Raw genomic sequence first — 57,671 nt, 5'->3', positions numbered from 1 at the left:
CGATTTTCAACGCTATCAGTAAAGCCTTGAGCCTGCTTTATCCCTTTTTTCAGGTATTCACTACTCAGGCAATTGATAGCCTCCGTTTGAAACCAGTAACCTCGCTCCGAACCAGGCATCTCTCGATGCAACTCTTCACTCCAAGCTAGAGCGCATTTTTTGGGGCGGAGTGTGTTGGACTTTCTTACAGCAGATTTGCTTCTTGCTGTAGACAGCAGCGTTAATGTTTCATCCAGTAAAGTAGTAGAGCCTTCCTCTGTAGGTAGGAGCTCTTTGGCAAACTCATAGCACTGACGAATTAAATTAAACACAAAGGTAGGCGGCAAGGTGCGGGTGCATCCTGCTTTTTTTAAGCTAACTAACTGGCTAATGTGACCTGCATTGACACGCTCGGACAAGATTGAAGGACTTGCAGCATCTTTACGCTCAAGGTTGGTATGAATCAATCGAATGGCTTCAATGCATGTCGAGATAGTCCGTTGATTCGTGCCTATTGAAGCGTCATTATTCTGAATCGCTTGATACTCTGAGTTTCGCCTTGGCGCTTTGAGATGAAGATCTGCGTAGTTGGGGAGACTAATGTCGTGATAAAGCATCTTACCTTTAAGCAGCAACTCACCCAGCACAGCACTGTTGCCATAGTATTTGATGGCTACTCCAGTGCTATAATAACCTTGTTCAAAGAGCCAAGCGCACGCCTTTTCTCTCTCTGCTAGACATAAGAAACTTTCATTTTGCGCAATGTCTTGTGTAACGTAGGAAAATTTCTCTTTAAATGTTTGTGCGTCTACATCAGAAACACTCTGAGAAGCGTTATCAAGTAATACCTGAGTGCGCTTATCAAACTCATACACACCTTGAAAATTTCCGTGCTCGGCGTACTTCGTCAAGACGCTCAACCAGAAGTCATCATTCACATTCAGAAGGTGATATTTTGCTAACTTCAATTCTTTCGAGTGCAGCAAGACCGCATTGATGAGAGCGATAACTTTGTTAACTTTATGATAAGCCGTTATTGGACTGATAACCTTCCCACCGTTTTCAAGTGGGTTGTCTGTTGCTGTAATCCAGTATTTAAAGCTATTTAACAGCTTTTGGTGTTTTTTATCCGTGAGTTTCTTACCATCATCTAAGCACACTGTATCCCAATGTATCGTTTTTGGTTTTTTGCCAAATGTTAGTACCCACTTGTTTTCAGGAAAGCTGGATTCTAACCATTCGGGCTGTCTGTCATCGTAACCGTAGATGCCAGTATGGATATTCGTGATTATATCTAATGCTCGATAGTCATCATTTGCTACTGAGAAATTGATGATATTTTCAAGAGTCTCGGCACTTAGGCCATTCAAAAGCGAATGGTCTTGCACAATGTTTTCAATGAGGTTAGCAATAGAGGAATTGTCGATAGCAACACTTAACATAACAGCGCCCCCTTAATCGAGTCGGTATCTAACTTGTTATTGTTTGCAATATCAAGCATTCCCATTAAATCATCATCCGCACTATGCTTGCCTGAACTCAGGGTATCTAAAACAAACACTGCTGATTGATACCAGTGAGCCACAATATCTAAAAAAGATTCCTCATCATCACTACTCTCAACAACAAGGCGTATCGCCATCAACAACTGCAAAAGAGATGTCGAGATAGTGTATATCAACTGGTCAAACCCTAATGATTCTGAAACTTCACTGTCAGTAGTCGTCTGCTGAGTAAAACCATGATCGAAATGCTCTGGAATGTTGCTTATTCCGTGATTATTCAAGAACTCTTCGATGCCTTGAGCACTCATATTCACAGCGTCAAGTCGATGCACTGAATCTTTCATTGCTTCAAGTAAAATAGCGTTCTGAAACTGACGTACCCAACGTGCATTAAAGAAGTCCATGAGTGGTTTAGGAAGGTAAGAGGTCAGTAGGTTTGCATCCTTCTTTTCATGACCAAGCGCCTCGGCAACGGCATCCATTGAACGTGTTTCCAAGTAAATTTGAAAGCCTCTGTTTCGTCTGATTGAACGTAATGAATGGATGTCAGAAATGGCTTGGGCATCTTTCAGGGTGATATCGCTGCTCTTATCAAAGAGCGATTTGTCTTGAACCCAATCATAAAAATCATTTGCCGAATGAAGAGTGACATTGAGGTCGCTTGGGCATAGCGCATTGGTAGTGGTTGCAGTCAAAATCATCTTTCGCCAATTCACATTCCCTTTTTGCTTCAGGTGTTCACGGCTCATGCGTGTATGCTGTATCAAGAACTCAACTATAGATTTAGAAAACTCATTGAGCACTACTTCTTGCTGCGCATTGGTCGCTCCTTTGCGTGATTTGTAACTGACCGCAATATGCTGATTACCAACCTGCTTGTAGCCCACCATATTGCCATTTACATCAAATAAGTCCCACTTTGCTAACCAAGAAGGTGTTATCAGAGGATGCTCCATCACAAGAAGCGTCAAAAGAACATTCAGTGTTGATTTGGTTGGTAAATTTAACTCTGTGCTGAGTTGGCCAGCATTACCGTAAAACCCCAAAAATGATAGATAGCCAATGCCTTTTGCAGCGATGCCGTGTTCATAAAAGGTTGCTACGGTATTGTCTAACTTATCTGCACCAACAAAGTTTTTATATTGAGGATTATGGCTATTACTGCTCAGTGGCTTGACGGAACCATTGCTCTGAAAAGCTTTATTTCTATCTTCTCGCGCCAAAAGTTCCTCAAGTTTCAAGAGACACACATGCCTGATATGCGCCATATCTCTATCTACACGTTGCTTAATAATTGAAACAACCTCTTCATCTTTAATTTTGAGTGGGATGTTAGCAAACCATCTAAGACTTTCTGGCTGCGTAGCATTGCCGCCAATTGAAAAGGTAGGCGCTGTATCTTTTGGGTCTTTCCAGGCTGGAACGATGAATGGCTTGTAAGGCTCAGCAAAAACACCCGTGTTGATAAAGCAATCGGTATAATAGTTAATGATATCTCGCCAACGAGCATGAAATATCTTTGGGCACCTCTGAGCAGCTTGAGAGCGCACAAATAACACTTTAAACACCTTGTTGAAGAATAGCTGCACATGATTACGACTTAAAAGGGCTTCTATTGTTACTCCGTCTCGGTCGTTATAAACAGTGGAGCAACCCGCAAAAAGTTGTTTAAAGCAATTTAATGCGCAAGCGAGAGATGATGATTTTTGGGTATAAGCATAGTTTTTTAGAGTAAGATGCACTTTGTTTGTAAACGCTTCGCCAAAATGCACATAAAGCGTATCAAGGTGAACCTCATGTTCTTTGCCTTCTTTTGATACCACCTGCCAACCACTAAGGTAGTCAGCTTTTGTTTTATCTATATTAAGCTTTCGGAACTGAGCTAGACAGTTCGAAACGTCATTTGTAACTTTGGCGCGAGAAAGCTTTACTTCATCAAGGGTTAAATGCTTATCTTGCGCAATGTAGCGGAAAAGGACTTTGAGTTGATTACCGAAGACATATCGGCGCTCGATAGTGATATCATCTCTGCTATATATAAAACCAACGAGCAATTGAAAATGTGTATTAAGCGAGGCTGAGTCATTCAGTATATCCAATGCACTGTAGTTACCTTGTCCAACCAAGTAGCAGTAACCTGCATAAATATTCAATACTAATTGTCCATTTCCTTGGGGGACTGAGGATTCAGCAGCAAGTGTTAGGTAGTTAGAGTATTCGACGGACAGTGCAGTTTTTAATAAAGAAAGCCCATTTAGTGTTTTTACATTCACAACCACATTCCATAGATTGACAACTCATAACTACATTAGTTGTCATAGTGACTACCGTCAATGAAAATTAAAGGTATGCATTAGAACTTTACTTATTAATATACATCAACTTATTTAGATTTTGATGGTTTTTAATTATTGGGATTACGGACATTTCATCAAGAAACAATAACCCATTGTGTGCCAAAGAAATTTCCCCCGGCCTCGGAATAGAACCGCCACCGACCAGTGCCGCCATTGAACTGGAATGGTGAGGCGAGCGAAATGGCCTTTGCTTCCAGTTGTGCTGGTTGATGTCTTGTGGAGTCAGAGAAGCAACCGAAGCAGTTTCCATCGCTTCATCTTCATTCATTTCTGGTAATAAATCACACAACCGAGAGGCAAGCATGGTTTTACCCGTTCCGGGTGGACCGAGAAAAAGCAGGTTATGGTTGCCCGCGGCTGCGATTTCTAACGCTCGCTTTCCTTGCTGTTGACCAATGATATCTTGCAGATCGCGAGTACTTTTCGCTTGGCACGGTTTAGGTTCGGTTTGAAAAAGAGAGAGGGTTTGCTGGCCACACAAATCAGCACACACCTCAAGCAGCGTTTGCGCCGATTTATGCTGATCCTTTGCCACTAACGCGGCTTGATCACCATTACCATGAGGCACCACCAAACAGCGCTTGGCTCGATTCGCAGCTAAAGCGGCGGGTAATACACCTTTAACAGGACGCAACTCACCAGATAAGGCTAATTCACCAATAAACTCATACCCATCTAACTTCGTTAGCGCTATCTGCTGTGAGGCCGCCAAAATACCCAACGCGATCGGTAAATCAAATCGACCACCCTCTTTGGGGAGATCCGCAGGGGCTAGATTGACCGTAATACGCTTGGCGGGAAACTCAAAGCGGGAATTAATGATAGCGCTGCGCACGCGATCACGAGACTCTTTTACCGTCGTTTCTGGCAAGCCGACCAACGTAAAACCGGGCATACCATTGCTAATATGTACTTCAACTGTCACTGTCGGTGCTTGCACGCCAACACTGGCTCGGCTGTGAATAATTGCGAGTCCCATTTCATTCCTTCGTGGTTGTTTAAAAAGTGTTCGTTCTGTTTCTGCGCTCTTATTTGCACACGAGAGATTGTTATATAGCTTGTTGTGATGCTGAAAGAATGTGAAAAAAGAATGAGTTTTTGCTTGTCATTTAACGGAATTGTGTGTTACCACTAGAGACGCGAACAATTTCGTAAGATATTACGCCAACTATTTTAAGAATTAAGTGATGAATTTGAACGCTCACATTAACCTACTGCTAAGCCTGATTATCGTGGTCATTATTGATTCCGCGCGGGGGCTAGTGGGCGCAAAATAACCACCAGATTCAAAAGACCCCCGCACTGAAAAGTCCGGGGGTTTTTTTACAACTATTAAACTAAAAAGTTCATACTGGTTGGTGATTATCCAACCCGATATGACAGGAAGAATGGGAGCGCACATGAAGTGCAAACACAACATGGTTTACTGTGCCATACACAGTTTGGGAGGGTTACGATGACAGGAGCACAACTGGTTGTAGCCGCATTAAAGCAGCAGGGAATCAAAACCGTTTTTGGTTATCCCGGCGGCGCTATCATGCCAATCTATGATGCATTATACGATGGCGGTGTAGAACACATTCTCTGTCGCCACGAACAAGGTGCAGCCATGGCGGCGATTGGCATGGCGCGCTCGACACAAGATGTCGCGGTGTGCATGGCCACCTCAGGACCTGGAGCGACCAATTTGGTCACCGGTCTTGCCGATGCATTTCTTGACTCAATCCCCCTCGTCGCCATCACCGGCCAAGTCGCAAGCTCACACATTGGTACCGATGCTTTTCAAGAGATGGACGTGATTGGTATGTCACTCTCTTGCACCAAACACAGCTACCTCGTTACCGATATCCACGATCTCGCACCCACCCTTGCCGAAGCCTTTGAGGTAGCGAAAGCGGGTCGTCCCGGCCCGGTGATTGTGGATATCGCTAAAGATGTACAACTGGCAAAAACCCCCGTGACTGAGCTACCTGCGTTCACTGCGCCAGCCATGCCAGTTGCCAGCCAAGAGCAGCTTCACGCAGCGCAACAACTGCTTTCACAAAGCTCTCGTCCTGTATTGTATGTTGGCGGTGGCGTTCAACTGGCCAAAGCGACCGATTCCGTACGCGAGTTTTTACGCCTCAATCCGATGCCATCAGTAAGCACCTTAAAAGGCTTGGGTACGATTGAGCGTAATGACCCGCACTATCTTGGCATGCTTGGTATGCACGGGACTAAGGCGGCAAACTTAGTCGTTCAAGAGTGTGATTTGCTGATTGTGGTTGGAGCGCGCTTTGATGACCGAGTAACGGGAAAGCTGGATACTTTTGCACCACACGCCAAAGTGATTCATATCGATATCGATGCGGCCGAGTTTAATAAACTCCGTATCGCCAATGCGTCACTACGTGGTGACATCAATCTCATTCTTCCACAACTGGAACTAACGCGTGATATCGCACCGTGGGTTCACCACAGTGAAAGTTTGCGCAGTGGCTTTAAGTGGCGCTATGACCACCCGGGCGATCTCATTTTTGCGCCATTGTTACTCAAACAACTGTCCGACATGATGCCCGATTCAGCCATCGTCTCAACCGACGTTGGCCAACATCAAATGTGGGCCGCGCAACACATTCAACCGCGTGCTCCACAGAACTTCATCACCTCAGCTGGCCTTGGCACTATGGGCTTTGGGTTGCCCGCCTCAATGGGCGCTGCCGTTGCTCGCCCAGATGATCAATCCATTCTCATTTCTGGGGATGGCTCGTTCATGATGAATGTTCAAGAACTTGGTACGCTCAAGCGCCGCCAAATCCCGGTCAAGATGGTACTACTGAACAACCACCGTTTAGGTATGGTGCGCCAATGGCAATCGCTGTTCTTTGATGGCCGCCATAGCGAAACAATTTTGGATGACAACCCAGATTTCGTGATGCTAGCTAAGGCGTTCGATATTCCTGGCAAAACCATCACCAAAAAAGAAGAAGTTGAACCAGCACTTAAAGAAATGCTGGCCAGCAAAACAGCTTATCTGCTTCACGTTTTGATTGATGAAGAAGAAAACGTATGGCCGCTTGTACCACCGGGCGCCTCAAATAGTGATATGTTGGAGAACACCTAATGGATAGATACCTATTAGACATCAAAGCCGATGATAAACCGGTGCTATTAGAGCGTGTTCTGCGCGTAATTCGCCATCGTGGATTTGTGATAAAACAAGTGGCCGCAACGCAAAACCACGCCAGCAAAGTCGCCAGTATTGAAATCATTGTTGATAGTGATCGCCCCATCAGCACACTGATCAATCAAATTGAAAAATTATGGGATATTCGCAGTGTCGATGTCACCCCAATAAAAAATAACGAACTACCGAATAACAATTTACAACAAAAGATTTGTGCATAAGGAAGGCAATAAATGGCAACAAAAACTGCAGATTACATTTGGTTCAACGGTAAAATGGTTCCGTGGGCAAATGCAAACGTTCATGTACTGACACACGCGATGCACTACGGCACTTCGGTGTTTGAAGGTGTGCGTTGTTATAACACTCCTAAAGGTCCAATCGTCTTCCGTCATAAAGAGCACGCTCAACGCCTAAAAGATTCAGCAAAAATTTACCGTTTCCCTATCCCCTATACGATAGAAGAGATCATGGAAGCGACACGTGAAACATTGCGCGTCAATAAACTGGATTCAGCCTACATTCGCCCACTTGGCTTTGTTGGCAACGTTGGCCTTGGCGTTTGCCCACCAGTGAATACTGAAATGGAGTTAATCATTGCCGCCTTCCCTTGGGGTGCTTACTTAGGTGATGAAGCGCTAGAAAATGGTGTGGATGCGATGGTTTCTAGCTGGCATCGCGCTGCGCCAAACACCATTCCAACCGCAGCCAAAGCGGGTGGTAACTATTTATCGTCTCTGCTTGTCGGTGGTGAAGCTCGTCGTCATGGCTATGCCGAAGGTATCGCCTTAAGCGTGGATGGTTATTTATCTGAAGGTGCAGGCGAAAACATTTTCGTCATCAAAAACGGTGTGCTGCTCACGCCACCAACCACCAGCTCCATCTTGCCGGGTATCACGCGTGATTCGATCATGACGCTGGCTAAAGAAATGGGTTACGAAGTGCGTGAAGTGAACATTGCGCGTGAAGCTCTCTATCTTGCTGACGAAATTTTTATGACTGGCACCGCCGCCGAAATCGTCCCTGTACGGAGCGTAGACCAAATTACGGTTGGAGAGGGTAAACGTGGGCCAATCACGAAAGTGATGCAAGAAGCTTACTTTGGCCTATTTAACGGCACCACTGAAGACAAGTGGGGCTGGTTGGATTACGTGTACCCACAACCGAAGTAATAGAGGACGATAGACAATGCCAAAGTATAGATCCGCAACGACGACACACGGACGTAATATGGCTGGAGCGCGCGCATTATGGCGCGCCACTGGCGTCAAAGATGAAGATTTCGGTAAGCCGATTATTGCGGTGGTTAACTCGTTCACTCAATTCGTACCGGGCCACGTGCACCTCAAAGATATGGGGCAATTGGTTGCGGGTGAAATCGAAAAAGCCGGCGGCATCGCCAAAGAATTTAATACCATCGCGGTAGATGATGGTATCGCCATGGGACATGGCGGCATGCTGTACTCACTGCCCTCACGCGAGTTGATCGCAGACTCTGTCGAGTACATGGTTAATGCGCACTGCGCTGATGCGATGGTCTGCATTTCCAACTGCGACAAAATCACCCCTGGGATGATGATGGCGGCACTGCGCATTAATATTCCCGTCATCTTTGTTTCTGGCGGGCCAATGGAAGCGGGTAAAACCAAGCTTTCTGATCAAATCATCAAACTCGATTTAGTCGATGCGATGATCCAAGGCGCGGACCCTAAAGTCTCCGACGCACAAAGTGAACAAATTGAACGCTCGGCCTGCCCAACCTGTGGTTCTTGTTCTGGCATGTTTACCGCCAACTCAATGAACTGTCTCACCGAAGCGTTGGGGCTTTCTCAACCAGGTAATGGTTCGATGTTGGCCACGCATGCCGATCGTGAAGCGCTCTTCATCAACGCAGGTAAACGCATTGTTGAATTAACCAAGCGTTACTACGAGCAAGATGATGCATCCGCCTTACCGCGTAATATTGCCAACAAAGCCGCGTTCGAAAATGCGATGGCACTCGATATTGCTATGGGGGGCTCAACCAACACGGTATTGCACCTATTAGCAGGCGCTCAAGAAGGTGAAATCGATTTTGACATGGGTGATATCGACCGCATGTCACGCCGCGTACCTCATCTGTGTAAAGTCGCGCCATCGACTCAAAAATATCACATGGAAGATGTACACCGCGCGGGTGGCGTGATGGCGATTCTTGGTGAATTGGATCGCGCCGGTCTCATCAACAATCAAACTCGCACCGTGTTGGGTTTATCGATGAAAGAGCAGCTGGCTCAATACGACATCATGCAAACGCAAGATGAAGACGTCTTAACCTTTTTCCGTGCCGGTCCTGCGGGTATTCGTACCACTAAAGCCTTCTCACAACAATGCCGATGGGATCGCCTCGATGACGATCGCAAAGAAGGCTGTATTCGTACCAAAGAGCATGCTTTTAGCCAAGATGGTGGCCTAGCCGTCCTATCAGGCAACATTGCCGTTGACGGCTGTATTGTCAAGACAGCAGGGGTTGATGAAGGTAGCCTGAAATTTGCAGGCCCAGCCGTGGTCTTTGAAAGCCAAGAAAGTGCCGTTGAAGGTATTTTAGGCGGTAAAGTGAAGGCTGGTGATGTTGTCGTCATCCGCTATGAAGGCCCGAAAGGCGGCCCGGGTATGCAAGAAATGCTTTACCCAACCACGTACCTCAAATCAATGGGGCTAGGCAAAGAGTGCGCGCTACTGACTGACGGTCGTTTCTCTGGGGGCACTTCCGGTTTATCAATTGGTCACGTTTCTCCAGAAGCTGCGAACGGCGGAACGATAGGTTTGGTGAATTCTGGGGATATTATCGCCATCGATATTCCAAACCGCTCCATTACGCTCAACGTTTCAGAAGCTGAACTGGCTGAGCGCCGCGTAAAACAAGACCAGCTCGGTTGGAAACCTGTCAATCGCCAGCGTGAAGTCTCTTTGGCATTGAAAGCCTACGCAAGTATGGCCACCAGCGCTGATAAAGGGGCTGTTCGAGACAAATCTAAGCTAGAGGGCTAGCGGATGAGCGACTCAGGTAACGCAACTCAAACTGGCGCAGATTATCTGCGCCAGATCCTGCGCGCCCCCGTGTATGACGTCGCAACGGTGACGCCACTGCAGGATATGCCTCGCTTATCGGCACGCATCAAAAATCGCGTTCAGCTCAAGCGTGAAGATCGCCAGCCTGTGCACTCTTTTAAATTACGCGGCGCTTATAATATGGTGTCGAGTTTATCTGAGGTGCAAAAACAAGCTGGGGTGATTGCCGCGTCAGCAGGCAACCACGCGCAGGGAATGGCTCTATCGGGAACAAAATTAGGCATTAAAACCACCATTGTGATGCCTAAAACTACCCCTGATATCAAAGTCGAAGCGGTGCGCGGTTTTGGCGGTTTGGTGATTTTGCATGGCAACAACTTTGATGAAGCCAAAGCCGAAGCGGAACGCTTGGCTCACGAGCAAGGTTATACGTTTGTCCCACCGTTCGATCACCCACTGGTCATTGCAGGGCAAGGCACGATTGGCATGGAAATGCTGCAACAAAATGGCCACCTTGATTACATTTTTGTACCCGTCGGCGGTGGCGGTTTAGCCGCAGGTGTGGCGGTACTCATCAAACAACTGATGCCCGAAATCAAAGTGATTGCCGTTGAACCTGAAGATTCTGCCTGTTTAAAAGCAGCACTCGAGGCAGGTAAACCCGTAGTGCTTGACCAAGTCAGCATGTTTGCCGACGGTGTCGCGGTAAAACGAATTGGTGATGAAACCTTCCGTTTGTGTCAGCAATACATTGATGGCCACATTACGGTATCAAGCGATGAAATCTGCTCGGCGGTTAAAGATATCTTCGAAGACACGCGTGCGATTGCCGAACCTTCTGGAGCGCTTGCTCTGGCTGGTCTGAAGAAATTCGCGGAAAAACATAAGCTGGTGGATAAACAGTTAGGCACCGTACTTTCAGGGGCTAACACCAATTTCCACGGCTTGCGTTACGTGTCGGAGCGATGTGAGCTAGGCGAAAAACGTGAAGGGCTTTTGGCGGTGACCATACCTGAACGCCAAGGCGCGTTTTTTGAGTTTTGTAATATCATTGGCGGTCGCGCGGTCACCGAGTTCAACTATCGCTATAACGATGACAAGCTGGCCAACATTTTCGTCGGTGTACGCCTGTTAAGTGGGCAAGAAGAGCTCGACAACATCATTCACGATTTACGCCATGGTGGCTACCCTGTGGTGGATCTATCGGATGATGAAATGGCCAAACTGCATGTCCGTTATATGATTGGAGGCAAACCCTCTAAGCCGCTAAAAGAGCGATTATATAGCTTCGAATTTCCGGAATATCCGGGCGCTCTGCTGAAATTTCTCAGCACGCTTGGCACACACTGGAACATTAGCTTGTTTAATTACCGCAATCATGGCGCCGATTATGGGCGCGTATTGTGTGGTTTTGAACTCGAAGAGAGCGATTTAAACCGCTTCTCCGCTCACCTTAGAGAATTGGGTTACCAATGCAAAGATGAGACAGACAATCCTTCATACCAGTTCTTCTTATCCTAAAGCTCAATGCCAGTCCCACGACTGGCATTTTTTATGAGTGATGCATAATACGCATAGAACCAATGCTAAAGTTTCATTTTAGTCATAGTTAATTCAGTACTACACTTAGCGACATCTTATGCTTGCTGTGCCAATCTGGAGATCCGAATGTTTAAAGCGTTAATCCTTAATCAACAAGAAAAAAACACAGTTGCCACCATTGAACAAATCGACGAATCACAATTACCGCAAGGTGAAGTTTTAGTCGCGGTCGATTACTCATCATTGAATTACAAAGATGGTTTAGCCATTACAGGTAAAGGCAAAATCATTCGCAATTTCCCTATGGTACCGGGCATTGATCTTGCGGGAACCGTACTTGAATCTCAAGATACTCGCTACCAAACCGGTGATAAAGTTGTACTAACCGGTTGGGGAGTAGGTGAAAACCATTGGGGTGGTATGGCGCAAAAAGCACGCTTGAAAGCCGATTGGTTAGTACCACTCGCGCACGGCCTTGATAGCAAAAAAGCGATGATGATTGGCACTGCTGGCTTTACTGCCATGCTTTGCGTGCAAGCCATTTTAGATGCGGGTATTCAACCGGAAAAGGGTGAAATATTGGTGACGGGTGCCAGTGGCGGCGTGGGTTCAGTTGCTGTAACACTATTAGCTAAGCTAGGTTATACAGTTGCTGCGGTAACGGGTCGTGTTGAACAAAATGGTCCACTGCTAGAAAAACTAGGAGCAAGCCGCATTATTGATCGCAGCGAATTTGAAGAACCAGCTCGTCCGCTGGAAAAACAGATTTGGACTGGCGCGGTCGATACAGTAGGCAGCAAAATGTTAGCCAAAGTGTTAGCCCAAATGGACTACAACAGCACGGTTGCCGCGTGTGGTTTAGCGGGTGGTTTTGATTTACCCACCACCGTCATGCCGTTCATTTTGCGCAATGTACGCCTGCAAGGTGTCGACTCCGTCTCTTGCCCGCTAGAAAAACGCATGGCAGCATGGGAAAGCTTAGCGAAACTGCTACCTGCAAGCTACTTTGAGCAAGCGTGTGAGGAAATCACCCTCGAACAAACAGCGCAGTACGCTGAAACGATCACCAATGGTCAAGTGACTGGTCGTGTGGTGATTAAGCTTTAAACCATTCATTCATCAAGCTTTGGTCTTACTCAAAGCTTGATGATTTTTACCCCTCTAACTGCATCTCTTCAATACGCTTAGCAATCAACCGACTGCACTCTTGTTTGACGATCTGCCTTAACCATTCTTGGGCAGGAGAATGCTCACATCGCGAGTGCCAAATCATAGAGTAGTCAAACGGCGTAAACTGAAACGGTAACGGCTTCACCACCAATGCGTAACGCTCTGCCACTAAATAGGCCAGATCCGCAGGCACCGTAATAATCAATGGCATGGTATCAACAATCGCTAGCGCGGCTTCTAAATGATAGGCTCTGAGCACCATTTTCCGTTTAGGCTGCCCACTTAATGCTTGTTCAATTAAGGCATTAACACCATCACTGATCGCAATCATCGCATGAGGGTATGTCAGGTAATCCGCTAAAGAGATCTGCCGATTCGCCAACGGATGGTGTTGGGAGAGCAAACAAAGCACACCGACTCGCCCAAGTACCTCACTCATCAATGGTGCTACTGGCGACGTTGGGCGACAAATCGCTAAATCAGCCCCTTCATAAGTCAGTTGATCGGCCAACCTATCATGCTGCAAAGGTAAAAACTCAAACGACACGTTTGGTGCCTCTTGATATATCCTTGGTAAAGCAAACGGTAAGATGGTCTGCATTGCGTAATCTGTCGTGGCAATGGTGAAGGTTTGTTCACATTGCTGGGGGTCAAATTCAACAGGTGAAAGGATTTGACGTAGAGACTCCAATGGCTCGCCTAAGGCACGATTAAGCTCCAGCGCTTTTTCAGTCGGAATGAGATGCTGACCTTGGCGCGTAAAAAGAGGATCATTGAGCAGATCACGTAACCGACCTAATACACGGCTCATGGCTGACTGGCTAAGATTTAAACGCTGGGCCGCTTTACTGACACTGCTCTCTTCTATCAACACTCTCAGTGCAATCAATAAATTCAGATCACGACGATAGATATCTTCCAACTCCATGCAATAACCCCACTTTTGTCATTGGTAAATAGGCTCAGTGTACGCGTTAGGCAAAAAAAATCCCGCCTTTCAGCGGGGAAGCCCAAGAAAATGGGGATAGTGTCGGAATGTGTTACGTGTCGTATTAGTGCAATGCGTTGATCAATATGTGATGGATTAGTGATTCTGCTCTTCTGAGATGCCTTTCCAAAGATGCATCTCAAGCCAGATCCCAACCAGTGACGCACTGACACCAAAAAGTGGCATCCACGACGTTTCTGCAGGCGTTCGCATCACTAAGGCACAAAATGAGATAAAGCAGAGAACCGAATAAATGGTTAACCTATCAAGCGCTGTTAACATAAGTGCCTCACTAAATTGTTATCAACTTGTTAAGTAAGTTAAAACAAAAAGATCACTTTGCCAAGTGGTTATTGAATATTTTTTCCTCGCCAGTATTATCTACGCCTTGCGATAACATCGATTAGGTTTGAATATGACATTTGATCCGGCACTTGCCACACAAACACTCGAAGCCGAAGGATTGCGCTGTCCCGAGCCTGTAATGATGGTCAGAAAAACCATTCGAACCATGCAAGATGGCGAAATTTTACTAGTGAAAGCCGATGACCCGTCAACAACTCGAGACATTCCCAGTTTTTGCCGCTTTATGGATCATCAGTTAATTGCGGAGAAAGTGGACACATTGCCCTATCTCTATTTGATTAAGAAAGGATTGAGTTAAGCCTCGATCTAAGTGATGCGTACGCAAAAGAAAAGGCGACCTCAAAAAGGCCGCCTTTTGCTATTAATTCATTGATTCATTGCGCTGCACACTACTCATTAAACTCGATGGTGCGGATCTCTGATTGTAGTTTTGTGATCTGCTTTTGCAGGGTTCGAATTTCATCGTGCATCGGGATAATGTGCGCGACTCGGATCCAAGATTCCACCATTAAGCCACACAATATGATTGCGCCGGCCACCATGGGTAGCCACATTTCCGTCAACGCCATACCCAACAACGTCAGCACAAAACCGAACGTAAACAAGTAACTTTGGCTCTTGGCGGTCATTCCCATATAACGTGTCAGCATATGCATTCCCTCTTAGACTTGCATCATCTAGCACTACAGTAACATGACCAGTATGGCATAAATTTGTCACTCATCACGCAACCGTAGACGTTGGGCGACAAGTTGAGTAATAAATTGTGTCACGCTCACTCGCCCAATCATCTAATCGATTGGAATTACCAAATCGCCGCGCCGATCGCTAATATCAAAAAGAGTACCGCCGTGATTTTACGAATAAGTCCTAGCGGCATTTTATCGGCGGATAATTTACCAATCAGCACCACAGGTACGTTAGCCAGCAACATACCAATTGTCGTTCCGAGCACCACCCACAGTAGAGCATCCGCATATTGCGCACCAAGAATAGACGTTGCTATTTGGGTTTTATCACCAATTTCAGCGACAAAAAAAGCAATAAAACTGGCGACAAAAGGGCCTCGATTGGTAATTTTTTCATCACCGTCGAGTTTGTCTGGAATTAACACCCAACCCGCCATGGCAAGGAAGCTAGCGACCAACACCCATTTAAGGATTTCTGGTGACAGGTAGTCGGCAACGACCACGCCCAGCCAAGCAGCGAGTGCATGGTTAACCATCGTTGCGACAAAAATGGCGGCAATAATAGGCAAAGGTTTACGATAACGACTGGCTAGCAGCAGAGAAAGCAGTTGGGTTTTATCGCCAATTTCAGCTAAGGCGACGGTAGTAATTGAAATAGCTAATACGCTCACGACAGGCTCAATGGGGCGGGATAATTATAATAACCATAGACAAACGCCACTCCCCGCCCCGGTTTGTGATGTTTGTCTAAGGTCTTGCTAAGCTAAAATGACTTTAGCCTCGAACGCCACGGTGATTTGGCACCAATTATGTTGACGAACGAACCATTAAGATAAGAAATCTCACTGGTAAGCTACTCCCCAAAGACGGCGCAATTCTAATCAGGCCGAGTGAAAATCTCAAGTTAGAAATAAGTCAAAATCGTTCATGTGCAGGAATTTGGCACAATCGATGCGATAAATTCGACCAAAACGGATTTTCGACCATTAATTAAGCAAGATTACCCCTACTCGCTGAGCGAATATCTGGGTATACTTGTTCGTTATTTTCATCCATTCAGACAGAAGAATCGCGCGAACCTGACTATGCAAAAATACGATATCAAAACCTTTCAGGGTATGATCCTCGCGCTGCAGGATTATTGGGCCCAACAAGGCTGTACCATTGTTCAACCATTAGACATGGAAGTTGGTGCAGGAACCTCTCACCCAATGACATGCCTGCGAGCTTTAGGCCCAGAGCCCATTGCAACGGCGTATGTTCAACCCTCTCGTCGTCCAACGGACGGTCGTTATGGTGAAAACCCAAACCGCCTGCAACACTATTACCAATTCCAAGTCATCATCAAACCTTCACCAGACAACATTCAAGAGTTGTATCTGGGGTCTTTAGAGGTGCTCGGTGTTGACCCACTAGTACACGATATTCGTTTCGTGGAAGATAACTGGGAAAACCCAACCTTAGGTGCTTGGGGTCTTGGCTGGGAAGTGTGGCTAAACGGCATGGAAGTAACTCAATTTACTTACTTCCAACAAGTCGGTGGCCTTGAGTGCAAGCCTGTCACCGGCGAAATCACTTACGGTATTGAACGTCTCGCCATGTATATTCAAGGCGTGGATTCAGTGTATGACTTAGTCTGGACAGATGGCCCATTAGGTAAAGTCACCTATGGTGACATTTACCATCAAAATGAAGTCGAACAATCCACTTACAACTTCGAACACGCGGATGTCGATTTTCTTTTCACTTTCTTCGACCAGTGCGAAAAAGAGTGTAAGCATCTACTTGAGCTAGAAAAACCGCTGCCACTTCCTGCCTATGAGCGTATTTTGAAAGCGGGCCATGCCTTTAACCTATTGGACGCGCGTAAAGCGATTTCGGTGACAGAACGTCAACGTTACATCTTACGCATCCGTAACCTGACCAAAGCGGTTGCAGAAGCGTACTACGCATCTCGTGAAGCACTTGGCTTCCCTATGTGTAAAAAGGGTGAGGACAAATAAGATGGCAAAAGAATTTCTAATTGAATTAGGCACAGAAGAGCTACCACCAAAACAACTTCGCACTTTGGCTGAAGCGTTTGCGGCTAACTTTGCCGCAGAATTGAAAACCGCTGAACTGGCACACGAAGGCATCAAATGGTTTGCAACCCCTCGCCGTTTAGCACTGAAAGTGACCAACTTGGCCCAAGGTCAAGCAGATAAAGTGGTCGAAAAACGTGGCCCCGCTATTTCTGTTGCTTTTGATGCCGATGGCAATCCAACCAAAGCAGCACAAGGCTGGGCGCGTGGTAACGGCATTACTGTTGAGCAAGCGGATCGCCTAACAACAGAACAAGGTGAATGGCTACTGTTCAAACAGGAAGTCAAAGGCCAAGATGCCAAAGCCATTGTGGTTGAACTTGCCGCCAAAGCGTTAGCAAACTTGCCTATCGCCAAACCCATGCGCTGGGGTGATAAAGAAACACAATTTATCCGCCCAGTAAAAACTCTGACTATTTTGATGGGTGATGAACTGATCGAAGGTGAGATCTTAGGCGTAGCTTCTGCGCGCACCATTCGTGGTCACCGCTTTATGGGCGAAAAAGAGTTCACCATCGATTCAGCAGAACAATACCCAGCGATTTTAGAACAGCGCGGTAAAGTGATCGCCGATTACGATGCGCGTAAAGCGATAATTATTGCGGATGCACAAAAAGCAGCGCTACAGGTTGGCGGTGTTGCCGATCTTGACGATGACTTGGTTGAAGAAGTGACCTCACTGGTTGAATGGCCAGTAGTGCTTACGGCGAAATTTGAAGAAAAATTCCTTAAAGTACCGTCAGAAGCTTTGGTTTACACCATGAAAGGTGACCAAAAATACTTCCCGGTTTATTCTCATCAGATGAGCGATGCGAATAAGCAATTGCTGCCTAACTTTATTTTCGTCTCTAACATCGAGTCGAAAGAGCCTCGCCATGTTATCGAAGGCAACGAGAAAGTCGTTCGTCCACGCTTAGCGGACGCGGAATTCTTCTTTAATACCGATCTCAAAAGCAAATTAGTCGATCGTCTACCACGACTAGAAACCGCGATTTTCCAGCAGCAGTTAGGTACGATTAAAGATAAAACTGACCGTATTACTGAACTGGCTGGTTACATTGCAGAACAGATTGGCGCGGATGTAGAAAAATCAAAACGTGCGGGCTTACTGGCTAAATGCGATTTGATGACCTCAATGGTGTTTGAATTTACCGACACGCAAGGCGTGATGGGTATGCATTATGCTCGCCATGACGGAGAAGCAGAAGAAGTCGCCGTTGCACTAAACGAACAGTACATGCCACGCTTTGCTGGCGATGCTCTGCCAACCAATGGCGTTTCCGCCGCTGTGGCAATCGCAGACAAGCTAGACACCATAGTCGGCATCTTCGGTATTGGCCAAGCACCAAAAGGCTCGGATCCCTTTGCTCTGCGTCGCGCATCACTGGGTGTACTGCGCATCATCGTTGAATACGGCTATAACTTGGACTTAGTTGACCTCGTAGCAAAAGCGAAATCGCTGTTTGGTGATCACCTTACCAACGACAACGTTGAGCACGATGTAATTGAGTTTATGCTTGGCCGTTTCCGTGCTTGGTATCAAGATGAAGGTTTTAGCGTCGACATCATCCAAGCGGTACTTGCTCGTCGTCCAACCAAACCCGCTGATTTTGACAAACGTGTTAAAGCGGTTTCCCACTTCCGTGAACTGGAAGCGGCTGAAGCCCTAGCGGCGGCAAACAAGCGTGTCGGTAACATTTTAGCGAAATTTGACGGTGAACTGGCTGCAGAAATCAACCTAACACTTCTTCAAGAAGCGGCCGAAAAAGCCTTAGCGGAAGAAGTGGAAGTGATGACCGAAGCACTAGAACCTGCTTTCGCTACCGGTGATTACCAACAAGCACTGAGCAAGCTGGCAGCACTACGTGAACCTGTTGATGCTTTCTTTGATAATGTCATGGTGATGGCAGACGATGAAGCATTAAAACAAAACCGTTTAACGCTGCTCAACAACTTGCGTAATCTGTTCCTACAAATTGCTGATATTTCACTGCTGCAAAAGTAGTCGCTGATATTTCGGCACACAAATTAATCTATCAAAGCCCAGCGGCCATCCGCTGGGCTTTTTGTTTTATCTGACCGTAGTGTGTTATTTGGCGAAAAATAGTGCTTTGACTCGCAAAAACATTGGGGTATGTTCAAGGATTACTCGATGGGCATGGCATCGTTTCATGCCCCTTTATGCAAGCAAATACAAGAATGAATTAGGCAGTCAGCAATGCAGTTTTCGAAATTTGGTGAAAAATTTAATCAGTATTCCGGTATTACCCAGTTAATGGACGATCTCAATGATGGCCTACGTACCCCCGGAGCCATTATGCTCGGCGGTGGTAATCCAGCCGCCATTCCCGCCATGATTGACTACTTTCATCAAACCAGTGCTGACATGCTTAGCAGTGGTGAACTGATCGCTGCCCTCGCCAACTATGATGGCCCACAAGGTAAAGATCTGTTCGTTAAATCTCTCGCAAAACTGCTTAAAGAAACCTATGGCTGGGAAATCAGTGAAAAGAACATTAGCTTAACCAATGGCAGCCAGAGTGGATTTTTCTATCTATTTAATCTGTTTGCTGGCCAGCAAGCTGATGGTTCACATAAGAAAATTTTACTGCCATTAGCGCCTGAATATATTGGTTATGGTGATGCCGGGATAGATGAAGATATTTTTGTCTCCTATCGCCCAGAAATAGAACTACTCGACAATGGCTTATTCAAATACCACGTGGATTTCGAAACCTTGAGCGTGGATTCGTCGGTAGCCGCCATTTGTGCTTCCCGTCCAACCAATCCGACGGGAAATGTGCTCACAGAACAAGAGATCCACAAGCTCGATAAGCTGGCTAGAGAGAACAATATCCCACTGATTATCGACAATGCATACGGCGTTCCATTTCCCAACATCATTTTTGAAGAGATTGAGCCCTTTTGGAATGACAACACCATTTTATGCATGAGCCTTTCGAAACTGGGTTTACCCGGTGTGCGCTGCGGTATCGTCATTGCCAACGAAACCATTACCCAAGCATTAACCAACATGAATGGCATCATTAGCTTAGCGCCAGGCAGCATCGGCCCAGCCATTGCTCATCACATGATTGAAAAAGGCGATCTATTAAGGCTCAGTCGCGATGTGATCAAGCCCTTCTACCAGCAGAAATCACAAAGAGCAGTCGAGTTACTCAAGCAAGCCATTAGCGACCCGCGCTTTCGTATCCATAAACCAGAAGGGGCGATCTTTTTATGGCTCTGGTTTGATGAGCTCCCTATAACCACCATGGAACTTTACCAACGTCTAAAAGCCAGAGGAGTATTGATTGTACCGGGTGAATATTTCTTTATTGGTCAACAAGACGATTGGCAACACGCGCATCAGTGTCTGCGCATGAACTACGTGCAAGATGATGAAGCCATGCAAAAGGGCATTCAAATTATTGCTCAAGAAGTGGCATTAGCTTATCAACAGTAATTCATCCTTTCTGCCATGAAAAAGAGCGCCAAAAGGCGCTCTTTCACTTCTTTAATGTGGCCAGTAACTTAATTGTTCTCAATTAAGTTTTTGCCATTAATCGCAATTTTACGTGGTTGCATCGCTTCAGGTGTTTCACGTTCAAGATCCACGTGTAGCAAGCCATTTTCCATTGTGGCTCCGAGTACTTTGACATAGTCGGCCAATTGGAATTTACGTTCAAAATCGCGCTCAGCAATACCTTGGTAGACGTAGTTTTTATTCTCTTCGGGTTTACGTTCGCCACGCACAATCAGCGTATTTTCTTGTTGAGTAATCTCAATCTGCTCTTCAGAAAAACCAGCTACCGCCATCGTGATGCGATATTTATTGTCGTCTTGCTGTTCAATATTGTACGGAGGGTAACCCGCAGAGCTATTCTTCGCTGAACTGGATTCCATCATGTTTAATAGACGGTCAAAACCAATTGCGTTGCGGTATAAAGGAGTGAAATCTACTGTTCTCATCATACTATCCTCATCATAAGCAATAGCCTTAGCGCATAGGCGCTAAGCCGTTAGCAGCCATTCTTTCAACATGGAGCTAACAACACATTTAATGATCACAACACAAGGCTCCTCTTAAGAGAGCAAACCTGTGTCGCCATTCCAGAGGTCCTTACGGCATCCTCTTCATTGATAGATATAGGGGCACTAAAATTCTTTTCAAGGATTTTTTGAAAAATTTTTTAGTCCTCGCTAAAGCGAACAGAAACTAGAAAGAGGACATCGAATAAAACTGATACTCCGTAGAGTTACAAAGCCTTCATTAGCAGGATATAGAGTCAATACAGAGACATAAAAAAGCCTAACGATATCATTAGGCTTTATTTTGCACTTTAACCGATGAAAACTTATTTTATTTTCCGCGTTTTTTCCTTTCTTTAATTATACTGCTTTCTTCCATTTTTTCTTGCTTTAATTTCCGCTTTTCTTTTAGGCTAAGTTGCGCTTTTTTCATATCTTTCTTACTCATAGTAATCTCCTTATTTTAACGAAGAAATTTAATTTACACACGTTAGTGACTTTTCAGGAAGAATATTAACCACTTTATATTCTCGCTCTTTTCCTAAAATATATAATTTAAAACACTCTTGTTCACGTAATCCAAAAATAGAAGCGCCTAAATAAGAGTAAAGTGATACGAGACCATCATTAGGGTTGTTCCGCTCACCAAGCACTATAATAATTTGATAAGGTTGACACTTTTCTGTATCAACAAAGCTGACCCTATCTCCAACGTTGACTCGGCGCTCTGCCGTAGAATATCTGGCCAATGATTCTGCTTCTATTCTCTCGAAAAGAGTCAGTAAAATCAGTGGAGACTGATAGGTAACAAATAAGCTTGTTATTATTTTACTTTTAAAAAAAACAAGCCAACGTTTAAATAAGTTGATATTTATTACTCCTTACAATAATTCCAAAAATAGATTAGATAATATCCGAAAGTTAGACCTTCGGATTTATTACTGTAAGATAAATAACAAACCCACATCTCCTAAAAAGTAATTAATGAATACTATATCGGCCAAAAAATATAATTCAAGCTCATAAAAACCTCTAAAAACACGGAATAAAATAAAATAGTAGATACTTTTTTTTATTGAGAGAAAATCCCAATAAAAAAACGTTTATGAGCTTTTATCCTTAAAGACAACCTAAGATAAGTAGAAAGTGTTGATGCTAAAAATGGTTGCTCCCACGTTGGGTGACTTTGTATTGACCATAAAAAAACACCGCTCTTGCGAAACGGTGTTTTTCGGGATTGTCTTTATAGCAACGACTTAGACATCGAGGTTGGCGACTTTTAAAGCGTTCTCTTCGATGAATGCGCGGCGCGGCTCAACTTGATCACCCATCAAGGTGGTAAACAGTTCATCAGCACCAACAGCATCTTCAATCGTGACTTGCAGCATACGGCGAGATTCAGGATCCATCGTCGTTTCCCACAACTGATCTGGGTTCATTTCACCTAGACCTTTGTAGCGTTGTAGGCTTAGGCCACGACGAGACTCTTTAATTAACCAGTTCAACGCATCAACAAAGTTATCGACAGGTTGAATACGCTCACCACGTTGAATGTAAGCCCCTTCTTCAACTAAGCCATAAAGTGCTTCAGAAAGGTCCGCCAGCTTGCTGTACTCTTTCGAATTGAGCAAATCAGCACTTAATAGATGTTGGTGCGTTACACCATGAGTGCGCACTACAATCTTAGGCTGATAAATACCAAGCTCCGCATTGTGCTCAGTTTCAATGCTGTATTGGCTTGCGCCAACTTCTTTCGCATTTAACTGCTCTACCAGCTGTTTGCCCCACGCTTCTACTACTGCAGAATCAGCGCATTGATCAACAATGATACGCGGCATATAGATGAATTCATGGATCAAGGCGTAAGGGTAGCGGCGGCTCATACGCTCCACCAGTTTAATGGCGACATTGTATTGCTTAACCAAGGTTTCTAACGCTTCACCTGCTAATGCTGGCGCTTGAGGGTTAACATGCAATGAGGCACCATCCAATGCTAAAGCAACTTGGTATTGGTTCATCGCATCTTCATCTTTGATGTACTGCTCTTGCTTGCCTTTTTTCACTTTATACAAAGGCGGTTGAGCAATGTAGATGTAGCCACGCTCAATCAGCTCAGGCATTTGACGATAGAAGAAGGTCAACAGTAGCGTACGGATGTGCGAACCGTCGACGTCCGCATCGGTCATGATGATGATGTTGTGATAACGCAGTTTGTCTGGGTTATATTCATCACGGCCAATGCCACAGCCTAATGCGGTGATAAGCGTTGCGACTTCTTGCGAAGAAAGCATTTTGTCAAAACGTGCTTTTTCAACGTTAAGAATTTTACCTTTCAGCGGCAAAATCGCTTGGTTTTTACGGTTACGTCCCTGCTTGGCAGAACCGCCAGCAGAGTCCCCTTCCACTATGTACAATTCAGATAGTGCAGGATCTTTTTCTTGGCAGTCGGCGAGTTTACCCGGCAAACCAGCAAGATCTAACGCACCTTTACGACGTGTCATTTCACGCGCTTTACGCGCCGCTTCACGAGCACGAGCCGCATCAATGATTTTTGAACAGACCATTTTGGCTTCACTTGGGTTTTCAGCCAAAAACTCCGCCAATTTCTCACCCATTGCTGACTCAACCGCAGATTTCACCTCGGATGAAACCAATTTATCTTTAGTTTGGCTAGAGAACTTAGGATCCGGCACTTTCACTGAAACCACCGCGGTTAAGCCTTCACGAGCATCATCACCCGAGGTCGCCGCTTGCGCTTTTTTCGAGAAGCCTTCTTTATCCATGAAGGTGTTTAGGGTACGAGTTAACGCCCCACGGAAACCCGCTAAGTGGGCACCACCATCACGTTGAGGAATGTTGTTGGTAAAGCAGTAAATGTTTTCTTGGAAACCATCGTTCCACTGCATCGCCACTTCCACGGTAATCCCATCGTCACGCTCAGAGCTGAAATGGAATACTTTTTCATGGATTGGCGTTTTATTGCGGTTTAAATGGCCAACAAACGCTTTAATACCACCTTCATATCTGAAGTGGTCTTTTTTGTCTTCTTCGCGTTCATCAAACAGTTTGATGGATACACCAGAGTTTAGGAAAGAGAGCTCACGCAGACGCTTAGCTAAAATATCGTAATGGAATTCAATGTTGGTAAAGGTTTCAGCACTTGGCCAAAAACGCAGGGTTGTCCCAGTTTTATCGGTTTCACCCACCACAGCCAACGGCGCTTGTGGCACACCGTGACAATAAGTTTGTGTGTGAATAGCGCCGTTACGGTAGATAGTCAGTAGCACTTTTTCAGACAGCGCGTTGACAACGGACACACCGACACCGTGCAGACCACCCGAAACCTTGTATGAGTTGTCATCAAATTTACCGCCCGCATGCAGAACCGTCATAATAACTTCCGCGGCAGAAACTTGTTCTTCTTCGTGAAGGTCGGTAGGAATACCACGGCCATCATCGCTAACTGAAACTGAATTGTCTTCGTGAATAGTCACTACGATGTCTTTACAGTGACCTGCCAACGCTTCATCAATTGAGTTATCCACCACCTCAAAAACCATGTGGTGCAGACCGGTGCCATCATCCGTGTCGCCGATGTACATTCCTGGACGTTTACGAACCGCGTCCAGACCCTTCAGTACCTTAATACTCGATGAATCGTAATTATTCGACATGAGTTACTCTCTCACTATTTTATCCGTGCTCTATTGTGCCATGTTCCACATGAAACATCTTGCTGTTTGACTCAATCATGTCTGCAACTTGGCCTTGCGTAATAGAACTTACAAAAACTTGTGCCCCCGTCGATTTTAAGCAATCCGCTAAACGCTTACGACGATGGCTATCTAATTCGGAAGCAAAGTCATCAATTAAATAGATGCATTGCTTACCTGTCAGCTCGGTTAAGTGTTGTCCTTGTGCGACGCGCAGTGCACACACCATTAATTTAAGCTGACCGCGTGATAGAACATCTTCAACCGGTGTTCCATTGACCTTTATTTTTAAATCCGCTTTGTTCGGGCCACTGAATGTGTAGCCTAGCGATTGATCGCGTTCGAAGTTTTTCTCGAGGATTTGTTGATAGGGCGTCTCTTTTTCCCAACCACGATAATACTTCATTTGCACATCAAATTCTGGCAAAAAACTGCGACACAACGCCTCGGCAACACACTTCATTTGCGTCACATAATGTGTGCGCCATGCATCGATTTGTTCAGCCAAGCGCGCCATCTCCTGATCCCAGTAACTGAGTTCACGATAATGGGTTGCCGTTTTTAACAACGCATTGCGCTGCTTATTGAGGCGCTTAAAACGCCCCCATGCATCATAAAAGGCAGGTTCACTATGAAATACCCCCCAATCAATAAATGCACGTCGTTGTTTTGGTCCATCGGTGAGCAGATCAAACCCTTCCGGATGAATTAATTGCAAAGGTAAAACTTGTGCCAGTTGCGCCAGTTTTTGCCCAGATTGACCGCCTATTTTAACCTCTGTTGAACCGTCACGCTGCTTATTAATGCCAATCGGTAGCTCAAATTGATCCGAGGTCAAAAAACGCCCATGCACAAACAGCTCCTGACACTCATTTTGTATGACGCGTCCGGTTAAGGCGCTTTTGAACGAGCGACCATGACCCAGCAGGTAAATCGCTTCCAATACACTGGTTTTGCCGCTGCCATTAGGGCCAATAAGAAAGTTAAAGCCTGATGATAATGGGATATCACAGGCTTTAATATTGCGAAATTGTTGGACGATTAAACGAGTCAGCGGCATTGCGCAAACTTAAAGTCGGATCGGCATGACGACATACATCGCGCTGTCGTCATCGCGATTTTCAATCAGCGCGCTGGCGTTGGCGTCAGACATCGATACACGAACCTGTTCACAACGTAATGTATTCAGTACATCGAGCACATAGCTGACGTTAAAACCGATTTCGATAGCGTCGCCTTCAAAGGTGACATCCAACAACTCTTCCGCTTCTTCTTGCTCTGGGTTGTTGGCGGTAATGCGCATTTCATTATCCGCAAGATTAACCCGTACCCCGCGAAACTTTTCATTTGAGAGAATCGCGGCACGAGAAAATGCCTGACGTAACTCATCACAGCCCGTTTCTAAGGTTTTGGTCGTTTGCTGCGGCATAACGCGGCGATAATCAGGGAAGCGGCCATCAACCAGCTTAGAAGTGAAGATGAAATTATTCACTTGGGCGCGCAAATTTGAGCTACCAATTTGCAGCACAACCGGCTGTTCTGGCGCATCAAGTAACTTGACCAGTTCCTGTACCCCTTTACGCGGCACGATGATCTGTTTATTGGCAAAATCCGCGCTGAGTGCCGTTTGCGAAACCGCCATACGGTGTCCATCGGTTGCCACAGAGCGCAAGGTTGAACCGTCGATTTCAAATAGCATACCGTTCAGGTAATAACGCACATCTTGGTTAGCCATCGAAAACTGGGTTTTCTCAATTAAACTGCGCAGTTCTGCCTGAGTGAGCGACACTTCCACTTCACTTTGCCAATCTTCAATATTAGGAAAGTCACTGGCAGGTAAGGTTGCCAGAGAGAAACGGCTACGGCCAGAACGCATCTGAATGCGATCGCCTTCCAATACCACAGTGATCACGGCGCTATCGGGCAAGCCGCGACAAATATCTAAAAATTTACGCGCAGGGACAGTGATGCTTCCTGCTTCGCACTCACCTTCAAGTGTCACGCGGCTAATCAGTTCGACTTCGAGATCGGTCGCCGTCATCGACAGCACGTTCTCTTCCACTTTGAGCAACAAATTACCAAGAATTGGCAAAGTCGCACGTCCGCCTAATGTTCCAGATACTTGCTGAAGTGGCTTAATGAAGTGGCTACGTTCAATAGTAAATTTCATAGTTAGCTCTTACGATGTTATCGGGCAACCCCAAATGTGAGGGTTAAAATAGCTGATATAAGAAGGTTGTGCATCAAGAAGACAGGGTACGAATTAAATTCGAATAGTCTTCTTTGATGTCGTGGCTCTCTTCACGTAACTGCTGGATTTTACGGCAAGCGTGCAGCACTGTCGTATGATCTCGGCCACCAAACGCATCACCAATTTCAGGCAAGCTGTGGTTAGTCAGCTCTTTAGCCAGTGCCATCGCCAACTGGCGTGGACGGGCAACCGAGCGAGAGCGACGTTTAGAAAGCAAATCCGCCACTTTAATTTTGTAGTATTCCGCCACGGTCTTTTGAATGTTATCAATGGTGACCAATTTTTCTTGCAAAGCTAATAAGTCACGCAGCGCTTCACGCACAAAATCGATGGTGATCGGACGGCCGGTAAAGTTAGCGTTGGCGATAACGCGGTTTAATGCACCTTCCAATTCACGCACGTTGGAACGTAAGCGTTTGGCAATAAAAAAGGCAACTTCATCGGCAAGATGAATTTGGTGATCTTCTGCCTTCTTCATTAAAATCGCGACACGCGTTTCAAGCTCTGGTGGCTCAATCGCAACCGTCAAACCCCAACCAAAACGAGATTTCAGGCGATCTTCCACCCCATTGATCTCTTTCGGATAGCGGTCGGAAGTCAAAATGATTTGTTGGTTACCTTCAAGCAATGCGTTAAAGGTATGAAAGAACTCTTCTTGCGAACGCTCTTTATTGGCAAAGAATTGAATATCATCGATCAAGAGTGCATCGACACTGCGGTAATAGCGTTTGAACTCTTCAATCGCATTATTTTGCAGCGCTTTCACCATATCTTGCACGAAACGCTCTGAGTGCATGTAAATCACTTTCGCATTCGGGTTGTTATCAACAATCGCATTACCAACTGCGTGCAATAAGTGTGTTTTACCTAGCCCTGTACCACCGTATAAGAAGAGTGGGTTATAGGCCGCGCCGGGGTTATCGGAAACTTGACGCGCTGCAGCCAAACCAAGTTGGTTCGATTTACCTTCAACGAAGTTATTGAACTTATGTTTAGGGTTAACGTTTGATCTGTGATTAATGTCTGCCACAACAGTGTCGTTTTCCCACGTACGATGTACTGGTTTACGCGCTTGTAACTGTGCAGGAGCTGAAGATTCAGCCGCGACATCCGCTTGAGTACGAACGGGAGCAGCTTTAGGCGCGCTGACCCGGCGACTACCCACTTCAAAACGCAGGTTCGGGGTATCGTGGCCACAATGCTCTTGCAGTAGTCGGTTGATGCTGTTGATGTATTTATCGCGCACCCAATCAAGCACAAATCGGTTTGGGGCGAATAAAGTGAGAGTATTGTCATTGAGCTCCGCTTGTAACGGACGTACCCACATGCTGAATTCAGCTGCTGGTAACTCTTCTTGAAGCTGTTGCAAACATTGCAACCAAAGCGAAGATGACACGGTTGCCCTCACCCTAAGTAAATGATCGAAAAGACTGGCGATTTTACCTGTTGATAACCAAGATCGCCAGCGATTGATCCGTGATCCAGTGAATAAGATCGAAGTTATTCACACAATTTGCGCTTGATTTTTGTCGATCTTCACAATTAGCACCACTTTACCCACACGATGATCCACATATACAAGGATCCTCTATACTTATCCCCAATTGTGTCACTATGTTCGGTTATGGTTAATAACTACTGGTTATTTATTCTATTGAGTGCTTTACCAGTAACATCCCTCTCTATAAATATAAGGAGTTTCAAGATGAAAAACTGGGTTAAAGTCGCCATTACTGCAATTGCACTATCCGCTGCAAGCGTACACGCGGCAACGGAAATAAAAGTCGGCATGTCAGGGCGCTATTTTCCATTCACTTTTGTCAAACAAGACAAGCTGCAAGGCTTTGAAGTGGATGTTTGGGATGAGATAGGTAAACGCAATGATTACGATGTAAAATATGTTACTGCTAATTTCTCCGGTCTCTTTGGCCTGCTTGAAACTGGCCGAATTGATACCATTTCAAACCAAATCACCGTCACAGAAGCACGTAAAGCGAAATACTTATTTGCTGACCCGTATGTCATCGACGGTGCACAAATTACCGTTCGCAAAGGTAATGACAGCATTAAAGGGATTGACGATCTTGCCGGCAAAACGGTCGCGGTCAATTTAGGCTCAAACTTCGAGCAGCTACTACGCAGCTTTGACAAAGACAATAAAATCATCATCAAAACTTACGATACTGGCATTGAACATGACGTTGCTCTTGGCCGTGCCGATGCGTTTGTGATGGATCGCCTTTCGGCTCTGGAATTGATTAAAACAACGGGCTTACCGTTGCAATTGGCTGGTCACCCTTTTGAAACCATTGAAAACGCTTGGCCGTTTGTTAACAACGAGCAAGGCCAAAAACTGCAAGCTGAAGTGAATCAAGCGTTAGTCTCGATGCGCGCTGATGGCACACTGAGTGCGATTTCTGAAAAATGGTTTGCTGCCGATATCACCAATAAGTAAATTCCCCTATTATCAAAAGATAGGATTGAGGTGGAACCACACATTCCACCTTTTTTGTTTTAAAAAGGTAAGCCGATGGGATTTGATTTTCACTATATGCTTGAGCTGATGCCAATACTGCTCAGGTATTTAGGCACCACCATGGAGATGGCGACTTGGGGCTTAGTGTTTGCTTTGATCCTGTCGGTCATTTTAGCCAATATTCGTGTGTTCAAAGTGCCCATTTTGGATCCGCTAAGCCAGCTGTACATCAGCTTTTTCCGCGGTACTCCCCTGCTGGTACAACTATTTCTACTCTACTATGGTCTGCCGCAAGTGTTACCGTGGATGGTCGGTTTAAATGCGTTTAGCGCCGCGGTGATCGGGCTAACTCTTCACTTCGCCGCTTATATGGCAGAAAGTATTCGCGCCGCCATTTTGGGTATTGATCGGAGCCAAATGGAAGCGAGTTTGTCTGTGGGTATGACCACAAGCCAAGCAATGCGCCGCATTATTTTGCCGCAAGCTACTCGTATCGCGTTGCCATCATTAATGAATTACTTCATTGATATGATCAAATCGACCTCATTAGCTTTTACATTAGGAGTCGCTGAGATCATGGCCAGAGCGCAGATGGAAGCTTCATCAAGCTTTCGCTTCTTTGAAGCTTTCCTCGCCGTTGCATTAATTTACTGGGCCGTAGTGGTGGTACTGACTCGGGTACAAATTTGGGCTGAAGAGAGACTCAATAAGGCGTATGTACGATGATTAAACTCGATAATATTCATAAGCGCTTTGGCGATACTGAAGTGCTCAAAGGAATCAGCTTGGCAATAGAAAAAGGTGAAATCATCGTCATTATTGGCTCAAGCGGAACAGGTAAATCGACCTTACTGCGCTGCGTCAACTTCCTAGAACGCGCAGACCAAGGCTCCATTACTATTGATGATGTCACCGTCGACACCCAGCAACAGAGCAAAGCAGATGTATTAGCACTGCGCAGAAAAACAGGCTTTGTTTTCCAAAACTACGCGCTGTTTGCTCATATGACGGCGAGGCAAAATGTCGCCGAAGGGCTCATTACGGTGCACGGTTGGAAAAAAGATCTCGCCCTGACCCGCGCACAGCAGATTTTGGATGACATAGGTCTTGGGGATAAAGGAGAGAGTTATCCCGCAGCGCTTTCTGGTGGCCAGCAGCAGCGCGTTGGGATCGGTCGTGCGATGGCGCTACAACCAGAATTGCTGCTATTTGATGAACCTACATCAGCACTCGATCCTGAATTGGTTGGCGAAGTGCTTGCTTTAATGAAGAAATTAGCCACTCATCACCAAACAATGCTGGTGGTTACCCATGAGATGCAGTTTGCAAAGGAGGTAGCCGATCGCGTGATCTTCATGGCCGATGGGCAAATTGTAGAGCAAGGCTCTCCACAGGATATCTTTGGTAATCCACAGGATCCTAAGCTCAAGAAATTTTTAAATCAGGTGGGGATCGACGAAGGATCCTTGTGATTTAAAGGAGACTGCGTATAATCCCCCGACCGGAATTTTAGTGAACCCAATCGTTGACACTTATTGTGACAGTGATTACAATTCCGCCTCTTTGTTGAGAGGCGTCGGATTCCTTTCTTTCTATTAAAGAAGCGAAAATATACCCACGCCGGGTTTATTTGAACCTAAAAACTACTGATCAGTAAGGTAATTACACATGTCTAAACGCACTTTTCAACCTACCGTTCTAAAGCGCAAGCGTACTCACGGTTTCCGTGCACGCATGGCAACTAAGAATGGCCGTAAGGTTATTAATGCACGTCGTGCTAAAGGCCGCGCGCGCCTGTCAAAATAATTCGCGATTATTTTGAATACGTACGCGTTCAATCGGGAGTTACGTTTGTTAACTCCCGAACATTATAAAAAAGTCTTCCAGCAAGCGCACAGCGCAGGCTCCCCCCATTTCACTATCATTGCTCGCGAAAACGCTCTTACCCACCCAAGGTTAGGGTTGGCCGTCCCCAAAAAACAGATCAAAACTGCTGTTGGCCGTAATCGCTTCAAACGCCTCGCTCGCGAAAGCTTCCGTAATAAACAGCATCAACTTCCTAACAAAGATTTTGTTGTGATTGCGAAAAAGAGCGCGCAAGATTTAAGCAATGAAGAAATGTTCAAACTATTTGAAAAATTATGGCATCGCCTGTCTCGCCCTTCGCGTGGTTAGCAATCGGATTCGTCCGTTTTTACCAAGGAATCATCAGTCCTCTGCTTGGACCACGCTGTCGCTTTACTCCAACCTGTTCAAACTATGCGATAGAAGCGTTGAAAGCTCACGGTTTTGTAAAAGGGTGTTGGTTATCAGGCAAACGTCTATTAAAATGCCACCCTTTGAACGAAGGGGGTTTTGACCCCGTTCCGCCACCAGTCCAAAAACAAGACAGAGATAATTAACGATGGATTCTCAACGTAATATCCTGTTAATCGCCTTGGCACTCGTTTCTTTTTTACTTTTCCAGCAATGGCAAGTAGCAAAGAACCCAGCACCTCAAGCGGTTGAGCAGGCACAAAATAGCAGCACTTTAACTGCACCATCTATGGCTGATGAGTTAGACCCAGCACCAGCAGTAACCAATGCGTCTGCAAAAACCATCACCGTCAAGACTGATGTACTGACTCTGTCAATTGACACGGTAGGTGGTGATGTAGTGAAGGCCGAGCTGAATAAGTACGATGCTGAACTCAATTCAGAAGACCCATTTGTGCTACTTAAAGACATTCCTGGTCACCAGTTTATCGCGCAAAGTGGTTTAGTGGGACCGCAAGGGATCGATTTAAGCAGCAACAATCGTCCAAACTATACTGTTAGCGCCGACACCTTTGCTCTAGCAGATGGTCAAGACGAACTGCGCATTCCCATGACTTATCAAGCCAATGGCCTTGAATACACCAAAACCTTCATCCTTAAACGTGGCAGTTACGCCTTGGATGTTGAATTTGATGTAGTCAACCAATCTGGTAATAACGCGACACTGGGTATGTATGCACACCTACGCCAAAATTTATTGGACGCTGGTGGCAGCTTGGCTATGCCAACTTACCGTGGCGGTGCTTACTCAACACAAGATACACGTTATAAGAAATACAGTTTCGATGATATGCAAGATCGTAACTTGTCACTGCCTTTAGTTAACGGTGAAGGTTGGGCGGCGATGATCCAACACTACTTTGCCAGCGCGTGGATCCCACGTGATGCAGCAGGGTCAAACTTATACACTCGCGTGATTGGCAACTTAGGTGATATTGGTGTTCGCATGCCAAATAAAACCATCGCCAACGGTGAAAAAGCGACATTCTTAGCCACACTTTGGGTCGGTCCAAAACTGCAAGATGAAATGGCTGCTGTTGCGCCAAATCTTGATTTAGTAGTCGACTACGGCTGGTTATGGTTTATTGCAAAACCACTACACATGTTGCTTTCATTCATTCAAAGCTTCGTTAGCAACTGGGGTGTAGCAATCATCTGCTTAACCTTCATTGTTCGTGGTGCTATGTACCCACTGACCAAAGCACAATACACCTCAATGGCAAAAATGCGCATGCTGCAACCAAAGCTGCAAGCAATGCGTGAGCGCATCGGCGATGACCGCCAACGCATGAGCCAAGAAATGATGGAGCTGTATAAGAAAGAGAAAGTAAACCCACTCGGTGGTTGTTTACCTATCTTCCTGCAAATGCCTATCTTCATTGCGCTTTACTGGTCATTAATGGAATCGGTTGAACTGCGTCATTCACCTTTCTTTGGTTGGATTCATGACCTTTCAGCACAAGACCCATACTACATCTTGCCACTGCTGATGGGTGTGAGTATGTTTATGATCCAGAAAATGAGCCCGACGACAGTCACTGATCCGATGCAACAGAAGATCATGACCTTTATGCCGGTTATGTTTACGTTCTTCTTCTTGTTCTTCCCATCAGGTTTAGTGATTTACTGGTTGGTATCGAACATCGTTACCTTGATCCAGCAAACCTTGATTTACAAAGCGCTGGAGAAAAAAGGCTTACACTCTAAGTAGCCACTTCAGCAAGAAGTCACACTGACAAGTGAAACAAAGGCGACCTTTTGGTCGCCTTTTTGTTTTTGGCTGATTACAATTGCGCTCATACACCCCTATGTTAGGTACCCTTATGTCTACAGACACCATTGTTGCTCAAGCAACCGCTCCAGGCCGAGGTGGCGTGGGGATTATTCGCGTCTCAGGCCCGAAAGCCGCTCAAGTCGCGCTTGAAGTAACCGGGAAAACACTGAAACCTCGTTATGCGGAATACTTGCCTTTTAAGCATCAAAATGGCACCGAACTTGACCAAGGCATCGCGATCTATTTTCCTAATCCTCACTCCTTTACCGGCGAAGATGTGCTCGAACTACAAGGACACGGCGGCCCGGTCGTCATGGATATGCTGATCAAACGCATTTTGGCTATCAGTGGCTTGCGCGCAGCGCGCCCGGGTGAATTTTCTGAGCGTGCGTTTTTAAACGACAAAATGGATTTAACCCAAGCGGAAGCGATTGCCGATTTGATTGATGCCAGCTCTGAAGAAGCGGCCAAATCCGCCCTGCATTCATTGCAAGGTCAATTTTCCAAACGCATTCACACCTTGGTCGATTCCCTAATCCACCTGCGAATTTACGTTGAAGCAGCGATTGATTTTCCTGAAGAGGAGATCGATTTTCTTGCCGATGGTAAAGTTGCCGCAGATCTGCAAAATATCATCGACAACTTAGACGCCGTGCGCAAAGAGGCCAATCAAGGGGCCATTTTACGCGAAGGGATGAAAGTGGTGATAGCAGGGCGTCCTAACGCGGGTAAATCGAGTCTATTGAATGCGCTTTCAGGCAAAGATTCCGCCATCGTTACAGACATAGCAGGAACCACGCGTGACGTACTGAGAGAGCACATCCACATCGATGGCATGCCACTGCATATCATCGATACCGCTGGCCTACGTGATGCCAATGACGAAGTCGAAAGAATAGGTATTGAGCGTGCTTGGGATGAAATAGCAAAAGCAGATCGTGTGCTCTTTATGGTTGATGGCACCACCACCGATGCTACCGATCCAAAAGAAATCTGGCCAGATTTTGTCGATCGATTGCCTGAAAACATCGGCATGACGGTGATCCGCAACAAAGTCGATCAAACCAAAGAATCGCTCGGTATCTGTCATGTTAATTCTCCAACCTTAATCCGCCTGTCGGCAAAAACTGGAGAGGGAGTTGATGCTCTGCGTACTCATCTCAAAGAGTGCATGGGCTTTGCTGGGGGCAATGAAGGCGGCTTTATGGCCAGACGACGCCATTTGGACGCGCTAGAGCGCGCCGCACAGCACCTCATGATTGGTCAGCAGCAGCTCGAAGGCTACATGGCTGGTGAAATCTTAGCGGAAGAACTGCGTTTATCGCAGCAACATCTAAACGAGATAACGGGCGAATTTAGCTCCGATGACTTGTTAGGGCGCATCTTTTCGTCGTTCTGTATCGGCAAATGATCGCAGTGAGAAGCTTGATCACTCTTAATTATAGGAATATCTCATGATCCATATCATCACTGGCAGCACCTTAGGAGGCGCTGAATATGTCGCCGATCATCTCAACGATCTACTGCAAGAGCAAGGTTATACTACGACTATCCACAACCAACCCAACTTAAGTGAACTCCCCGCACAAGGGACTTGGCTCATTGTCACCTCCACGCATGGAGCGGGTGACTACCCAGACAATATCCAACCTTTTATCGCTTCTTTGCAATCAACACCACCGAACACGAGCGAGTTAAAATATGCCGTGGTAGCACTTGGCGATTCAAGCTATGACACGTTTTGCGCAGCAGGTAAGCATGCATATCAACTGCTTGAGGATATAGGTGCAACGCCAATTAGCGACTGTTTCACCATAGATATATTAGAATATTCCGTTCCTGAAGATGCCGCTGAAGTATGGCTCAAACAGCACATCGAACAATTCTAGCGAATGGCATAAAGTCACCAAGCGGCCTGTGAGCCGCTTTTTTGTACTCTTAAGCTCTGTGTATAACTGTCTCAATACTCGCCATAGAAAAGTTAAGTCCATTTTAAATATTTTAATGTGTATAACTATGCTGTTATTCGGTGATTAACCTATAGTTATCCAATTAATAACTTATGCATTTTACGACCCTGTGTATAACTAGCCTTTTTGATCCCAGCTAATACACGATTAGATCATGTCAGGATCACAGCTTGTGATCCTCTTAAAAACCATGATCTTGTTGATCATTTATCGGTTATCCACAGATATGCTCGATCCTAATAATAGATCTAATAAAAGATCTCTATATAGATCTTATATATTATTAACTTACCAAGCTCAGATTAAAAAAGCAGAAAAGCGATTTTCTAGCCAGTGGAAAGCAGGTAGAATACGCCTCTTTTGTCAGTCCATGCTTCATTGAATACCTGAGGTCGGTTCATGCTTTATCACGAAAAATTTGACGTCATTGTGGTCGGTGGTGGCCATGCTGGAACGGAAGCCGCTCTCGCTGCAGCTCGTACTGGTCAAAGTACGCTATTGCTTACTCATAACATTGAGACTCTAGGACAGATGTCGTGCAATCCTGCGATTGGCGGAATTGGTAAAGGACATCTGGTTAAAGAAGTCGATGCCATGGGCGGTCTAATGGCACAAGCGATTGATCATGCAGGTATTCAATTTAGAACACTCAATGCCTCAAAAGGGCCAGCGGTTCGAGCGACTCGAGCCCAAGCAGATCGTGCGCTTTACAAATCGTATGTGCGTGATGTGCTTGAAAACACGCCAAACTTAACTTTGTTCCAACAAGCGGTCGATGATCTTATCGTTGAAAATGATCGTGTAATGGGCGTTGTGACTCAAATGGGCCTCAAATTCCACGCCAAAGCGGTGGTATTGACGGTAGGCACCTTCCTTGGTGGAAAGATCCACATTGGTCTTGAAAACTTCTCAGGAGGCCGCGCAGGAGATCCTCCATCGATCGCATTAGCGCAACGTTTACGTGAACTGCCGTTTCGAGTCGATCGTTTAAAAACGGGTACGCCACCAAGGATCGATGCGCGCAGCGTGGACTTCTCAGTGTTAGAAACACAACACGGTGATAACCCAACGCCTGTTTTTTCCTTCATGGGACAACGTGAACAGCATCCACGTCAAATACCATGCTACATCACGCATACCAACGATAAAACGCATGATGTGATCCGTGCCAATCTTGATCGTAGTCCGATGTACGCAGGTGTCATCGAAGGTATCGGCCCACGCTACTGCCCATCGATCGAAGACAAAGTCATGCGTTTTGCCGACAAAAATAGCCATCAAATTTTTATCGAGCCTGAAGGTTTGACCACGACAGAACTCTACCCTAACGGTATTTCCACCAGCTTACCGTTTGATGTACAAGTGCAGATCGTTCGCTCAATGAAAGGGTTTGAAAACGCACATATTGTTCGTCCGGGTTACGCCATTGAGTACGATTTTTTCAATCCACAAGATTTAAAACAAACCTATGAAACCAAATTCATCAGTGGTTTGTTCTTTGCTGGTCAAATCAACGGCACCACCGGATACGAAGAAGCGGCAGCGCAAGGGTTAATGGCTGGTTTGAATGCAAGCTTATTTAGCCAAGAAAAAGAAGGCTGGAGTCCACGCCGTGATCAAGCTTACATGGGCGTGTTGATCGATGATCTTTCCACTATGGGTACCAAAGAACCTTATCGTATGTTTACCTCTCGCGCTGAATATCGCTTACTGCTACGCGAAGATAATGCCGATTTGCGTTTAACCGAAAAAGCCAGAGAGTTAGGTTTAGTCGATGATGCGCGCTGGGCGCGTTTTAATCAAAAAATGGAAAACATGGAAATCGAGCGTCAACGTTTGAAACAAACGTGGATGAACCCGAACTCCGTTGGTGTTGATGCACTGAATGCGTTGCTCAAAACACCCATGTCTCGTGAAGCAAGTGGTGAAGATCTACTACGTCGACCTGAAATCACCTATCAACAGCTCACGTCGCTTGAGTCATTTGCACCAGCATTGAACGATAGTGAAGCGGCTGAGCAAGTTGAAATTCAAATCAAATACGATGGTTATATTCAGCGTCAGCAAGATGAGATCGACAAATCATTGCGCCATGAGCACACTAAATTGCCGCTGGATCTTGACTATAAACAGGTCAAAGGCTTGTCCAACGAAGTGATCCTTAAGCTTAACAATGCCAAACCTGAAACGGTTGGTATTGCCTCTCGTATTTCTGGTATTACACCAGCTGCTATTTCTATCTTATTGGTTTATTTGAAAAAGCAAGGTGTACTGAAGAAAGGGGAAGACGCCGCATGAGCGAGTTAAGAACGCGTCTCGATGATTTAATTGGTCAAACCGATCTCGAGGTCAATGAGCAGCAACGTAGCCAATTAGTCGGTTACGTGGAACTGCTGAATAAATGGAACAAAGCCTACAATCTCACCTCAGTACGCGATCCTATGGACATGTTGGTGAAACATATTTTAGATAGTATAGTGGTAAGTCCTCACTTACAGGGTGAGCGTTTTATCGACGTTGGTACTGGGCCTGGTTTACCTGGTATACCTCTCGCTATCATGAATCCTGATAAAACCTTTTACTTACTCGATAGTTTGGGTAAGCGCATTCGTTTTATTAAACAAGTTCTGCATGAGCTTGGTATCAAAAATGTGACCACGATTCAAAGTCGAGTCGAAGAGTTTCAGCCTGAAGTAAAATTTGATGGCGTACTGAGCCGTGCGTTTGCTTCAATGCTCGATATGGTGGAATGGTGTCACCATTTACCAAAAGAAACATCGGGCCGATTTTTAGCCCTGAAAGGACAACGACCAGATGAGGAAATAGCCACACTACCTGAGTGGTGTTCTGTGACTGATGTCAAAGCTTTGAAAGTTCCTGAGTTGGAAGGTGACCGTCATCTTGTAATCTTATCTCGCAAGGGATAACAGCGAGGCATACCGTGGGCAAAATCGTAGCAATCGCCAACCAGAAAGGTGGCGTAGGAAAAACAACAACGTGCATTAACTTAGCGGCCTCTATGGCGGCGACTAAGCGTAAAGTTTTAGTGATCGATCTCGACCCACAAGGCAATGCAACGATGGCCAGTGGTGTTGATAAGTATCAAGTAGATGCAACCGCGTACGAATTGTTGGTCGAAGACACCCCTTTTGATGAAGTCGTATGTCGCAAAACAACGGGACACTACGATTTGATTGCGGCGAACGGAGACGTGACAGCCGCTGAAATCAAATTAATGGAAGTCTTTGCTCGCGAAGTGCGTTTGAAAAATGCCCTCGCGCCAGTTCGTGATAACTATGATTTCATCTTTATTGATTGTCCTCCTTCTTTAAATCTTCTTACAATCAACGCCATGGCCGCAGCGGATTCTGTGTTAGTGCCAATGCAATGTGAGTATTTTGCATTAGAAGGTTTAACGGCGTTAATGGATACCATCAGCAAGTTAGCCGCGGTAGTCAACGAAAACCTGAAAATCGAAGGGTTACTTCGAACGATGTACGATCCGCGTAATCGCCTAGCCAATGAAGTATCCGATCAACTGAAAAAGCACTTTGGAAACAAAGTCTATCGCACCGTTATTCCTCGTAATGTCCGTCTTGCTGAAGCGCCAAGTTATGGCAAGCCAGCAATGTACTACGACAAGTATTCAGCTGGGGCAAAAGCGTATCTCGCCTTAGCTGGCGAAATGCTTCGTCGAGAAGAAATACCCGCATAATCTCAACTAAAGGAATTCGTCTACATGACTAAACGTGGTTTAGGAAAAGGATTGGATGCATTGCTCGCAACCAGTTCTCTTGCTCGTGAAAAGGAGCAAGCCGCCTCACATAGCCAAGCACTCTCTTCTGATGGCGAATTAATGGATATCGCGGTATCAAATTTGAAACCTGGCATGTATCAACCACGTAAAGATATGTCGGCAGAAGCGTTGGAAGAGCTATCTGCGTCTATCCAATCGCAAGGTATTATCCAGCCGATCGTGGTAAGACGTTTAGAGCTTGGCGGCTATGAAATTATTGCTGGTGAACGCCGTTGGCGCGCTGCAAAACAAGCAGGTTTAAAGCAAGTGCCCTGTTTGATCAAAAATGTCCAAGATCGCGCTGCGATTGCGATGGCACTGATAGAAAATATTCAACGCGAAGATTTGAATGCGATTGAAGAAGCACAAGCTTTAGAGCGGTTGCAAGACGAATTTAAGCTTACTCACCAGCAGGTGGCTGATGTGATTGGTAAATCACGCACTACCGTGAGTAACTTATTACGCTTAAATCAATTGGCGGATGGCGTGAAGCGTTTAGTGGAAACCAAGCAGCTTGAAATGGGCCATGCACGAGCATTATTGATGCTCGAAGGCGATCAACAAATTGAAATTGCACAACGTGTGGCCGCAAAACAGCTGACCGTGAGACAAACTGAGCAATTAGTGAAAAAGTGTCTAACACAGCCTTCTGAGGACGGATCGGCATCGGAAGACTTAGATGCACAACAAATGTCACAAAGATTGAGTGAAATTTTAGGGGCTAAAGTGTCGATCATTCGTTCAAAAGGTGGCAAAGCCAAAATGACGATTAGTCTTGATGAGCCTCACAAATTAGAGCAACTAATTGCCAAGCTAGAAAGCTAAATGAGATAATTGATTTAAGTCAATTATGCAAAAAACGTTTTTTTATTTGAAAGTTGTCGGTTTGTAAACAAAATTGTAACTTTTTGCTGTCTTTCAATTGCAATCAGTTCGACTCACCGTATAATTTTCGCCAATTTCCCAGCCCTATGTTGTAGATGAGCTGAGGATATTACTAGAGGTACGAATACATGGTAGCTGCGTTGGCTAGACCAGGACGAGAGCTTGCTAAGCGATTGTTAATGATCCAGTCTGGCGCGGTTATTTTTGTGGCGGCAGGGATGGCGGTAGCTGTAAATGCTGAATGGGGCTTTTCTGCGCTGATTGGGGGTGGCATTTTTGTCATTGCTAATGCGGTTTTTGCGCTGTGTGCTTTTATGTTTAGTGGAGCTCGTGCTGCGAAGCAAGTCGCGGCCTCTTTCTACACTGGCGAAGTACTCAAGATCCTCATCACAGTTGCACTGTTCTGTGTTGCCTACATGTATATGCAGGTGGAACTCGTTCCCCTCAAACTAACCTATTTGCTGGCTCTAGGTATTAATATCTGTGCGCCAGTGCTATTCATTAACAACAAAAAATAGGATGAGTTATGGCTGCGCCAGGTGAAGCGCTAACATCGTCCGGATACATTGAACACCACTTGACGAACCTCTCTCTTGCGAAGATTTCTGAGCATTACGATTTGGGGCTGTCAATTAGTGAGACGAGTTTCTGGAACGTACATATCGATAGCCTGTTTTTTTCCTTGTTTACTGGCTTAATATTCCTATGGATATTTCGCTCTGTAGCAAAGAAAGCAACAGCGGGTGTACCCGGTAAGCTGCAGTGTTTTGTTGAAATATTGGTAGAATTTGTCGATCAAAACGTCAAAGACACCTTTCATGGACGCAATCCACTTATAGCACCGCTGGCACTGACTATCTTTTGTTGGGTATTGTTAATGAACATCATGGACTTAGTGCCCATCGATTTCTTACCGTATCCAGCACAACATTGGCTTGGTATCCCTTATCTAAAAGTGGTTCCGTCAGCTGATGTGAATATCACCATGGCTATGGCTCTAGGCGTATTTGCTCTGATGATTTACTACAGCATCAAAGTGAAAGGCCTAGGTGGTTTTGCGAAAGAATTAGCTCTACATCCATTCAATCACTGGACCATGATTCCGTTTAACCTACTTATTGAAGTGGTATCGTTACTTGCGAAACCTCTCTCACTCGGTATGCGTCTATTCGGTAACATGTTCGCAGGTGAGGTGGTATTTATTCTTATCGCAGCGATGCTACCATGGTGGCTACAATGGATGGGTTCACTACCGTGGGCTATTTTCCATATTCTGGTAATTCTGATTCAATCTTTCGTGTTCATGATGCTGACTATTGTTTATCTATCAATGGCACACGAAGATAGTGATCATTAATTTTTTAAAGCTTTTTATTTGGGCACATAAGCCAACAACTATAAATTGGAGATAGTAATGGAAACTTTACTGAGCTTTTCTGCAATCGCCGTAGGTATTATCGTCGGTCTTGCTTCTCTTGGTACAGCGATTGGTTTCGCACTTCTAGGCGGTAAATTCCTTGAAGGTGCTGCTCGTCAACCAGAAATGGCTCCTATGCTACAAGTTAAGATGTTTATCATCGCGGGTCTACTTGATGCGGTTCCTATGATCGGTATCGTAATTGCGCTTCTATTCACTTTCGCGAACCCATTTGTTGGTCAACTAGGTTAATCAACCGATCACACAAATTGATGATTTGTCGTTGATTAATACTTTTCGTTGGTGAACAAATAGAGGGGTAGCTGTTGTGAATATGAACGCAACTCTGCTAGGTCAAGCAATCGCGTTTGCACTGTTTGTGTGGTTCTGCATGAAATATGTATGGCCGCCAATCATGAATGCGATCGAAGAGCGTCAGAAGAAAATTGCTGACGGTCTTTCAGCCGCTGAGCGTGCTGCTAAAAACTTGGATCTAGCACAAGCCAACGCTTCTGAACAAATGAAAGAAGCGAAGCGCACTGCAACTGAGGTCATCGAACAGGCAAATAAACGTAAAGCTCAAATTTTAGACGAAGCACGTGAGGAAGCTCAGGCAGAACGCCAGAAAATCCTTGCTCAAGCGGAAGCTGAACTTGAATCTGAACGTAATCGTGCCCGCGATGAGCTGCGTAAACAAGTTGCAACTCTGGCTGTAGCTGGTGCTGAGAAAATCCTTGAGCGTTCTATCGATAAAGATGCGCACAAAGATATTCTCGACAACATTACTGCAAGACTTTAAGGATGGGGGCGCTTTATGTCTGATTTGACTACAATTGCACGCCCCTATGCTAAAGCAGCATTCGATTTTGCGGTAGAGAAAAAGCAACTTGACCAATGGGGTCAGATGTTAGCTTTTGCTGCCGAGGTCGCAAAGAACGAGCAAATGAAAGAGCTACTAACGGGCTCTGTTTCGGCTGAGAAATTAGCGGAAATTTTCATCGCAATTTGTGGCGAACAGTTTGATGTTTATGGCCAGAACCTGTTAAAGGTGATGGCTGAGAATGGCCGATTAAAGGCTCTTCCTGATGTTAGTGAACAGTTCTTTGCTCTGAAACAAGAGCATGAGAAGCAGATGGATGTTGAAGTGATTTCAGCAACTGAGCTTTCTGATGAACAGCTTGTCAATATCAGCACCAAACTTGAGCAGCGTCTTGAACGCAAAGTTCAGCTGAATTGCAGTATAGATGAGACCCTACTTGGTGGGGTTATAATTCGAGCCGGAGACCTTGTCATCGATAACTCAGCCCGCGGTCGTTTAAACCGCCTGAGCGATGCATTACAGTCTTGATGGGGATTGGAGCATGCAACTTAATTCCACGGAAATTAGCGATCTAATTAAACAACGTATCGAATCTTTCGACGTTGTTAGTGAAGCTCGCAATGAAGGTACTATCGTATCGGTAAGCGATGGTATCATTCGCATTCACGGCCTAGCGGACGTGATGCAAGGTGAAATGATTGAATTACCGAGTGGCCGTTATGCACTTGCACTTAACCTTGAGCGTGACTCGGTTGGTGCGGTTGTCATGGGCCCATATGCTGACCTTAAGGAAGGCATGAAAGTAACAGGTTCTGGTCGTATTCTTGAAGTGCCAGTTGGTCCTGAATTGTTAGGTCGCGTAGTGAATACACTCGGTCAGCCTATCGATGGTAAAGGTCCTATCGAAGCGAAATTGTCTTCACCTGTTGAAATGATTGCACCTGGTGTAATCGACCGTAAATCAGTCGATCAACCAGTACAAACCGGCTATAAGTCAGTTGACTCTATGATCCCAATCGGTCGTGGCCAACGTGAACTTATCATCGGTGACCGTCAAACTGGTAAAACAGCAATGGCGATCGACGCAATTATTAACCAAAAAGATTCAGGTATTTACTCTATCTATGTTGCGATTGGCCAAAAAGCCTCAACTATCGCTAACGTAGTACGCAAATTAGAAGAGCACGGCGCGCTTGCAAACACAGTTGTGGTTGTTGCATCGGCTTCTGAATCAGCGGCATTGCAATACCTTGCGCCATATGCAGGTTGTGCAATGGGTGAATACTTCCGCGATCGCGGTGAAGATGCACTGATTGTTTATGATGACTTATCTAAACAAGCGGTTGCTTACCGTCAGATCTCACTACTACTCAAACGCCCACCAGGCCGTGAAGCATTCCCAGGTGACGTTTTCTATCTCCACTCTCGTCTACTTGAGCGTGCTGCTCGTGTCAGCGAAGAGTATGTAGAACGTTTCACTAAGGGTGAAGTGAAAGGTAAAACCGGTTCTTTAACCGCGCTACCTATCATTGAAACACAAGCGGGTGACGTTTCAGCATTCGTACCGACTAACGTAATCTCGATTACCGATGGTCAGATCTTCCTACAAACTGAACTATTCAACGCGGGTGTTCGCCCAGCCGTTGACCCTGGTATTTCAGTATCCCGTGTAGGTGGTGCCGCTCAGACGAAAATCATCAAGAAACTGTCAGGTGGTATCCGTACCGCGCTTGCACAGTACCGTGAACTTGCTGCATTTGCTCAGTTCTCGTCAGATCTTGATGAAGCGACGAAGAGACAGCTAAACCATGGTCAGAAAGTAACAGAGCTGATGAAGCAGAAACAATATGCTCCGATGTCTGTGTTTGACCAAGCGTTGGTTATCTTTGCGGCAGAGCGTGGTTATTTAAATGATGTTGCGTTGAATAAACTGGCTGATTTTGAATCTGCTCTACTGTCGTATGCTCGTGGTCAATATGTTGATCTTGTAAAAGATATCGACAAATCGGGTGCTTATAACGATGAAATCGAAGCTCAGTTCAAGAAACTGGTTGACGATTTCAAGGCAACCCAGACCTGGTAATTGGTGGGTGACCTTAGGGTCACCACTGACCAATAACGGATTACCTTAAAAGAGAGTAAAACGATGGCCGGCGCAAAAGAGATACGTAATAAAATCGGTAGTGTTAAAAGCACGCAGAAAATTACGAAAGCGATGGAAATGGTAGCAGCTTCAAAAATGCGTCGTTCGCAAGACGGCATGGAAGCTTCTCGTCCATACGCTGAAACAATGCGTAAAGTGATCGGTCATGTGGCGAGTGCAAATCTAGAATATCGTCATCCTTATCTAGAAGAGCGCGAAGCCAAACGTGTTGGTTACATCATTATTTCAACAGACCGTGGTTTGTGTGGTGGTTTGAACGTGAACTTGTTCAAAAAAGCTCTACATGACATGAAAGATTGGTCGGAGAAAGGTGCTGAGGTTGAGCTGGCAATTGTGGGCTCAAAGGCAACGGCTTTCTTTAGAAACAGTGGCGCTAAAGTCGCTGCTCAAGTCTCTGGTTTGGGCGATAGCCCAACCTTGGAAGATTTGATCGGTTCCGTTGGTGTTATGCTGAAGAAATATGATGCAGGTGAGTTGGATCGCCTATACGTAGTGTTCAACAAATTTGTGAATACTATGGTTCAAGAACCAACGATCGATCAATTACTACCTTTGCCTAGATCGAATAGCGAAGAGATGAAACGCGAACATTCTTGGGACTACATCTATGAGCCTGAACCAAAGCCTCTACTCGATGCACTATTGCTGCGTTATGTAGAGTCTCAGGTTTATCAGGGTGTGGTTGAGAATCTTGCTTGTGAGCAAGCTGCTCGAATGATTGCGATGAAAGCAGCTACCGATAACGCAAGCAACTTGATTGATGATTTACAGCTTGTGTATAACAAAGCCCGTCAGGCGGCGATTACACAAGAACTATCGGAAATCGTTTCTGGTGCAGCAGCGGTTTAAGCTTAGGTAAAACAAACAGTTTAGAGGATTAACGATGGCTACAGGTAAGATCGTACAGATCATCGGTGCGGTAGTCGACGTAGAGTTCCCACAGGGCGAAGTACCAAGTGTTTACGATGCTCTGAATGTTGTGGATTCAAAAGAACGTCTCGTTCTTGAAGTTCAACAGCAGCTTGGCGGTGGCGTGATTCGCGCAATCGTAATGGGTAGCTCTGATGGTTTACGTCGTGGTTTGGTAGTTGAAAATACTGGCGCTCCAATTTCAGTACCAGTCGGTATTAAGACTTTAGGTCGTATCATGAACGTGCTTGGTGATGCGATTGATGAGCGTGGTGAAATTGGTGCGGAAGAGCTTTACTCTATCCACCGTCCAGCTCCAAGCTATGAAGAGCAATCAAACGAAACTGCTCTTCTTGAAACCGGTGTAAAAGTAATCGATTTGGTTTGTCCATTCTCTAAGGGTGGTAAAATCGGTCTATTTGGTGGTGCAGGTGTAGGTAAGACCGTTAACATGATGGAGCTTATCAACAACATCGCACTGCAACACTCAGGTCTTTCAGTATTTGCGGGTGTTGGTGAACGTACTCGTGAAGGTAACGATTTCTACTATGAGATGCAGGAAGCAGGTGTTGTAAACATCGAAGAGCCTGAAAAATCAAAAGTAGCGATGGTTTACGGACAGATGAACGAGCCACCAGGCAACCGTCTACGTGTTGCACTGACGGGTTTGACAATGGCAGAACGTTTCCGTGACGAAGGTCGTGACGTACTTCTGTTCATCGATAACATCTACCGTTACACGCTTGCCGGTACGGAAGTATCAGCACTGCTAGGTCGTATGCCTTCAGCGGTAGGTTACCAACCTACTCTTGCAGAAGAAATGGGTGTGCTTCAGGAGCGTATTACGTCAACTAAGCAAGGTTCTATCACGTCTGTACAGGCGGTATATGTACCAGCAGATGACTTGACGGACCCGTCTCCAGCCACAACGTTCGCGCACTTGGATGCAACGGTTGTACTTAACCGTAACATCGCAGCAATGGGCCTATACCCAGCGATCGACCCACTCGATTCAACGTCTCGTCAGCTAGACCCACTCGTCGTAGGTCAAGAGCACTACGACATCGCTCGTGGCGTTCAGCAGACGCTTCAGCGCTACAAAGAGCTGAAAGACATCATTGCGATCTTGGGTATGGACGAGTTGTCTGAATCGGATAAGCAAGTTGTATCACGTGCACGTAAGATTGAACGTTTTCTAACTCAGCCTTATCACGTAGCTGAAGTATTTACAGGTGACCCTGGTGTTTACGTACCTCTAAAAGAGACGCTACGTGGCTTCAAAGGTCTTCTATCTGGTGAATACGATGACATTCCAGAGCAAGCGTTTATGTACTGCGGTACTATCGACGATGCGATTGAGAATGCTAAGAAGCTATAAGGCTAACTAGGAGGCGATATGGCAGCAATAACCTTTCACCTAGACGTCGTCAGTGCAGAGAAGAAAATCTTCTCTGGCCAAGTCGAAACGTTTCAGGTGACCGGTAGCGAAGGTGAACTGGGAATTTTCCATGGTCACACACCGCTGCTGACCGCTATTAAGCCTGGTATGGTGCGTATCGTTAAGCTACACGGCCACGAAGAAATTATTTATGTTTCGGGTGGTATTGTCGAAGTGCAACCGGGTACTGCTACAGTACTGGCTGATACGGCAATTCGTGGTGAAGAACTAGACGCAGCTAAGGCAGAAGAAGCCAAACGCAAAGCTGAAGAGAATATTTCAAATCAGCATGGCGATATGAACTTCGCACAAGCGGCCAGTGAACTGGCTAAAGCCATGGCTCAGTTACGAGTTATCGAGCTGACCAAAAAACGTCGTTAATGTGTTTTATAATTAAGACGTGATGTAAAAAGGCGACCTATAGGTCGCCTTTTTGCTTATTTTTTAACAGAAAATTATTTAGTTAAATTAACTATCTCTTTAATTACCGCTAAAATGCGGCTTAACTTTTTTAACGTCAATAGGTTGTCAATGAAATTTAGCGCAGTGATCCTCGCAGCAGGTAAAGGTACTCGAATGTATTCTAATATGCCTAAAGTGCTGCACACACTGGCGGGTAAGCCAATGGTGAAACACGTAATTGATACGTGCAATAGCTTAGGTGCCCAAAATATCCACTTGGTTTATGGTCATGGTGGTGAGCAAATGCAGCAAGCGCTTGTCGAAGAGTCGGTTAACTGGGTGCTGCAAGCGGATCAATTAGGAACTGGCCATGCCGTTGATCAAGCCTCGCCTCATTTCCAAGACGATGAGAAGATCCTCGTGTTGTACGGTGATGTTCCATTGATCTCGGAAGAAACCGTGGAAAGCTTGTTAGATGCACAACCTAATGATGGGATAGCCTTGCTGACAGTGGTACTGGATAACCCAACCGGTTATGGCCGTATCGTGCGTAAGCATGGCCCAGTGGTGGCGATTGTTGAACAAAAAGATGCCACTGATGAGCAAAAGTTAATTAAAGAGATCAATACGGGCGTGATGGTGGCAACGGGGCGCGATCTCAAACGTTGGTTGTCAGGCTTAAGTAATGAGAACGCGCAAGGCGAATATTATCTGACAGATGTTATCGCTGCTGCGCACAATGAAGGCCGTGCAGTTGAGGCTGTTCATCCTGCCAGCTCTATTGAAGTGGAAGGGGTAAATGATCGCGCTCAACTGGCTCGTTTAGAGCGTGCTTATCAAGCAACACAAGCGAAAAAGCTATTAGAACAAGGTGTGATGCTACGTGATCCTACGCGTTTTGATCTGCGTGGTGAATTACAGTGTGGGATGGATGTTGAGATTGATGCAAACGTCATCATCGAAGGAAATGTCTCTTTGGGTGATAACGTAATTATCGGCATGGGTTGCGTGCTTAAAGATTGCGAAATTGATGACAACACAGTGATCCGCCCATACAGCGTTATTGAAGGGGCAACCGTTGCAGAAAACTGTACCGTTGGGCCTTTTACCCGTTTACGTCCTGGTGCTGAACTGCGTAATGATGCGCACGTGGGTAATTTCGTAGAAGTAAAAAATACTCGTTTGGGTGAAGGTTCAAAAGCCAATCACTTAACTTATCTTGGTGATGCCGAAATTGGCCAGCGTGTTAATGTCGGAGCTGGCGTTATCACTTGTAATTACGATGGTGTCAATAAATTCAAAACCACAATTGGTGATGATGTGTTTGTGGGTTCAGACAGCCAGTTGATTGCTCCTGTAACGATCGCCAATGGTGCAACGATTGGTGCTGGCACTACGCTAAGCAGTAACGTTGCTGAAGGTGAGTTAGTCATCACTCGCGCGAAAGAGCGCAAAATCAATGGTTGGAAGCGTCCTGTTAAGCGTAGCTAACAAATGAACGATTAAAAAGCCGTTCATAATGAGCGGCTTTTTATCAGTTCTTATTAAAAGACTTACTCTTCATCGCTGACTACGCGTGCATTATCTGGTGCGGTGAAGTGTTGAGAAAGTTCGCGGTTCGAGACGATATAACCAATCCATAGCCCGCCCATACAAATCATAATTGCAATACCCGTCACCATTTGTGCTTGGCTGGCCAACGTTGCGACCAATGCGCTGGCTAAACTACTAACGCAGATTTGTAAGCTATTTTGTAAACCCGCTGCAGTGGCTGGGCTTTGTTTGGCACTCGATAGTGCGCGGTTCACCACGATAGGGTAAAGCGCTCCGTTGGCAACTGCTATTAAGCAAAACGGTGCCAAAATTGGCCAAATTGAGGTCAGTTGCCACTGTGATGCAATGAATACTAATAAAGTGGCAACGCTAAAGAGGCCAATCAACTGCTTGAGCACTTTTTCGTCACCAAATTTATTCACTCCCACCTTACCTAAGTAGCCACCAACCATGAACGCGATCGTTTGAGGAATAAAACTCAAACCGATATCTTTAGCGGCATAACCAAGGCGTGCCATAATTTCTGGCATCCCAGTCAAGTAAGCAAAGAAGGCCGCAGAAGCGCAAGCAAACATCATCACATTACCCAAGTAGGTTTTAGTGCTGAGCAGAGCTTTGATATCTTGCTTAATTGAGGTTTGTTTGGGTTGTGATTGTTCATTTTTTTGAGCAAAAGTACAGGCTACAAGCGCAACGCCCATTAATGTCAATGTCACAAAAATACTGTGCCAACCAAAGTTATCGGCCAGTAAGACGCCTAATTGAGGTGCAAGCGCGGGTGAAAGCGCGACCAAAGGCATGATGGTGGCGAATATTTGCTGGCTTGTTTTAGCTGGGTAGCGTTGAATTACCATTGCTTGCCAGATCACTGCGGGAGCACACACCCCTAAAGCTTGCACAAAGCGCAACGCTAATAATTGCCACACCTGCTCGCTAAAAGCTAAACCAAATGATGCCAACGTGAAGAGAACTAGGCCAGCCGCTAAAGTGTTACGGTGACCATATTTATCGGAAGCTAAGCCCCACACCAGTTGACCTAATGCCATACCGACCAGAAAAACGGTGAGAGACAAGGCTATTTGCTCTGGCCCTGTGGCAAAGTCCATTTCCATCGCTTTAAAGGCAGGGAGGTACATGTCTGTGGCAATGAAGCCAAGCATAGAGAGCGCGGCTAAGTACAGCAACTGTAATTTTGATGCTTTCATTTTTATTACCATTCAAAAAAATTAATCAATATTTGGCCAGCATTAATCTATGCCAACCTTAATTTATCTACTCATCTATTCTATTTTTCGTTTAATATTAAATGAAACGCTAAATTTGTTGGTTATTCATCAAAAAAATTGAAGGCTTATGTTTTCTAAATCCTCATTAGAAATGCTTGATACTGTCGCACGGTTGGGTAGTTTTACCGCCGCTGCGGAGGTTTTGCATAAAGTGCCGTCAGCGATCAGCTATGGCGTTCGCCAAGTCGAACAAGATTTGGATGTGCTGCTGTTTCGCCGTTTACCTAGAAAGGTGGAGCTGACGCCCGCTGGTGAGCTGTTTATGGTGGAGGCTCGCCAATTGCTTAGGCAGATGGAAGAGATTCGTTCACAAACTAAACGCGCGGCGCATGGTTGGCAGAAAACGCTAAAATTGACGCTTGATAACGTGGTCAAACTCGACAAAATGAAACCGCTGGTGGAAGATTTTTATCGCACGTTTGAGTTTGCTGAGCTGCAAATCAACATGGAAGTGTTTAATGGCTCATGGGAAGCTATTGCGCAAGGTCGAGCTGACATTGTGATTGGTGCAACCTCTGCGATTCCTGTCGGTGGTGATTTTGAAGTGCGTGACATGGGTGTGTTGGATTGGGCATTTGTAATGTCTCCTCATCACCCTTGTGCTCAAGAGTCCTATTTAACCGAAGATTTTGTCAGTCAGTTCCCGGCGATTTGTTTGGATGACACGTCAAGTGTATTACCCAAGCGACATACGGATCACTACCCGCAGCAACGGCGTTTACTTTTACCGAATTGGTATAGTGCGATTGAATGCTTAAAAAATGAAGTCGGTGTGGGCTACATGCCAAGACACATTGCACAACCTTTGATTGTTGATGGTGGGTTGGTTGAACGGGTTCTCACCGTTGATAAACTGCTTAGTCAATGCTGTTTAGTATGGCGCAAAGATGATAATCATAAATTGATCGAGTGGATGGTAAATTATCTGGGCAGTAGCGATCAACTTTATCGTGATTGGCTTCAAGCTAAATAACCTAATAAGAAGAGCCAGCAGAGCTGGCTCTTAAAAGACTCTTCAGTGAGAAGAAAAACAGAATGGTTATGGGCGCTCAAAAATAGTCGCAATGCCTTGGCCTAAACCAATGCACATCGTTGCTAGACCATATTTGGCGTCTTTCGCTTCCATCAAGTTAATCAGTGTGGTGGAGATGCGCGTGCCAGAACACCCGAGAGGGTGACCCAGTGCGATCGCCCCTCCGTTTAGGTTAACCTTCTCATCCACTACATCGAGCAAACCAAGATCTTTCGCGCAAGGTAGAGATTGAGCTGCAAACGCTTCGTTTAACTCAATCACATCCATATCTTGCATGGTGAGGCCTGCACGCTGTAGCGCTTTATGGGTCGCCGGAACTGGCCCGTAACCCATAATTGAAGGATCGCAACCAGCGACGGCCATTGATTTCACACGCGCACGAATCTTTAAGCCAAGCGCATTGGCTTTCTCTTCGCTCATGATCAACATCGCCGATGCGCCATCGGACAGAGCCGATGAGGTGCCTGCCGTTACAGTACCATTGGCTGGGTCAAAAACAGGACGCAACTGTGCTAGCCCCTCAACAGAGGTTTCCGGGCGGATCACTTCATCAAAATCGAGCGTGAACAGAGTACCATCTTCGGCATGAGCTTCAGTGGGGAGGATTTCATTTTTGAAGCGGCCTTCAACGGTTGCTGCGTAAGCGCGTTGATGCGAACGAGCGGCAAAGGCATCTTGTTGCTCACGGCTAATGCCGTGCATTTTACCTAACATCTCAGCCGTTAACCCCATCATCCCCGCAGCTTTGGCAACGGTTTTTGACATGCCTGGATGAAAATCAACGCCATGGTTCATCGGTACGTGTCCCATATGCTCAACGCCGCCCACAAGGCAGATTTCAGCATCACCAACCATAATGGCGCGGGTGGCATCATGCAGTGCTTGCATTGATGAACCACATAAACGGTTAACGGTGACGGCACCAATTTCAATCGGCAAGCCAGCTAACAGTGCCGCATTACGCGCGACGTTAAAGCCTTGTTCTAAGGTTTGTTGCACACAACCCCAGTAGATATCTTCGATCTCTTTTGGGTTGACTTGTGGATTACGGGCTAAAATGCCTTTCATCAGATGTGCAGATAAATCTTCCGCACGAGTATGACGAAATGCCCCACCTTTTGAACGACCCATCGGGGTGCGTAGGCAATCAACAATTACGACATTTCTCTTATGTGAAGTCATTTGGACATCTCTCCTTAGATAGAACTTGCTTGTTGAGCACCGTAGAAGGTCTCGCCTTTTTCTGCCATATCGAGCAGCAGTTGAGGTACATGATACATCGCGCCCAATGCTTGGTATTGGCTTGCCATTGCAACGTAGTTTTGTAAACCAAGACTATCGAGATAGCGGAATACGCCGCCTCTAAAAGGAGGGAACCCCAAGCCGTACACCAACGCCATATCCGCTTCTTGGGGTGAAGCGATGATCTTCTCTTCTAAACAGAGTGCCACTTCATTGATCATCGGAATCATCATGCGCTCAATGATGGTTTGATCGTCAAAAGTACGTTTATCACCACATTCTAGGTTGAGAACGGTGAGGACTTCTTCAGAGAAAGTTTTCTTCGGTTTGCCTTTCTTATCTAAAGTGTATTGATAGAAACCGCTGCCATTTTTCTGGCCATATTTATTGGCGTCAAACAGTGCATCAATAGCATCGCGGCCCTGTTTGCCCATACGTTCAGGGAAACCTTGCGCCATTACTGCTTGTGCATGGTGAGCGGTATCCATACCGACCACATCTAGAAGATAAGCTGGGCCCATTGGCCAACCAAACTTACGTTCCATCACTTTATCGATTTGAGTGAAATCAGCGCCATCGCGCAGTAATAAACTAAAGCCACCAAAGTAAGGGAAAAGTACGCGGTTTACGAAGAACCCAGGGCAGTCATTGACCACGATGGGGGATTTACCCATTTTGGCTGCGTAAGCGACAACTCGATTGATGGTTTCATCGGAAGTGTGTTCACCACGAATAATTTCCACCAATGGCATACGATGTACTGGGTTAAAAAAGTGCATACCACAGAAGTTTTCTGGACGTTTGAGTGATTTGGCCAGTAGGTTGATTGGAATGGTTGAGGTGTTCGAGGTGATAACCGCATCCTCACCAACATTGGCTTCGACTTCACTTAGTACCGCGGCTTTGATTTTCGGGTTTTCAACCACAGCTTCAACAATCACATCCGCTTGCTCAATCCCAGCATAATGCAGGCTAGGCGTAATCGATGCCAGCACGCTAGCCATTTTAAAACCATCAATTTTTCCGCGCTCTAGCTGCTTGTTGAGTAACTTAGATGCCTCGGTCATACCTAAATTAAGGGACGATTGAGCAATATCTTTCATCAAAACAGGCACGCCTTTTACTGCCGATTGATAAGCAATGCCGCCGCCCATGATACCCGCACCAAGTACAGCCGCTCGTCCGGTTTCTTTATTGGCTGATTTAACTGCTTTTTTTGCTAGTGCTTTAATATATTGGTCGTTGAGGAATAAACCGACCAAGGATTTCGCCGCTTCAGAATGAGCGAGCTTAACGAAGTGTTTACGCTCAATGGCCAATGCTTCATCACGGCTACAGCGCGCGGCTTCTTCTATTGCAATAACAGCGGTTATTGGCGCTGGATAATGAGGACCGGCATGCTGTGCAACCAAGCCTTTGGCCATCGTGAAGCTCATCATGGCTTCTAATTTGCTGAGTGTCAGCGCGGACATTTTTTGCTGGCGACGCATTTTCCAATCAACGGTTTCATTGATGGCTGATGTGATGGTTTTGAGTGCTGACTCAAGCAGTTTATCGCTATCAACAATCGCATCGAGCAGTCCAATTTTAAGGGCTTCCTCAGCACGACATGCTTTGCCTTGAGTGATCACTTCCATAGCATTGTCGGCACCAATTACACGAGGCAGACGCACACAGCCACCGAACCCCGGCATAATACCAAGCTTTGTTTCCGGTAATCCTATGCTGGTGGTCGCGTCACCAATACGGAAATCGGTAGCGAGTACACACTCACATCCACCGCCTAGCGCGTGCCCTGTTAAAGCGGCTAGTGTCGGAACGGGTAGATCTTCTAGTTTGTTGAAAATGCTATTGGCAAATTGCAGCCATTGGTCGAGTTCTTGCGCAGGTTTAGCAAAGAGACCTAAAAACTCAGTGATATCAGCCCCGACAATAAAAGATTCTTTATCGGAAGTAAGAATAAGGCCTTTCAGTCCTTGGTGGGCTTTTAGGGCATCAAGTGCATGGTTGAGCGATTCAAGAGTGGCAAGGTCAAGTTTGTTCACTGACTCCTTGGAGCAGAAACGCAACTCCGCAATACCATCTTGTAATTCCTTTACCTGTAGGGTGTTGGCTTGGTAAATCATTGTCTATCTCCGTGACATACAACCTTAAGATCGTGTGTGAGAGTTTTTGTTGTATTAATGGTTCTGGTTTGACCAGTCGGTTTAGTTTGACCTGAGGATTGTTTAATTTCAATACATTTTTTAAACAACTGTTTAACATTGAGTGCAAATGGAGATCAGCGCTGCTTTTTTAAGTGCACGTGTTACACTCTTGCCATCCGCTCGATCTATGATTTCACATGAACGAACAACCTTATTTAATTCCAGCGTTGCCCACCCAATTTGAAGAGGAAATCAAAAAAAGCCTCTTTATTACCTATTTGGCCCATACTCCGAGTGTAGATGCTGCTAAAGCCTTCGTTGCGCAAATAAAGACAAAACATAGCGACGCCAGACATAACTGCTGGGGCTTTGTTGCCGGACGACCGGAAGATTCGATGTTGTGGGGTTTTAGTGATGATGGTGAGCCATCAGGGACGGCGGGCAAACCGATATTGGCGCAGCTAGCCGGATCGAGTGTCGGGGAGTTAACGGCCGTCGTCACTCGTTATTATGGTGGGATTCGTCTTGGCACTGGTGGGTTAGTTAAAGCTTATGGTGGCGGAGTACAACAAGCACTCAAGCAGCTTCAAACTATTGAGAAAAAAATCACCACAAAATTATCCCTAACGTTAGACTACGGTTTTGTGCCGATTGCTCAATCCATCATCGCGCAGTATGAAGCATTAGAAGTCGAAGCCGATTATAAAGAACAGGTTAAATTTCTTGTTGAGATAGAATTGCGCCATCTTGATGCCTTTACTCAAACTATCATTAATAAAAGCGGTGCAAAAGCTGTAGTGACCGCCATAAAAAATAATTAGGAAGTCAGAAGCTTCGCTTCAGAAAAAGCAATGCAAATTCGATCTATTATTCGTATCGTCGGGCTTTTGCTCGCGCTATTTAGTGTCTCTATGCTTGCCCCTGCGCTGGTGGCTTTGCTGTACCGCGATGGTGCAGGTGTACCTTTTGTCACGACCTTTTTTGTATTGTTGATGTGTGGCGGTTTTTTTTGGTTTCCAAACCGCCGCTATCGACATGAATTGAAAGCCAGAGACGGTTTTTTGATCGTTGTACTGTTTTGGACGGTTATCGGTAGTGCGGGTTCATTACCGTTTTGGTTGGCGGATAATCCCAATGTATCGGTTACTGATGCGTTTTTTGAATCATTTTCAGCATTAACCACCACCGGAGCAACCGTCATTGTTGGGTTAGATGAATTACCTAAAGCGATTTTGTTCTATCGGCAGTTTTTACAATGGTTTGGTGGGATGGGGATCATCGTTCTAGCGGTGGCCATTTTGCCAGTATTGGGAATTGGGGGAATGCAGTTATATCGGGCGGAGATCCCGGGCCCGGTCAAAGATACTAAAGTTACTCCAAGAATCGCCGAAACCGCCAAAGCACTTTGGTACATCTATTTAAGCTTAACGATTGCCTGCGCAACGGCTTTTTGGGCAGCAGGGATGACCCTATTTGATGCGATTTGTCATAGCTTCTCTACGATCGCTATTGGTGGGTTTTCGACTCATGATGCAAGCATGGGGTATTTTGACAGTTATGCGATCAATTTAATTACGGTTGTTTTTTTGCTCATTTCAGCCTGTAATTTTACGCTCCATTACGCGGCGTTTGCGACAGGTGGTGTTCATCCAAAATATTACCTTAAAGATCCAGAGTTTAGAGCTTTCGCTCTTATACAAGTCATTTTGTTTGCGGTTTGCTTTTCGATTTTACTCAAACACCATTCTTACGACTCTTTTTATGACGCTTTTGATCAGGCGCTATTTCAAACAGTATCCATTTCGACGACGGCAGGCTTTACCACAACAGGTTTTGCAGATTGGCCGTTATTCTTACCTGTATTATTGCTGTTTTCTTCATTTATAGGTGGGTGTGCTGGCTCTACGGGCGGTGGCATGAAAGTGATCCGTATCTTATTGCTTACCTTACAAGGTGCTCGTGAGATGAAACGCCTTATCCACCCAAGAGCCGTGTATACGATTAAGGTGGGCGGAAGTGCTCTTTCACAGCGAGTTGTTGACGCGGTTTGGGGATTTTTCTCAGCGTACGCACTGGTCTTCGTGGCGTGTATGTTGGCATTGATCGCAACAGGAATGGATGAACTGAGTGCATTTTCTGCCGTCGCTGCAACATTGAATAACTTAGGGCCTGGATTGGGTCAAGTCTCCGTACACTTTGCGGATGTTAATGACAGTGCAAAATGGGTATTGGTTGTTTCGATGCTCTTTGGTCGCTTAGAAATTTTTACACTATTAATACTGCTTACCCCTACGTTTTGGCGCAGTTAAGGATATCCCGTGCAAAAAGCTCTTTTTCTCTATTCTTCCCGTGAAGGTCAAACCAAGAAAATTCTTAACTATATAAAAGAGGAACTTTCTGAGTTTGATTGCGAACTTGCCGATTTACATCAAATTGAGGATATTGATTTAGCTCTTTACGATCGAGTCTTAATTGGTGCTTCTATTCGCTACGGACATTTAAATAAAAAGCTTTATCAATTTATAGAAAAACATGCCGAGCAATTAGCACTCGCTAAAGCGGCGTTCTTTTGTGTCAACTTAACTGCAAGAAAAGAAGCGCAGGGTAAAGATACTCCAGAAGGAAGTGTCTATATTAAAACCTTTCTCAGTAAATCAGCATGGCAACCCAAGCTAATCGGAGTTTTCGCTGGTGCTCTTTACTATCCACGTTATCACTTTTTCGATAAGGTGATGATTCGTTTCATCATGTCATTGACTGGCGGTGAAACTGATACCTCAAAAGAAGTTGAATACACAAACTGGCAAAAAGTATCTCTTTTTAGTGATAACTTTAAAAAATTGTAAATAAAAAGTCGATTTTTAGCGTCTTTTGGCTTTTTTCTGTTCGAACAAATAGAAAATCAAAAAAAACAGCAAAAAGGGGTTGCCAACGTGACGGCGATCTCTATAATGCCGCCTCACTGACACGGCACAGCCAGTAAGGGTTCAAGCCCAATTAGCCAGCCAATCAGTAGGTCAAATCAGTAAGACGAAATAATTTAATAAAGTGTTTGACACTTTTCATTATCTCGCTAGAATGGCCGCCTCTTCAAAGGAAGCCTCGGCAAGCCAGAGAAGAACGCTCTTTAACAATATAAACCTATCAATCTG

53 protein-coding genes and 1 riboswitch (1 of these 54 running past the window's edge) are annotated in these 57,671 nt (G+C 45.5%); of the genes, 37 read left to right on the top strand and 16 right to left on the bottom strand.

Features of this window, described 5'->3' with window-relative positions; genetic code table 11:
• The 3 genes from AACQ75_RS04190 to AACQ75_RS04180 form a co-directional block, all read right to left on the bottom strand.
• A protein-coding gene (locus AACQ75_RS04190) for a hypothetical protein (RefSeq protein WP_064624018.1) crosses the window boundary here: on the bottom strand, positions 1-1,421 show its 5' portion. It extends 991 nt beyond the left edge of the window; 1,421 of the gene's 2,412 nt are visible here — the first part of the coding sequence; the start codon lies at positions 1,419-1,421; the stop codon falls past the left edge of the window.
• The gene (locus tag AACQ75_RS04185) at positions 1,415-3,757 is read right to left on the bottom strand and encodes a hypothetical protein (RefSeq protein WP_064624016.1); all 2,343 of its coding nucleotides are present in this window, start codon (positions 3,755-3,757) and stop codon (positions 1,415-1,417) included. The genes AACQ75_RS04190 and AACQ75_RS04185 overlap by 7 nt, the downstream gene beginning before the upstream one ends.
• 88 nt (positions 3,758-3,845) lie before the next feature.
• Positions 3,846-4,820 carry a YifB family Mg chelatase-like AAA ATPase gene (locus AACQ75_RS04180; protein WP_170889562.1) on the bottom strand — a complete coding sequence of 325 codons (975 nt, stop codon included), beginning with the start codon at positions 4,818-4,820 and terminating at the stop codon, positions 3,846-3,848.
• Positions 4,821-5,297: 477 nt separating this feature from the next.
• Here AACQ75_RS04180 and ilvG point away from each other — a divergent pair, with 477 nt between their 5' ends.
• The 6 genes from ilvG (at position 5,298) to acuI (ending at position 12,707) form a co-directional block, all read left to right on the top strand.
• Positions 5,298-6,944, top strand: a complete 1,647-nt coding sequence (ilvG, locus tag AACQ75_RS04175) for an acetolactate synthase 2 catalytic subunit (protein WP_010319929.1) — start codon at positions 5,298-5,300, stop codon at positions 6,942-6,944.
• Entirely contained in the window at positions 6,944-7,228 is a 285-nt protein-coding gene (gene ilvM, locus AACQ75_RS04170; RefSeq protein ID WP_094163140.1) for an acetolactate synthase 2 small subunit, read from the top strand. Before ilvG ends, ilvM begins: the two co-directional genes overlap by 1 nt.
• A gap of 12 nt (positions 7,229-7,240) precedes the next feature.
• Positions 7,241-8,179 (top strand): branched-chain-amino-acid transaminase, encoded by a 939-nt coding sequence (gene ilvE / locus AACQ75_RS04165; RefSeq protein ID WP_170889560.1) that lies wholly within the window; start codon positions 7,241-7,243, stop codon positions 8,177-8,179.
• A 16-nt stretch (positions 8,180-8,195) separates the two neighbouring features.
• The gene (ilvD, locus tag AACQ75_RS04160; protein WP_017046358.1) at positions 8,196-10,037 is read left to right on the top strand and encodes a dihydroxy-acid dehydratase; all 1,842 of its coding nucleotides are present in this window, start codon (positions 8,196-8,198) and stop codon (positions 10,035-10,037) included.
• A gap of 3 nt (positions 10,038-10,040) precedes the next feature.
• Positions 10,041-11,579: a threonine ammonia-lyase, biosynthetic gene (ilvA, locus tag AACQ75_RS04155; RefSeq protein WP_017047825.1), complete on the top strand. Its 1,539-nt coding sequence runs from the start codon at positions 10,041-10,043 to the stop codon at positions 11,577-11,579.
• A 147-nt stretch (positions 11,580-11,726) separates the two neighbouring features.
• Complete coding sequence (acuI, locus tag AACQ75_RS04150) at positions 11,727-12,707, top strand: acrylyl-CoA reductase (NADPH) (protein ID WP_170889558.1); 981 nt, start codon at positions 11,727-11,729, stop codon at positions 12,705-12,707.
• Positions 12,708-12,753: 46 nt separating this feature from the next.
• Here the strand turns inward: acuI and AACQ75_RS04145 are convergent, their stop codons facing one another.
• Together AACQ75_RS04145 and AACQ75_RS04140 are read right to left on the bottom strand one after the other, a co-directional pair.
• Complete coding sequence (locus AACQ75_RS04145; RefSeq protein WP_013855564.1) at positions 12,754-13,698, bottom strand: LysR family transcriptional regulator; 945 nt, start codon at positions 13,696-13,698, stop codon at positions 12,754-12,756.
• A 156-nt stretch (positions 13,699-13,854) separates the two neighbouring features.
• Positions 13,855-14,040 carry a hypothetical protein gene (locus AACQ75_RS04140; RefSeq protein WP_010319936.1) on the bottom strand — a complete coding sequence of 62 codons (186 nt, stop codon included), beginning with the start codon at positions 14,038-14,040 and terminating at the stop codon, positions 13,855-13,857.
• A gap of 133 nt (positions 14,041-14,173) precedes the next feature.
• Between AACQ75_RS04140 and tusA the strand changes: the two genes are divergently transcribed.
• Positions 14,174-14,422, top strand: a complete 249-nt coding sequence (gene tusA / locus AACQ75_RS04135; RefSeq protein WP_010319937.1) for a sulfurtransferase TusA — start codon at positions 14,174-14,176, stop codon at positions 14,420-14,422.
• A gap of 91 nt (positions 14,423-14,513) precedes the next feature.
• Here the strand turns inward: tusA and AACQ75_RS04130 are convergent, their stop codons facing one another.
• Together AACQ75_RS04130 and AACQ75_RS04125 are read right to left on the bottom strand one after the other, a co-directional pair.
• Entirely contained in the window at positions 14,514-14,774 is a 261-nt protein-coding gene (locus tag AACQ75_RS04130; protein ID WP_010319938.1) for a hypothetical protein, read from the bottom strand.
• Positions 14,775-14,929: 155 nt separating this feature from the next.
• The gene (locus tag AACQ75_RS04125) at positions 14,930-15,484 is read right to left on the bottom strand and encodes a TMEM165/GDT1 family protein (protein ID WP_017046363.1); all 555 of its coding nucleotides are present in this window, start codon (positions 15,482-15,484) and stop codon (positions 14,930-14,932) included.
• A gap of 89 nt (positions 15,485-15,573) precedes the next feature.
• A riboswitch (yybP-ykoY riboswitch) is annotated at positions 15,574-15,687 on the bottom strand.
• Positions 15,688-15,898: 211 nt separating this feature from the next.
• Between AACQ75_RS04125 and glyQ the strand changes: the two genes are divergently transcribed.
• The 3 genes from glyQ to AACQ75_RS04110 all read left to right on the top strand — a co-directional run bounded on the left by glyQ (position 15,899) and on the right by AACQ75_RS04110 (position 20,360).
• Positions 15,899-16,816 carry a glycine--tRNA ligase subunit alpha gene (glyQ, locus tag AACQ75_RS04120; RefSeq protein WP_013855568.1) on the top strand — a complete coding sequence of 306 codons (918 nt, stop codon included), beginning with the start codon at positions 15,899-15,901 and terminating at the stop codon, positions 16,814-16,816.
• A 1-nt stretch (position 16,817) separates the two neighbouring features.
• The gene (glyS, locus tag AACQ75_RS04115) at positions 16,818-18,899 is read left to right on the top strand and encodes a glycine--tRNA ligase subunit beta (protein ID WP_170889556.1); all 2,082 of its coding nucleotides are present in this window, start codon (positions 16,818-16,820) and stop codon (positions 18,897-18,899) included.
• A gap of 213 nt (positions 18,900-19,112) precedes the next feature.
• Positions 19,113-20,360 (top strand): valine--pyruvate transaminase, encoded by a 1,248-nt coding sequence (locus tag AACQ75_RS04110; protein ID WP_010319942.1) that lies wholly within the window; start codon positions 19,113-19,115, stop codon positions 20,358-20,360.
• Between the two features lie 68 nt (positions 20,361-20,428).
• Here AACQ75_RS04110 and AACQ75_RS04105 read toward each other — a convergent pair whose 3' ends face one another.
• The 6 genes from AACQ75_RS04105 to dnaA all read right to left on the bottom strand — a co-directional run bounded on the left by AACQ75_RS04105 (position 20,429) and on the right by dnaA (position 28,286).
• Complete coding sequence (locus tag AACQ75_RS04105) at positions 20,429-20,866, bottom strand: Hsp20 family protein (RefSeq protein ID WP_010319943.1); 438 nt, start codon at positions 20,864-20,866, stop codon at positions 20,429-20,431.
• A gap of 536 nt (positions 20,867-21,402) precedes the next feature.
• Entirely contained in the window at positions 21,403-21,675 is a 273-nt protein-coding gene (locus AACQ75_RS04100) for a GreA/GreB family elongation factor (RefSeq protein ID WP_017046366.1), read from the bottom strand.
• Positions 21,676-22,182: 507 nt separating this feature from the next.
• Positions 22,183-24,600: a DNA topoisomerase (ATP-hydrolyzing) subunit B gene (gene gyrB / locus AACQ75_RS04095; protein ID WP_013855574.1), complete on the bottom strand. Its 2,418-nt coding sequence runs from the start codon at positions 24,598-24,600 to the stop codon at positions 22,183-22,185.
• Positions 24,601-24,619: 19 nt separating this feature from the next.
• Positions 24,620-25,699 (bottom strand): DNA replication/repair protein RecF, encoded by a 1,080-nt coding sequence (gene recF, locus AACQ75_RS04090; protein ID WP_013855575.1) that lies wholly within the window; start codon positions 25,697-25,699, stop codon positions 24,620-24,622.
• Positions 25,700-25,708: 9 nt separating this feature from the next.
• Positions 25,709-26,809 carry a DNA polymerase III subunit beta gene (gene dnaN, locus AACQ75_RS04085; protein WP_088720678.1) on the bottom strand — a complete coding sequence of 367 codons (1,101 nt, stop codon included), beginning with the start codon at positions 26,807-26,809 and terminating at the stop codon, positions 25,709-25,711.
• A gap of 73 nt (positions 26,810-26,882) precedes the next feature.
• The gene (gene dnaA / locus AACQ75_RS04080) at positions 26,883-28,286 is read right to left on the bottom strand and encodes a chromosomal replication initiator protein DnaA (protein WP_010319947.1); all 1,404 of its coding nucleotides are present in this window, start codon (positions 28,284-28,286) and stop codon (positions 26,883-26,885) included.
• Positions 28,287-28,595: 309 nt separating this feature from the next.
• Between dnaA and AACQ75_RS04075 the strand changes: the two genes are divergently transcribed.
• The 23 genes from AACQ75_RS04075 (at position 28,596) to glmU (ending at position 48,748) form a co-directional block, all read left to right on the top strand.
• Positions 28,596-29,345 carry an amino acid ABC transporter substrate-binding protein gene (locus AACQ75_RS04075; RefSeq protein WP_170889554.1) on the top strand — a complete coding sequence of 250 codons (750 nt, stop codon included), beginning with the start codon at positions 28,596-28,598 and terminating at the stop codon, positions 29,343-29,345.
• 75 nt (positions 29,346-29,420) lie between these two features.
• Positions 29,421-30,092, top strand: coding sequence for an amino acid ABC transporter permease (locus AACQ75_RS04070; protein WP_010319949.1), 672 nt, complete (start codon positions 29,421-29,423; stop codon positions 30,090-30,092).
• The gene (locus AACQ75_RS04065) at positions 30,089-30,838 is read left to right on the top strand and encodes an amino acid ABC transporter ATP-binding protein (protein WP_170889552.1); all 750 of its coding nucleotides are present in this window, start codon (positions 30,089-30,091) and stop codon (positions 30,836-30,838) included. Before AACQ75_RS04070 ends, AACQ75_RS04065 begins: the two co-directional genes overlap by 4 nt.
• A gap of 196 nt (positions 30,839-31,034) precedes the next feature.
• Positions 31,035-31,172, top strand: a complete 138-nt coding sequence (gene rpmH, locus AACQ75_RS04060) for a 50S ribosomal protein L34 (RefSeq protein ID WP_010319951.1) — start codon at positions 31,035-31,037, stop codon at positions 31,170-31,172.
• Positions 31,173-31,184: 12 nt separating this feature from the next.
• Complete coding sequence (gene rnpA / locus AACQ75_RS04055) at positions 31,185-31,541, top strand: ribonuclease P protein component (protein WP_026027667.1); 357 nt, start codon at positions 31,185-31,187, stop codon at positions 31,539-31,541.
• On the top strand, positions 31,508-31,768 hold the full coding sequence (yidD, locus tag AACQ75_RS04050) for a membrane protein insertion efficiency factor YidD (protein WP_081265547.1): 261 nt from the start codon (positions 31,508-31,510) through the stop codon (positions 31,766-31,768). Before rnpA ends, yidD begins: the two co-directional genes overlap by 34 nt.
• A 2-nt stretch (positions 31,769-31,770) precedes the next feature.
• Positions 31,771-33,393 carry a membrane protein insertase YidC gene (gene yidC, locus AACQ75_RS04045; RefSeq protein WP_017046370.1) on the top strand — a complete coding sequence of 541 codons (1,623 nt, stop codon included), beginning with the start codon at positions 31,771-31,773 and terminating at the stop codon, positions 33,391-33,393.
• Positions 33,394-33,505: 112 nt separating this feature from the next.
• The gene (mnmE, locus tag AACQ75_RS04040) at positions 33,506-34,867 is read left to right on the top strand and encodes a tRNA uridine-5-carboxymethylaminomethyl(34) synthesis GTPase MnmE (RefSeq protein WP_026028517.1); all 1,362 of its coding nucleotides are present in this window, start codon (positions 33,506-33,508) and stop codon (positions 34,865-34,867) included.
• 43 nt (positions 34,868-34,910) lie between these two features.
• Complete coding sequence (mioC, locus tag AACQ75_RS04035; protein WP_013855584.1) at positions 34,911-35,345, top strand: FMN-binding protein MioC; 435 nt, start codon at positions 34,911-34,913, stop codon at positions 35,343-35,345.
• A 480-nt stretch (positions 35,346-35,825) separates the two neighbouring features.
• Positions 35,826-37,724: a tRNA uridine-5-carboxymethylaminomethyl(34) synthesis enzyme MnmG gene (mnmG, locus tag AACQ75_RS04030; protein ID WP_010319957.1), complete on the top strand. Its 1,899-nt coding sequence runs from the start codon at positions 35,826-35,828 to the stop codon at positions 37,722-37,724.
• The gene (gene rsmG / locus AACQ75_RS04025; protein WP_010319958.1) at positions 37,721-38,353 is read left to right on the top strand and encodes a 16S rRNA (guanine(527)-N(7))-methyltransferase RsmG; all 633 of its coding nucleotides are present in this window, start codon (positions 37,721-37,723) and stop codon (positions 38,351-38,353) included. Before mnmG ends, rsmG begins: the two co-directional genes overlap by 4 nt.
• Positions 38,354-38,367: 14 nt before the next feature.
• Positions 38,368-39,141, top strand: a complete 774-nt coding sequence (locus tag AACQ75_RS04020; protein WP_013855586.1) for a ParA family protein — start codon at positions 38,368-38,370, stop codon at positions 39,139-39,141.
• Between the two features lie 24 nt (positions 39,142-39,165).
• Positions 39,166-40,047 (top strand): ParB/RepB/Spo0J family partition protein, encoded by an 882-nt coding sequence (locus AACQ75_RS04015; RefSeq protein WP_017049648.1) that lies wholly within the window; start codon positions 39,166-39,168, stop codon positions 40,045-40,047.
• Positions 40,048-40,235: 188 nt separating this feature from the next.
• Positions 40,236-40,625, top strand: coding sequence for a F0F1 ATP synthase subunit I (locus AACQ75_RS04010; protein ID WP_013855588.1), 390 nt, complete (start codon positions 40,236-40,238; stop codon positions 40,623-40,625).
• A gap of 8 nt (positions 40,626-40,633) precedes the next feature.
• Positions 40,634-41,464: a F0F1 ATP synthase subunit A gene (gene atpB, locus AACQ75_RS04005; protein WP_013855589.1), complete on the top strand. Its 831-nt coding sequence runs from the start codon at positions 40,634-40,636 to the stop codon at positions 41,462-41,464.
• 57 nt (positions 41,465-41,521) lie between these two features.
• Positions 41,522-41,776, top strand: coding sequence for a F0F1 ATP synthase subunit C (atpE, locus tag AACQ75_RS04000; protein WP_002540812.1), 255 nt, complete (start codon positions 41,522-41,524; stop codon positions 41,774-41,776).
• A gap of 76 nt (positions 41,777-41,852) precedes the next feature.
• Entirely contained in the window at positions 41,853-42,323 is a 471-nt protein-coding gene (atpF, locus tag AACQ75_RS03995; protein ID WP_013855591.1) for a F0F1 ATP synthase subunit B, read from the top strand.
• Positions 42,324-42,338: 15 nt separating this feature from the next.
• The gene (gene atpH, locus AACQ75_RS03990) at positions 42,339-42,872 is read left to right on the top strand and encodes a F0F1 ATP synthase subunit delta (RefSeq protein ID WP_013855592.1); all 534 of its coding nucleotides are present in this window, start codon (positions 42,339-42,341) and stop codon (positions 42,870-42,872) included.
• 13 nt (positions 42,873-42,885) lie between these two features.
• On the top strand, positions 42,886-44,427 hold the full coding sequence (atpA, locus tag AACQ75_RS03985) for a F0F1 ATP synthase subunit alpha (RefSeq protein WP_026027662.1): 1,542 nt from the start codon (positions 42,886-42,888) through the stop codon (positions 44,425-44,427).
• A gap of 63 nt (positions 44,428-44,490) precedes the next feature.
• Positions 44,491-45,357, top strand: coding sequence for a F0F1 ATP synthase subunit gamma (atpG, locus tag AACQ75_RS03980; RefSeq protein WP_013855594.1), 867 nt, complete (start codon positions 44,491-44,493; stop codon positions 45,355-45,357).
• A gap of 34 nt (positions 45,358-45,391) precedes the next feature.
• Entirely contained in the window at positions 45,392-46,795 is a 1,404-nt protein-coding gene (gene atpD, locus AACQ75_RS03975; RefSeq protein ID WP_010319968.1) for a F0F1 ATP synthase subunit beta, read from the top strand.
• 18 nt (positions 46,796-46,813) lie between these two features.
• Positions 46,814-47,236, top strand: coding sequence for a F0F1 ATP synthase subunit epsilon (locus AACQ75_RS03970; RefSeq protein ID WP_013855597.1), 423 nt, complete (start codon positions 46,814-46,816; stop codon positions 47,234-47,236).
• A 150-nt stretch (positions 47,237-47,386) separates the two neighbouring features.
• A complete protein-coding gene (glmU, locus tag AACQ75_RS03965; RefSeq protein ID WP_170889550.1) occupies positions 47,387-48,748 on the top strand; it encodes a bifunctional UDP-N-acetylglucosamine diphosphorylase/glucosamine-1-phosphate N-acetyltransferase GlmU in 1,362 nt (453 codons plus the stop codon).
• A gap of 62 nt (positions 48,749-48,810) precedes the next feature.
• Here the strand turns inward: glmU and punC are convergent, their stop codons facing one another.
• Positions 48,811-50,016, bottom strand: coding sequence for a purine nucleoside transporter PunC (punC, locus tag AACQ75_RS03960; protein WP_026027660.1), 1,206 nt, complete (start codon positions 50,014-50,016; stop codon positions 48,811-48,813).
• A gap of 148 nt (positions 50,017-50,164) precedes the next feature.
• On the opposite strand from punC, the gene punR reads away from it, so the two are divergent.
• Entirely contained in the window at positions 50,165-51,070 is a 906-nt protein-coding gene (gene punR, locus AACQ75_RS03955; RefSeq protein WP_047688051.1) for a DNA-binding transcriptional activator PunR, read from the top strand.
• A 66-nt stretch (positions 51,071-51,136) separates the two neighbouring features.
• On the opposite strand, the gene fadA is transcribed toward punR, so the two are convergent.
• Together fadA and fadB are read right to left on the bottom strand one after the other, a co-directional pair.
• The gene (fadA, locus tag AACQ75_RS03950; protein ID WP_013855601.1) at positions 51,137-52,312 is read right to left on the bottom strand and encodes an acetyl-CoA C-acyltransferase FadA; all 1,176 of its coding nucleotides are present in this window, start codon (positions 52,310-52,312) and stop codon (positions 51,137-51,139) included.
• Between the two features lie 14 nt (positions 52,313-52,326).
• The gene (gene fadB / locus AACQ75_RS03945) at positions 52,327-54,498 is read right to left on the bottom strand and encodes a fatty acid oxidation complex subunit alpha FadB (RefSeq protein WP_170889548.1); all 2,172 of its coding nucleotides are present in this window, start codon (positions 54,496-54,498) and stop codon (positions 52,327-52,329) included.
• A 218-nt stretch (positions 54,499-54,716) separates the two neighbouring features.
• On the opposite strand from fadB, the gene AACQ75_RS03940 reads away from it, so the two are divergent.
• Genes AACQ75_RS03940 through hemG form a run of 3 tightly spaced genes read left to right on the top strand, consistent with a single transcriptional unit; the run spans position 54,717 to position 57,365 of the window.
• On the top strand, positions 54,717-55,340 hold the full coding sequence (locus AACQ75_RS03940) for a YigZ family protein (protein WP_013855603.1): 624 nt from the start codon (positions 54,717-54,719) through the stop codon (positions 55,338-55,340).
• Between the two features lie 30 nt (positions 55,341-55,370).
• On the top strand, positions 55,371-56,828 hold the full coding sequence (locus AACQ75_RS03935; protein ID WP_017046377.1) for a TrkH family potassium uptake protein: 1,458 nt from the start codon (positions 55,371-55,373) through the stop codon (positions 56,826-56,828).
• 9 nt (positions 56,829-56,837) lie between these two features.
• Entirely contained in the window at positions 56,838-57,365 is a 528-nt protein-coding gene (hemG, locus tag AACQ75_RS03930) for a menaquinone-dependent protoporphyrinogen IX dehydrogenase (protein WP_013855605.1), read from the top strand.
• Positions 57,366-57,671 lie beyond the last annotated feature (306 nt).

The sequence above is a fragment of the Vibrio sp. B1-2 genome, from assembly GCF_963888445.1.
Taxonomy (GTDB): Bacteria; Pseudomonadota; Gammaproteobacteria; order Enterobacterales; family Vibrionaceae; genus Vibrio; species Vibrio anguillarum.
Note: the sequence above shows the minus strand (reverse complement) of the source record. Positions and strands in the feature narration are given on the sequence as shown.

Excerpts from the sequence above, each read along its gene's own strand:
- ilvD (WP_017046358.1), top strand. The coding sequence starts at position 8,196 with ATGCCAAAGTATAGATCCGCAACGACGACACACGGACGTAATATGGCT.
- glyS (WP_170889556.1), top strand. The coding sequence starts at position 16,818 with ATGGCAAAAGAATTTCTAATTGAATTAGGCACAGAAGAGCTACCACCA.
- AACQ75_RS03970 (WP_013855597.1), top strand. The coding sequence starts at position 46,814 with ATGGCAGCAATAACCTTTCACCTAGACGTCGTCAGTGCAGAGAAGAAA.
- atpA (WP_026027662.1), top strand. The coding sequence starts at position 42,886 with ATGCAACTTAATTCCACGGAAATTAGCGATCTAATTAAACAACGTATC.
- tusA (WP_010319937.1), top strand. The coding sequence starts at position 14,174 with ATGACATTTGATCCGGCACTTGCCACACAAACACTCGAAGCCGAAGGA.
- fadB (WP_170889548.1), bottom strand. The coding sequence starts at position 54,498 with ATGATTTACCAAGCCAACACCCTACAGGTAAAGGAATTACAAGATGGT.
- AACQ75_RS04070 (WP_010319949.1), top strand. The coding sequence starts at position 29,421 with ATGGGATTTGATTTTCACTATATGCTTGAGCTGATGCCAATACTGCTC.
- glyQ (WP_013855568.1), top strand. The coding sequence starts at position 15,899 with ATGCAAAAATACGATATCAAAACCTTTCAGGGTATGATCCTCGCGCTG.
- rpmH (WP_010319951.1), top strand. The coding sequence starts at position 31,035 with ATGTCTAAACGCACTTTTCAACCTACCGTTCTAAAGCGCAAGCGTACT.
- AACQ75_RS04110 (WP_010319942.1), top strand. The coding sequence starts at position 19,113 with ATGCAGTTTTCGAAATTTGGTGAAAAATTTAATCAGTATTCCGGTATT.
- mioC (WP_013855584.1), top strand. The coding sequence starts at position 34,911 with ATGATCCATATCATCACTGGCAGCACCTTAGGAGGCGCTGAATATGTC.
- yidC (WP_017046370.1), top strand. The coding sequence starts at position 31,771 with ATGGATTCTCAACGTAATATCCTGTTAATCGCCTTGGCACTCGTTTCT.
- atpH (WP_013855592.1), top strand. The coding sequence starts at position 42,339 with ATGTCTGATTTGACTACAATTGCACGCCCCTATGCTAAAGCAGCATTC.
- recF (WP_013855575.1), bottom strand. The coding sequence starts at position 25,699 with ATGCCGCTGACTCGTTTAATCGTCCAACAATTTCGCAATATTAAAGCC.
- atpG (WP_013855594.1), top strand. The coding sequence starts at position 44,491 with ATGGCCGGCGCAAAAGAGATACGTAATAAAATCGGTAGTGTTAAAAGC.
- punC (WP_026027660.1), bottom strand. The coding sequence starts at position 50,016 with ATGAAAGCATCAAAATTACAGTTGCTGTACTTAGCCGCGCTCTCTATG.
- ilvA (WP_017047825.1), top strand. The coding sequence starts at position 10,041 with ATGAGCGACTCAGGTAACGCAACTCAAACTGGCGCAGATTATCTGCGC.
- ilvE (WP_170889560.1), top strand. The coding sequence starts at position 7,241 with ATGGCAACAAAAACTGCAGATTACATTTGGTTCAACGGTAAAATGGTT.
- gyrB (WP_013855574.1), bottom strand. The coding sequence starts at position 24,600 with ATGTCGAATAATTACGATTCATCGAGTATTAAGGTACTGAAGGGTCTG.
- AACQ75_RS04130 (WP_010319938.1), bottom strand. The coding sequence starts at position 14,774 with ATGCTGACACGTTATATGGGAATGACCGCCAAGAGCCAAAGTTACTTG.
- AACQ75_RS04180 (WP_170889562.1), bottom strand. The coding sequence starts at position 4,820 with ATGGGACTCGCAATTATTCACAGCCGAGCCAGTGTTGGCGTGCAAGCA.
- mnmG (WP_010319957.1), top strand. The coding sequence starts at position 35,826 with ATGCTTTATCACGAAAAATTTGACGTCATTGTGGTCGGTGGTGGCCAT.
- yidD (WP_081265547.1), top strand. The coding sequence starts at position 31,508 with ATGGCATCGCCTGTCTCGCCCTTCGCGTGGTTAGCAATCGGATTCGTC.
- AACQ75_RS03940 (WP_013855603.1), top strand. The coding sequence starts at position 54,717 with ATGAACGAACAACCTTATTTAATTCCAGCGTTGCCCACCCAATTTGAA.
- atpE (WP_002540812.1), top strand. The coding sequence starts at position 41,522 with ATGGAAACTTTACTGAGCTTTTCTGCAATCGCCGTAGGTATTATCGTC.
- glmU (WP_170889550.1), top strand. The coding sequence starts at position 47,387 with ATGAAATTTAGCGCAGTGATCCTCGCAGCAGGTAAAGGTACTCGAATG.
- AACQ75_RS04010 (WP_013855588.1), top strand. The coding sequence starts at position 40,236 with ATGGTAGCTGCGTTGGCTAGACCAGGACGAGAGCTTGCTAAGCGATTG.
- ilvM (WP_094163140.1), top strand. The coding sequence starts at position 6,944 with ATGGATAGATACCTATTAGACATCAAAGCCGATGATAAACCGGTGCTA.
- fadA (WP_013855601.1), bottom strand. The coding sequence starts at position 52,312 with ATGACTTCACATAAGAGAAATGTCGTAATTGTTGATTGCCTACGCACC.
- dnaN (WP_088720678.1), bottom strand. The coding sequence starts at position 26,809 with ATGAAATTTACTATTGAACGTAGCCACTTCATTAAGCCACTTCAGCAA.
- ilvG (WP_010319929.1), top strand. The coding sequence starts at position 5,298 with ATGACAGGAGCACAACTGGTTGTAGCCGCATTAAAGCAGCAGGGAATC.
- punR (WP_047688051.1), top strand. The coding sequence starts at position 50,165 with ATGTTTTCTAAATCCTCATTAGAAATGCTTGATACTGTCGCACGGTTG.
- mnmE (WP_026028517.1), top strand. The coding sequence starts at position 33,506 with ATGTCTACAGACACCATTGTTGCTCAAGCAACCGCTCCAGGCCGAGGT.
- acuI (WP_170889558.1), top strand. The coding sequence starts at position 11,727 with ATGTTTAAAGCGTTAATCCTTAATCAACAAGAAAAAAACACAGTTGCC.
- AACQ75_RS04145 (WP_013855564.1), bottom strand. The coding sequence starts at position 13,698 with ATGGAGTTGGAAGATATCTATCGTCGTGATCTGAATTTATTGATTGCA.
- atpB (WP_013855589.1), top strand. The coding sequence starts at position 40,634 with ATGGCTGCGCCAGGTGAAGCGCTAACATCGTCCGGATACATTGAACAC.
- AACQ75_RS04065 (WP_170889552.1), top strand. The coding sequence starts at position 30,089 with ATGATTAAACTCGATAATATTCATAAGCGCTTTGGCGATACTGAAGTG.
- atpD (WP_010319968.1), top strand. The coding sequence starts at position 45,392 with ATGGCTACAGGTAAGATCGTACAGATCATCGGTGCGGTAGTCGACGTA.
- AACQ75_RS04075 (WP_170889554.1), top strand. The coding sequence starts at position 28,596 with ATGAAAAACTGGGTTAAAGTCGCCATTACTGCAATTGCACTATCCGCT.
- AACQ75_RS04140 (WP_010319936.1), bottom strand. The coding sequence starts at position 14,040 with ATGTTAACAGCGCTTGATAGGTTAACCATTTATTCGGTTCTCTGCTTT.
- rsmG (WP_010319958.1), top strand. The coding sequence starts at position 37,721 with ATGAGCGAGTTAAGAACGCGTCTCGATGATTTAATTGGTCAAACCGAT.
- AACQ75_RS03935 (WP_017046377.1), top strand. The coding sequence starts at position 55,371 with ATGCAAATTCGATCTATTATTCGTATCGTCGGGCTTTTGCTCGCGCTA.
- AACQ75_RS04105 (WP_010319943.1), bottom strand. The coding sequence starts at position 20,866 with ATGAGAACAGTAGATTTCACTCCTTTATACCGCAACGCAATTGGTTTT.
- AACQ75_RS04015 (WP_017049648.1), top strand. The coding sequence starts at position 39,166 with ATGACTAAACGTGGTTTAGGAAAAGGATTGGATGCATTGCTCGCAACC.